Annotated in this window: 54 protein-coding genes (2 of these 54 running past the window's edge); 25 read left to right on the top strand and 29 right to left on the bottom strand. The window is 70.4% G+C overall.

Going from position 1 to position 56,804, the window contains the following annotated elements:
- The 3 genes from HD597_RS52820 to HD597_RS52810 form a co-directional block, all read left to right on the top strand.
- On the top strand, positions 1–224 hold the 3' end of the coding sequence (locus HD597_RS52820; protein ID WP_308210881.1) for a transglycosylase domain-containing protein. It extends 1,912 nt beyond the left edge of the window; the window shows 224 of its 2,136 coding nt (coding positions 1,913–2,136); its start codon lies beyond the left edge, outside the window; its stop codon occupies positions 222–224.
- A gap of 228 nt (positions 225–452) precedes the next feature.
- A complete protein-coding gene (locus HD597_RS52815) occupies positions 453–1,424 on the top strand; it encodes a LacI family DNA-binding transcriptional regulator (protein ID WP_253755336.1) in 972 nt (323 codons plus the stop codon).
- Positions 1,411–2,664, top strand: coding sequence for a serine/threonine-protein kinase (locus tag HD597_RS52810; protein WP_308210880.1), 1,254 nt, complete (start codon positions 1,411–1,413; stop codon positions 2,662–2,664). Before HD597_RS52815 ends, HD597_RS52810 begins: the two co-directional genes overlap by 14 nt.
- Before the next feature lie 93 nt (positions 2,665–2,757).
- On the opposite strand, the gene HD597_RS52805 is transcribed toward HD597_RS52810, so the two are convergent.
- Positions 2,758–4,122, bottom strand: a complete 1,365-nt coding sequence (locus tag HD597_RS52805; RefSeq protein WP_253755332.1) for a glycoside hydrolase family 12 protein — start codon at positions 4,120–4,122, stop codon at positions 2,758–2,760.
- Between the two features lie 262 nt (positions 4,123–4,384).
- On the opposite strand from HD597_RS52805, the gene HD597_RS52800 reads away from it, so the two are divergent.
- Entirely contained in the window at positions 4,385–5,446 is a 1,062-nt protein-coding gene (locus HD597_RS52800; RefSeq protein WP_253755330.1) for a lytic polysaccharide monooxygenase, read from the top strand.
- Entirely contained in the window at positions 5,443–5,967 is a 525-nt protein-coding gene (locus tag HD597_RS52795) for a hypothetical protein (RefSeq protein ID WP_253755328.1), read from the top strand. The genes HD597_RS52800 and HD597_RS52795 overlap by 4 nt, the downstream gene beginning before the upstream one ends.
- 178 nt (positions 5,968–6,145) lie before the next feature.
- On the opposite strand, the gene HD597_RS52785 is transcribed toward HD597_RS52795, so the two are convergent.
- Positions 6,146–8,989, bottom strand: coding sequence for a glycoside hydrolase family 9 protein (locus HD597_RS52785; protein ID WP_372513651.1), 2,844 nt, complete (start codon positions 8,987–8,989; stop codon positions 6,146–6,148).
- Positions 8,932–11,805, bottom strand: coding sequence for a glycoside hydrolase family 48 protein (locus HD597_RS52780; RefSeq protein ID WP_253755326.1), 2,874 nt, complete (start codon positions 11,803–11,805; stop codon positions 8,932–8,934). Before HD597_RS52780 ends, HD597_RS52785 begins: the two co-directional genes overlap by 58 nt.
- 378 nt (positions 11,806–12,183) lie before the next feature.
- Between HD597_RS52780 and HD597_RS52770 the strand changes: the two genes are divergently transcribed.
- Positions 12,184–14,502, top strand: a complete 2,319-nt coding sequence (locus HD597_RS52770) for a glycoside hydrolase family 6 protein (RefSeq protein ID WP_276083249.1) — start codon at positions 12,184–12,186, stop codon at positions 14,500–14,502.
- Positions 14,503–14,627: 125 nt separating this feature from the next.
- On the opposite strand, the gene HD597_RS52765 is transcribed toward HD597_RS52770, so the two are convergent.
- From HD597_RS52765 to HD597_RS52745, 5 genes are all read right to left on the bottom strand, one after another.
- The gene (locus HD597_RS52765; RefSeq protein ID WP_253755324.1) at positions 14,628–15,029 is read right to left on the bottom strand and encodes a DnaJ family domain-containing protein; all 402 of its coding nucleotides are present in this window, start codon (positions 15,027–15,029) and stop codon (positions 14,628–14,630) included.
- A gap of 13 nt (positions 15,030–15,042) precedes the next feature.
- Positions 15,043–15,942 carry a dihydropteroate synthase gene (gene folP / locus HD597_RS52760; RefSeq protein WP_253755306.1) on the bottom strand — a complete coding sequence of 300 codons (900 nt, stop codon included), beginning with the start codon at positions 15,940–15,942 and terminating at the stop codon, positions 15,043–15,045.
- Positions 15,943–15,975: 33 nt separating this feature from the next.
- Entirely contained in the window at positions 15,976–16,449 is a 474-nt protein-coding gene (locus HD597_RS52755) for an ATP-binding protein (protein WP_253755304.1), read from the bottom strand.
- A 102-nt stretch (positions 16,450–16,551) separates the two neighbouring features.
- On the bottom strand, positions 16,552–17,601 hold the full coding sequence (locus HD597_RS52750) for an NAD-dependent epimerase/dehydratase family protein (RefSeq protein ID WP_253755301.1): 1,050 nt from the start codon (positions 17,599–17,601) through the stop codon (positions 16,552–16,554).
- A gap of 52 nt (positions 17,602–17,653) precedes the next feature.
- On the bottom strand, positions 17,654–18,835 hold the full coding sequence (locus HD597_RS52745) for a zinc-dependent alcohol dehydrogenase (protein ID WP_253755299.1): 1,182 nt from the start codon (positions 18,833–18,835) through the stop codon (positions 17,654–17,656).
- Positions 18,836–18,875: 40 nt separating this feature from the next.
- Here HD597_RS52745 and HD597_RS52740 point away from each other — a divergent pair, with 40 nt between their 5' ends.
- Complete coding sequence (locus HD597_RS52740) at positions 18,876–19,154, top strand: hypothetical protein (RefSeq protein WP_253755296.1); 279 nt, start codon at positions 18,876–18,878, stop codon at positions 19,152–19,154.
- 79 nt (positions 19,155–19,233) lie between these two features.
- Positions 19,234–20,592 (top strand): carbohydrate-binding protein, encoded by a 1,359-nt coding sequence (locus HD597_RS52735; protein ID WP_253755294.1) that lies wholly within the window; start codon positions 19,234–19,236, stop codon positions 20,590–20,592.
- Between the two features lie 47 nt (positions 20,593–20,639).
- Here HD597_RS52735 and ispG read toward each other — a convergent pair whose 3' ends face one another.
- Both ispG and HD597_RS52725 read right to left on the bottom strand, forming a co-directional pair.
- Entirely contained in the window at positions 20,640–21,785 is a 1,146-nt protein-coding gene (gene ispG, locus HD597_RS52730) for a flavodoxin-dependent (E)-4-hydroxy-3-methylbut-2-enyl-diphosphate synthase (RefSeq protein WP_253755292.1), read from the bottom strand.
- Complete coding sequence (locus tag HD597_RS52725; protein ID WP_253755290.1) at positions 21,773–23,521, bottom strand: 1-deoxy-D-xylulose-5-phosphate synthase; 1,749 nt, start codon at positions 23,519–23,521, stop codon at positions 21,773–21,775. Before HD597_RS52725 ends, ispG begins: the two co-directional genes overlap by 13 nt.
- A 129-nt stretch (positions 23,522–23,650) precedes the next feature.
- On the opposite strand from HD597_RS52725, the gene HD597_RS52720 reads away from it, so the two are divergent.
- The 5 genes from HD597_RS52720 to HD597_RS52700 are packed head-to-tail and all read left to right on the top strand — an operon-like array spanning position 23,651 to position 30,768.
- Positions 23,651–24,694, top strand: coding sequence for a polyprenyl synthetase family protein (locus tag HD597_RS52720; protein ID WP_253755288.1), 1,044 nt, complete (start codon positions 23,651–23,653; stop codon positions 24,692–24,694).
- Between the two features lie 15 nt (positions 24,695–24,709).
- A complete protein-coding gene (locus HD597_RS52715; RefSeq protein ID WP_253755286.1) occupies positions 24,710–25,648 on the top strand; it encodes a 4-hydroxy-3-methylbut-2-enyl diphosphate reductase in 939 nt (312 codons plus the stop codon).
- A 30-nt stretch (positions 25,649–25,678) separates the two neighbouring features.
- A complete protein-coding gene (locus tag HD597_RS52710) occupies positions 25,679–27,094 on the top strand; it encodes a family 2B encapsulin nanocompartment shell protein (RefSeq protein WP_253755284.1) in 1,416 nt (471 codons plus the stop codon).
- 46 nt (positions 27,095–27,140) lie between these two features.
- Complete coding sequence (locus HD597_RS52705) at positions 27,141–28,517, top strand: family 2B encapsulin nanocompartment shell protein (protein ID WP_253755282.1); 1,377 nt, start codon at positions 27,141–27,143, stop codon at positions 28,515–28,517.
- A 10-nt stretch (positions 28,518–28,527) separates the two neighbouring features.
- Entirely contained in the window at positions 28,528–30,768 is a 2,241-nt protein-coding gene (locus tag HD597_RS52700) for a terpene synthase family protein (RefSeq protein WP_253755280.1), read from the top strand.
- Here the strand turns inward: HD597_RS52700 and HD597_RS52695 are convergent.
- The gene (locus HD597_RS52695) at positions 30,686–31,036 is read right to left on the bottom strand and encodes an STAS domain-containing protein (RefSeq protein WP_253755278.1); all 351 of its coding nucleotides are present in this window, start codon (positions 31,034–31,036) and stop codon (positions 30,686–30,688) included. The genes HD597_RS52700 and HD597_RS52695 overlap by 83 nt on opposite strands.
- A gap of 471 nt (positions 31,037–31,507) precedes the next feature.
- Between HD597_RS52695 and HD597_RS52690 the strand changes: the two genes are divergently transcribed.
- Positions 31,508–31,984 carry a C40 family peptidase gene (locus HD597_RS52690; protein ID WP_253755276.1) on the top strand — a complete coding sequence of 159 codons (477 nt, stop codon included), beginning with the start codon at positions 31,508–31,510 and terminating at the stop codon, positions 31,982–31,984.
- Positions 31,985–32,130: 146 nt separating this feature from the next.
- Here HD597_RS52690 and HD597_RS52685 read toward each other — a convergent pair whose 3' ends face one another.
- The 5 genes from HD597_RS52685 to HD597_RS52665 form a co-directional block, all read right to left on the bottom strand.
- Entirely contained in the window at positions 32,131–32,433 is a 303-nt protein-coding gene (locus tag HD597_RS52685) for a hypothetical protein (protein ID WP_253755274.1), read from the bottom strand.
- Between the two features lie 470 nt (positions 32,434–32,903).
- Positions 32,904–33,206: a hypothetical protein gene (locus HD597_RS52680; protein WP_253755272.1), complete on the bottom strand. Its 303-nt coding sequence runs from the start codon at positions 33,204–33,206 to the stop codon at positions 32,904–32,906.
- A gap of 338 nt (positions 33,207–33,544) precedes the next feature.
- Positions 33,545–33,847 carry a hypothetical protein gene (locus HD597_RS52675; RefSeq protein ID WP_253755270.1) on the bottom strand — a complete coding sequence of 101 codons (303 nt, stop codon included), beginning with the start codon at positions 33,845–33,847 and terminating at the stop codon, positions 33,545–33,547.
- Between the two features lie 330 nt (positions 33,848–34,177).
- Entirely contained in the window at positions 34,178–34,594 is a 417-nt protein-coding gene (locus HD597_RS52670) for a MarR family winged helix-turn-helix transcriptional regulator (protein WP_253759846.1), read from the bottom strand.
- 26 nt (positions 34,595–34,620) lie between these two features.
- Positions 34,621–35,238: a type 1 glutamine amidotransferase family protein gene (locus tag HD597_RS52665; RefSeq protein WP_253755268.1), complete on the bottom strand. Its 618-nt coding sequence runs from the start codon at positions 35,236–35,238 to the stop codon at positions 34,621–34,623.
- 61 nt (positions 35,239–35,299) lie between these two features.
- Here HD597_RS52665 and mads6 point away from each other — a divergent pair, with 61 nt between their 5' ends.
- On the top strand, positions 35,300–36,646 hold the full coding sequence (mads6, locus tag HD597_RS52660) for a methylation-associated defense system protein kinase MAD6 (protein ID WP_253755266.1): 1,347 nt from the start codon (positions 35,300–35,302) through the stop codon (positions 36,644–36,646).
- Positions 36,647–36,775: 129 nt separating this feature from the next.
- Here the strand turns inward: mads6 and HD597_RS52655 are convergent, their stop codons facing one another.
- Positions 36,776–37,579 carry an FKBP-type peptidyl-prolyl cis-trans isomerase gene (locus HD597_RS52655; RefSeq protein WP_253755264.1) on the bottom strand — a complete coding sequence of 268 codons (804 nt, stop codon included), beginning with the start codon at positions 37,577–37,579 and terminating at the stop codon, positions 36,776–36,778.
- A 92-nt stretch (positions 37,580–37,671) separates the two neighbouring features.
- On the opposite strand from HD597_RS52655, the gene HD597_RS52650 reads away from it, so the two are divergent.
- Complete coding sequence (locus HD597_RS52650) at positions 37,672–38,715, top strand: DUF2293 domain-containing protein (RefSeq protein WP_253755262.1); 1,044 nt, start codon at positions 37,672–37,674, stop codon at positions 38,713–38,715.
- A 10-nt stretch (positions 38,716–38,725) separates the two neighbouring features.
- Positions 38,726–39,100: an MmcQ/YjbR family DNA-binding protein gene (locus HD597_RS52645; protein WP_253755260.1), complete on the top strand. Its 375-nt coding sequence runs from the start codon at positions 38,726–38,728 to the stop codon at positions 39,098–39,100.
- Here the strand turns inward: HD597_RS52645 and kynU are convergent.
- Genes kynU through HD597_RS52615 form a run of 6 tightly spaced genes read right to left on the bottom strand, consistent with a single transcriptional unit; the run spans position 39,093 to position 44,566 of the window.
- Positions 39,093–40,298 (bottom strand): kynureninase, encoded by a 1,206-nt coding sequence (gene kynU / locus HD597_RS52640; protein ID WP_253755258.1) that lies wholly within the window; start codon positions 40,296–40,298, stop codon positions 39,093–39,095. The two genes, HD597_RS52645 and kynU, sit on opposite strands and share 8 nt — an antisense overlap.
- Entirely contained in the window at positions 40,295–41,407 is a 1,113-nt protein-coding gene (locus HD597_RS52635; protein WP_253755256.1) for an ABC transporter substrate-binding protein, read from the bottom strand. Before HD597_RS52635 ends, kynU begins: the two co-directional genes overlap by 4 nt.
- A gap of 13 nt (positions 41,408–41,420) precedes the next feature.
- On the bottom strand, positions 41,421–41,936 hold the full coding sequence (locus HD597_RS52630; RefSeq protein WP_253755254.1) for a 3-hydroxyanthranilate 3,4-dioxygenase: 516 nt from the start codon (positions 41,934–41,936) through the stop codon (positions 41,421–41,423).
- Complete coding sequence (locus HD597_RS52625; protein ID WP_253755252.1) at positions 41,933–42,343, bottom strand: RidA family protein; 411 nt, start codon at positions 42,341–42,343, stop codon at positions 41,933–41,935. Before HD597_RS52625 ends, HD597_RS52630 begins: the two co-directional genes overlap by 4 nt.
- A gap of 23 nt (positions 42,344–42,366) precedes the next feature.
- Positions 42,367–43,164 carry a 2-keto-4-pentenoate hydratase gene (locus HD597_RS52620; protein ID WP_253755250.1) on the bottom strand — a complete coding sequence of 266 codons (798 nt, stop codon included), beginning with the start codon at positions 43,162–43,164 and terminating at the stop codon, positions 42,367–42,369.
- A complete protein-coding gene (locus tag HD597_RS52615; RefSeq protein ID WP_253755248.1) occupies positions 43,157–44,566 on the bottom strand; it encodes an aldehyde dehydrogenase family protein in 1,410 nt (469 codons plus the stop codon). Before HD597_RS52615 ends, HD597_RS52620 begins: the two co-directional genes overlap by 8 nt.
- Positions 44,567–44,707: 141 nt before the next feature.
- On the opposite strand from HD597_RS52615, the gene HD597_RS52610 reads away from it, so the two are divergent.
- The 5 genes from HD597_RS52610 (at position 44,708) to HD597_RS52590 (ending at position 48,039) form a co-directional block, all read left to right on the top strand.
- Positions 44,708–45,424, top strand: coding sequence for a dienelactone hydrolase family protein (locus tag HD597_RS52610; protein WP_253755246.1), 717 nt, complete (start codon positions 44,708–44,710; stop codon positions 45,422–45,424).
- 56 nt (positions 45,425–45,480) lie between these two features.
- Positions 45,481–46,035 carry a VanZ family protein gene (locus HD597_RS52605; RefSeq protein ID WP_253755244.1) on the top strand — a complete coding sequence of 185 codons (555 nt, stop codon included), beginning with the start codon at positions 45,481–45,483 and terminating at the stop codon, positions 46,033–46,035.
- Between the two features lie 141 nt (positions 46,036–46,176).
- Positions 46,177–46,929, top strand: a complete 753-nt coding sequence (locus tag HD597_RS52600; RefSeq protein ID WP_253755242.1) for a GntR family transcriptional regulator — start codon at positions 46,177–46,179, stop codon at positions 46,927–46,929.
- 124 nt (positions 46,930–47,053) lie between these two features.
- Complete coding sequence (locus tag HD597_RS52595) at positions 47,054–47,296, top strand: hypothetical protein (protein ID WP_253755240.1); 243 nt, start codon at positions 47,054–47,056, stop codon at positions 47,294–47,296.
- Between the two features lie 173 nt (positions 47,297–47,469).
- Entirely contained in the window at positions 47,470–48,039 is a 570-nt protein-coding gene (locus HD597_RS52590; protein WP_253755238.1) for a hypothetical protein, read from the top strand.
- Positions 48,040–48,043: 4 nt separating this feature from the next.
- Here the strand turns inward: HD597_RS52590 and HD597_RS52585 are convergent, their stop codons facing one another.
- A complete protein-coding gene (locus HD597_RS52585; RefSeq protein WP_253755236.1) occupies positions 48,044–49,060 on the bottom strand; it encodes a coiled-coil domain-containing protein in 1,017 nt (338 codons plus the stop codon).
- Positions 49,061–49,210: 150 nt separating this feature from the next.
- Here HD597_RS52585 and HD597_RS52580 point away from each other — a divergent pair, with 150 nt between their 5' ends.
- The gene (locus HD597_RS52580; RefSeq protein ID WP_372513598.1) at positions 49,211–49,732 is read left to right on the top strand and encodes a gamma carbonic anhydrase family protein; all 522 of its coding nucleotides are present in this window, start codon (positions 49,211–49,213) and stop codon (positions 49,730–49,732) included.
- On the opposite strand, the gene HD597_RS52575 is transcribed toward HD597_RS52580, so the two are convergent.
- On the bottom strand, positions 49,704–50,582 hold the full coding sequence (locus tag HD597_RS52575; protein WP_253755232.1) for a hypothetical protein: 879 nt from the start codon (positions 50,580–50,582) through the stop codon (positions 49,704–49,706). The genes HD597_RS52580 and HD597_RS52575 overlap by 29 nt on opposite strands.
- A gap of 77 nt (positions 50,583–50,659) precedes the next feature.
- On the opposite strand from HD597_RS52575, the gene HD597_RS52570 reads away from it, so the two are divergent.
- Both HD597_RS52570 and HD597_RS52565 read left to right on the top strand, forming a co-directional pair.
- Positions 50,660–51,976 (top strand): hypothetical protein, encoded by a 1,317-nt coding sequence (locus tag HD597_RS52570; RefSeq protein WP_253755230.1) that lies wholly within the window; start codon positions 50,660–50,662, stop codon positions 51,974–51,976.
- A 214-nt stretch (positions 51,977–52,190) separates the two neighbouring features.
- Positions 52,191–52,352, top strand: coding sequence for a hypothetical protein (locus HD597_RS52565; protein WP_020540796.1), 162 nt, complete (start codon positions 52,191–52,193; stop codon positions 52,350–52,352).
- Between the two features lie 122 nt (positions 52,353–52,474).
- On the opposite strand, the gene HD597_RS52560 is transcribed toward HD597_RS52565, so the two are convergent.
- From HD597_RS52560 to HD597_RS52545, 4 genes are all read right to left on the bottom strand, one after another.
- Complete coding sequence (locus HD597_RS52560) at positions 52,475–52,756, bottom strand: metal-sensitive transcriptional regulator (protein WP_080044376.1); 282 nt, start codon at positions 52,754–52,756, stop codon at positions 52,475–52,477.
- Positions 52,757–52,785: 29 nt separating this feature from the next.
- Positions 52,786–53,853, bottom strand: a complete 1,068-nt coding sequence (locus tag HD597_RS52555; protein WP_253755229.1) for a glycosyltransferase — start codon at positions 53,851–53,853, stop codon at positions 52,786–52,788.
- Positions 53,850–54,644 carry a hypothetical protein gene (locus tag HD597_RS52550; protein ID WP_253755227.1) on the bottom strand — a complete coding sequence of 265 codons (795 nt, stop codon included), beginning with the start codon at positions 54,642–54,644 and terminating at the stop codon, positions 53,850–53,852. Before HD597_RS52550 ends, HD597_RS52555 begins: the two co-directional genes overlap by 4 nt.
- Positions 54,645–54,791: 147 nt before the next feature.
- Positions 54,792–56,804 carry the 3' portion of a (Fe-S)-binding protein gene (locus tag HD597_RS52545; protein WP_253755225.1) on the bottom strand. The gene runs 93 nt beyond the window's last position, so the window shows 2,013 of its 2,106 coding nt (coding positions 94–2,106); its start codon lies beyond the right edge, outside the window; the stop codon is at positions 54,792–54,794.

Raw genomic sequence — 56,804 nt, 5'->3', positions numbered from 1 at the left:
GGTACTACGGCTCGGTCTTCGGCGCCTCCATCCCCGGGCCGATCTGGAAGGACACCATGCTGGCGGCGCTCAAGGGCACGCCGGCGACGGACTTCACCCCGATCAACAGCAGCCGCTTCGGTGGGTGCGGCGCCGGCTGCCAGCCGGTGGAGCGGTCGGAGCCGGAGGGCGACGACGACTCGGACGGCCGGCTGGAGGACGTGGACGTCGCCGATTTCGACTGATCATGGGTAGGAGGGGTTTCCTGATCGCCGGATAAGACAAATCGGGCATGGACAATATGCCGTGATCCACATCCGGCACAGAAACCTCTATCGGTTACCAGTGCCTCTAGCTGAGCAAATTCGGAGTGCGTCCGTACTGCGGGACGCACTCCTTGCAAAGGCCCTATTAACAGCGGCGAAACATTGGTAACGTGGGAGCGCTCCCAGGATCTTTCCGCGAGGTGCTCCATGACCGAGCAGCCCACACTGGCACAGGTGGCGGCCGCTGCAGGGGTTTCCCCCGCGACCGCATCTCGAGTCCTCACAGGCTCGGTGCGGGTCAGTACCTCGACCCGCCGCCAAGTCTACGACGCCGTGTCCCGAATGGGATACGTCCGACAACGCGCACCCCGGGGAACGGCCGCCAAGACCATGGCCGACGGCGTCACAGCAGTGGTCTGTGACCATTTACCCCGGCTCTTCTCCGAGCCCTACTACGCCAGGCTCCTGTCCGCAGCGGGCGCCGTGATAGCCGAGCACGGCACCCACCTCATGGTGACCACCGTCACCCCCACCTCCTCCACGCTGCCCGCCTTATCAGGCGCGGTGCTGATCGTGGGGGCGCGAGAGCGTCACCCCCTGGCGATCAAGTTATCCACCTCGGGCGTCCCCGTCCGTAACATCGGACGCCCGCCCCACGACCTCAAGCTGCCGTTCGCCGACGTCGACAACCTCGACGGCGGTCGCCAGGCGGCCGAGCACTTCCTCCTGTCGGGCCGCCGTAACGTGGCCGCCATCGGCGGTCCGCCGTCCCTGCCCGGCGCCCGTGACCGGCTGGAGGGCCTGGTACGCACCCTGCAGACGGCAGGAGCGCCCGACGTGCCCGTGGCCTACGGGGACTTCACCGCCGCGTCGGGCACCCATGCCATGCAGTGGCTGTTACGCCATGCCCCGGGCCTGGACGCCGTCTTCGTCGCCTCGGACCTGATGGCGGCGGGCGCGATCCAGGCCCTGCGCAGAGCGGGACGCAAGGTGCCGGCGGACGTGGCGGTGATCGGCTTCGACGACGCCCCGGTCGCCAGGCACACCGCCCCGGCCCTGACCACCATCCGCCAGCCCGTCGAGGAGCTCGCCACGGTCGCCACCCGGCTGCTCCTGACGGGGGCCGCGGGGATCGACCCCGTGCTCCCAACGGAACTGGTCATCCGTGAGTCGGCTTGAGCCTGGGGACGTACTGGCCCGCAGGTATCTGTTGCTGGACCCGCTGGCCCGCGGAGGCATGTCGGTCATCTGGCGTGCCTTCGACCAGTCCCTGCACCGGATGATCGCGGTCAAGGTGCTCACGGCCTCGCTGCACACCGACCCCGGAGAACGGGTCAGCGTGCGCAGCGAGGCCCGCGCCGCGGCCAGGTTCATCCATCCCGACTCCATCGAGATCTACGACTACGGGGAGACCGTCACCACGAGCGGCGGCGTCGCGGCCTACGTCGTGATGCCGCTGCTCGACGGCACCCCGCTGGCCGAGCGCATCGAGAAGGGGCCGCTGCCCTGGCACGAGGCGGCGGCCATCGCGCTGCGGCTGGCCCGCGTGCTGATGGCCGGGCACGCCCGCGGCCTGGTGCACAGGGACGTCACGGCGGAGAACGTGCTGCTCACCGCCGAGGGCCCCAAGCTGCTCGACTTCGGCATCGCGGCGTGGGCCGGCGACCCCGACGACGACCGCGGAACCCCTCCCTACGTGGCCCCCGAGCGGCTGCTCGGCGCGCCGACCCATCCGGCCGTCGACGTGTACGCCCTCGGCGTGCTGCTGCACACCATGCTCACCGGGCGCACGCCGTACCCGGGGACGACGTGGGAGGAGATCGAGGCGGCGCACCGGACCGAGCCGCCGCCCCGGGTGGCCGGCGTGCCGTACGCGCTCGCCTCGCTCTGCCAGCGCTGCCTGGCGCACGAGCCGGAGGACCGCCCGACGGCGGCGCAGATCGTCTCGGGGCTGACCTCCACGCTCGGCACGGCGACCCTCGGCCGCCACGTGCGCCGCGGGCTCACGGTGACGGGCTCGGCGGCCCTCGCGCTGTCGGCGCTGCTGTGGTTCCAGCAGACGCCGGCGCCCGAGCCGCCGCCGAAGCTCGCCCAGCCCACGCCGTCACCCACGGCCAGGCTGATCGAGAGCACGCCGAGCGCGGTGATCACCGTCGAGCAGGCCGCGGCCGGGTTCACCACCGTGCTGCGGGCGCGGACCCCGTGCGGCGCGACGGACGACGACGTCGTGCTCGACCTCACGCAGGTGCTGCAGAACGCGCTGATGCCGGAGCACGGCCCCTCGGCGCGCTCCTCCGGCACCAGGAGCCTGCGTCAGAAGCTCTCCGACAGGCTCAGGGAGGGCCGGCTCACCCCCGCCTGCCTGAGCGAGCTGGAGGCACGGCTGGACGATCTCGACACGGCGCTGCGCCACGACTGACGAGCACGATTGATGAGGGGTACGGCAGCACCAGCCGTACCCCTCCATCGCGCGGGCCGGGCCCCTCGCAAAGCGACGTGCCCGCGCGAGTCCTCATGCGCAGGTGTATCCGCTGGGCACCTGTGTGTTCCCGCTCGGCCGCGAGGCCTGGTAGCCGAACGAGGTGCCGGCCCCGGGCGCCAGGCTCCCGTTGTGGGCCAGGCTCCTGACCGTCACCGTGCCGCCGCTGACGGTGTAGCTCGCGTTCCAGATGCCGGTGATCGTGTGACCGGACGGCAGCGGGAACGTGACCGTCCAGCCGTTCAGCGCGGACGTGCCGCGGTTGGTGACGGTGACCGGCTGGATGACGTACCCGTTGTTCCAGGCGGTCTGGGTGGTGGGCGTGACGGCGCAGCCTCCGCCGCCGGTGCCCGGCTGGGTGGTCACCGTGACGGCGGCCGAGTCGGGCGAGACGTTGCCCGCTGCGTCCCTGGCCCTGATCCGGTAGCGGTAGGTGGTGGACGGGCTGAGAGCGGTGTCGGTGAAGGAGGTGGAGGTGCCGCCGCCGACCCGGGTGAAGGTGTCGCCGGTGGCGCGCAGCACGTCATAGCCGGCCACGCCCACGTTGTCGGTGGAGGCCGCCCAGGTGAGGGTGGCCGAGGACGAGGTGACGTTCGAGGCCGTCGGCGTGCCGGGGGTGCTCGGTGGGGTCTGGTCGCCGGTGCCGCCGCCCGTGCCGAACGAGAAGGAGCCGACCGACAGGCCGGCGCCGCCGATCCAGGGCTCGAAGCCGGCCTGCACGCTGGTCAGGTACCACGACCGCTGGCCGTAGCCCCGGCTGACCACGTCGGAGTAGAAGGTGTCGATGGTGAAGTCGAGCGAGGTCGTGGGCGAGGAGCGCACGTACGAGATCACGTTCCAGCCGATGTTGCCGAACCAGACCTGCCACGTCGCGCCGGCCAGGTTCACGGTGCCTACCTGGGAGCCGATCGGCTGGATGGAGCCCTGCCGGTTGAGCCAGATCATCAGCTCGGCGCCGGTGTTCTGGCCGTCGGTGCGGGGCGTGGGGTCGAACCACAGGTCGTAGGAGGCGTTGTAGGTGCCCGAGCCCGGGTACGTCATGCTGACGCTGCTGCGCAGCGCGGCGAAGCCCGAGGCGCTGGCCTGCATGGGCAGGTTGCTGCCCGTGGTGCAGTTGGCGTAGTGGCAGCCGGCGTAGATCGACGGGTAGCCGGCGGGGGCGCCGCTGGTGGAGTTGTTGTGCGCGGCCTGGGTGACGGTGAAGCCGCCGCTCTGGTTGACGTCGATGCACTGTGCGGTGTCGGCGCCCCAGACGTTGTTCTGCACGATGTAGCGGTTGCTCTGGATGCTCGTGGAGCCGTACTTCTCGCAGATCACCGGCGCGGCCTGGGCCGGAACGGCGAACAGGCCGAGGGCGAGTAACGCCCCGATGATCAGGTGGATGTGCGCGTGCCTCATGGCGTGTTGCTCCCGCCTCTCTGACAGGGGAGTGTAGTGGGAGCGCTCCCAGCATTCAGCCTCCTTGCGGGTCACGAACGCGGCAAGCACGTACGCACGCCGCGGAGGCAGAGCGGGCCAGGCCACCAGCGGAAACCGTGACCAAGATCGGCTGAAAGTTTCACTGAACGTTGTCGGATCCGCGCCGCGCGTGATTCAATGCGCAGGCCGGGCGGGCAGGTCGTGGGCAGGTTTCCTCTGTCGTCAGCGCAAGGGAATCCCCATGAAGTTCTTCAAGTCGGCGGCGATCACCGCCGTCCTGGTCCTGATCACCTCTGTCTTGATGGCGCCTACTCAGGCGCAGGCCCACGGCGTGTCGATGTTCCCCGGCAGCCGTACGTTCCTGTGCTGGCAGGACGGGCTGCGGGACAACGGCCAGATCCTCCCCTACAACCCGGCGTGCGCCTCCGCCGTCAACCAGAGCGGCGCGACCCCCTTGTACAACTGGTTCGCGGTGCTGCGCTCCGACGGCGCCGGCCGGACCACCGGATTCATCCCCGACGGGCAGATCTGCAGCGGCGGCACCGGCGGGCCCTACGACTTCTCGGCCTACAACGCGGTCCGGTCCGACTGGCCGCTGACCCACTTGACCTCCGGGGCCACCATCCAGATGCGGCACAGCAACTGGGCCGAGCACCCCGGCGCGTTCAACTACTACGTCACCAAGAACGGCTGGAACCCGAACGCGCCGCTGAAGTGGTCCGACCTGGAGCCGTTCGGCAGCGTCACCAACCCGCCCAAGTCCGGCGGCGCCGGCGGGCTCAACTACTACTACTGGAACGCCCAGCTCCCGTCCGGCAAGAGCGGCCGGCACATCATCTTCACCCACTGGATCCGCTCGGACAGCAACGAGAACTTCTACAGCTGCTCCGACGTCACCTTCGACGGCGGCAACGGCCAGGTCACCGGGGTCGGCCCCGGCGGCAGCACCCCCGGCCCGAGCCCCACGGTGACGCCCACCGACCCGGTGCCCACGGGCTCCTGCACGGCCACGTGGAAGGCCACCAACACCGGCTGGGCCGGCCACTTCCAGGGCGAGGTGACCGTCAAGAACACCAGCACGAGCTCGATCAACGGCTGGACGGTCAAGTGGACCTACGGCAACGGTGAGGGCTTCGACGGCTCACCCTGGAACGGCGTGCTGACCACACAGGCGCCCAACGTGACCGTCAAGAACGCCACCTACAACGGGCAGCTCGCGCCGAACGCGTCCACCGCGTTCGGGTTCAACGCGACAGGCTCGGTCCCGGCCACCGCCCCGACCCTGACCTGTACCAGCCCGTGATCAAAACCCGTCGCGGGCTCATCGCGGCGATCGTCACCCTGGCCGGCGTCGTGCTGGCCGGGGTGACGTTCTTCGTTGCCAGGCAGCCGTCATCGACGCTCAACGACGAGCTCGCCGCCCAGGTGACCCTGATTCTCGAGCAGGCCTCGCCAGGCGAGCACCACGCCCACGGGCACAGCTTCGAATCCGGCGTCGTGTGCGCCGTGGAGCCTTTCGGCACCGAGCCCCCGAACGCCGCCTCGCTGATCGAGGTGCGGTGGGTCTACGCCCGTCACATGTGCGCGATCACCGGGGAGAGCCCCGACTGGGCGGCCTCCGTACGGGCCTCGGGGCCGATCGCCGTGAAGATCGACATCCCGCCGGAGGTGCGGGTGCCCAAGGCCGGCGCCGGCTACCCGGACCGGGTCAGGCAGCTCATCCCCGAGCGGTACCACACGCCGGCCTTCGAGGAGTTCTCGGACGACGCGGCGATCGAGGCCGCGCGCGAGCGGTTCGCGCTGGCCTCCTCGACAGCGAAATAGCGCATAAAAACGGACGCGGCCGAAGTGGAGGTTTCGGCCGCGTCCGTGCCATCCGGGCGGGGATGGCTGTCGGGCAGGGATGGATGGGTTAGTGCCTCACCTCCTCATACGCACCTGTTGATCGGGCGGTTCAGTTGGAGCCGCCCCCGCCGCTCCTGCGGCGGGGGCGGGGTCTCGGTCAGGCCGGGGTGCAGGTGATCGGGTCCGGAGTGGCGGACGTGCCGTTGGCGATGAAGCCGAACGTGGTGGTCGCGTTCGGCGCGAGCGCGCCGTTCCACGCCTCGTTCCTGACCGTCACCGTCCCGCCGGACACGGTGTGCCTGCCGCCCCAGAGCTGGGTGATCGAGCTCTGGGAGCTCCAGGTGACCGTCCACGCGCCGGTCGCGGACGTGCCGGCGTTCTTCACCGTCACCTCTGCCTGGTACGCGCCGCTCCACGAGTTGACCACCTTGTAGGTGGCCGTGCACCCGCCGGCCGGCGCGTCGGTGGTGGTGAACGCGGTGCCCTCGGAGGCGGCCGAGCTGTTGCCCGCCGCGTCCCTGGCCACCACGGTCACCGTGTACGCGGTGCCGGGCGTCAGCCCGGTCAGGTCGAACGACGTCGTCGTGGCCGTGCCTGCCTTGGTGGACCCCAGGTAGACGTCATAGCCGGTCACGCCGACGTCGTCCGTGGACGCCGCCCAGCTCACCCGCGCGCCCGTGGCGGTGATCCCGGACACCGAGGGCTTGCCAGGCCTGCTGGGCGGCGTCCCGTCCACCGTGTCCGAGGTGGTGAACGCCGTGCTGTCGGACTGCGCCGAGGTGTTGCCTGCCGCGTCCTTCGCCACCACGTGGGCGGTGTAGTCCGTGGCAGGGGTGAGCGCGCTCAGGTCGAACGACGCCGTGGTGGCCGTGCCTACCTTGGTGGACCCCAGGTAGACGTCATAGCCGGTCACGCCGACGTTGTCGGTGGAAGCGGTCCAGCTCAGCCTGGCCGAGGAGCCCGTGATCGCCGAGACGGCGGGCTTGCCCGGCTTGCTGGGCGCCGCGGTGTCCTCTTCCACCGGACCCGGCGGCTCACCCCAGATCTTGGTGGCGCCGCTGTGGAGGGTGATGTTGTCCGTACGCACCGGCGTCGTGCCCGGCGTGGTCGGGATGTCCTGGTAGGACCAGTCGTTGGCCGGGTCCCAGGTCCCCGAGCTGCTGATCCTGAACTGCACCTCCCTGCGGTGCTGTGACTGCCCGGCGGGCGCGATGGCCTGGCCCGAGCAGTCGATCGACACGTAGTACGTGCTGCCGCTCGCCTGGTGCAGCGTCGGCGCCTTGCACTGCGTGTAGGCCGACGACACGCTGATCTGCGAGGCGGTCGTCGAGCCGTCGAGGGTGAAGTAGTAGCGGAACGAGCCGTCGGACAGGACCCTGGCGGGCCAGGCCGACTGGTTGCGGACCAGCGCCTTGATCTCGGTGAAGTTGCTCCCCGAGGCGTTCACGCCCGCCTCGACGAAGATCTCGGGCCCGTCCGGGGTCTCCGCCACCGGGAAGCTCGCCGACGGCGCGCCGCCGTACTCCTTGTAGAGGCGGGCCAGGGCGCTGGTGAAGCCGGCGTTGTAGTCGGTGGCGACCTCGTTCATGACGTAGTCGTCGCGCTTGTCGGTGTAGGCGTCGTCGGGGCTCGGCGGGCCGCCGACGAGCGCGCCGTACAGGGTGTGGCGGGTCTGCTCGGGGTTGGTGATCTGGTCGGTCCACGAGCCGTGCGCCGTGCGGTGGTGCGGGTTCTTCGGCGGGTTCGCGCCGAAGCCGACCACGTAGGAGGAGTTGCGCGGGTTGTCGCCGAGCGCGTAGTCGATCTGCCGTACCGCGAAGTCGTGGTATCGGGTCTTACGCGTGGCGTCGGTGATCGTGTCGCTGTGCACGAGCGCCGCGAACGCGGTGTTGGCCGCGTAGCGCAGCGAGCCCCACCGGTCCAGGACGGCCTGGCCGCCCGGCGAGTACGCGACCTTCTGGCCGTTCACGCCGACCGTCCAGAAGTCGAGCCAGCGGTTGGCGTCGTCCAGGTACTGCTGCTTGCCGGTCAGCTTGTGCAGCAGCACGTACGCGCCGTACGACTTGTCGTCCCAGGCGATCGTCCACTTGTACGACTTGGTGGTGCTCTGCGGCTCGGTGCCCAGGCCGGCGTAGCCGCTCTCGGCCTTGGCCAGGTACGAGGCGTCGTTCGTGGCCCGGTAGAGCCAGATCGCGCCCCACACCAGCTCGTCGTTGAAGCCGCTCCAGGAGTTGTAGAAGCTGGAGGCGTCGGTGATGCACTCGCTGTACTTCTTCCTGACGGTGTCGGCGAAGGAGTAGAGCTGCTTGGCGTGCGTCACCAGCGTGTCGGCGTACGAGGGGTTCGTCGGGCGGAAGACGATCGAGGAGGCCGCCATCGCCGCCGCCGTCTCGCCCGCCAGGTCCGACCCGCCGCACGAGGCGTCGATCCGGTACGCCGGCCGGTTCATCGCCATCGCCTCGGCCGGGCCCCACCAGGCGTGGTCCGCGCCGCCGTTGCCGACCTGCCCGTAGAGCACGTTCGGCGACGGGTGGGCCTTGATGAAGTAGTCGTTGACGAACTTGAGGTTGTTGAGCAGGTGGGTGAGCTGGCCGGAGCCCGCGTACGCGTCGCGGTACTCCACCGCGCCCCAGGCCAGCATGGTGGCCGAGAACGCCATCGGGAAGCCGAACTTGACGTGGTCGCCCGCGTCGTACCAGCCGCCCGTGAGGTCCACGCCCACGTCATCGCCGTCGTCCAGGCCCGAGTCGCCGCGCCAGGAGACGCGGTTCCAGTCGGGCAGCGCGCCCGACTGCTGGGCCTCGTAGAACCACAGCGACTTCTGCAGCGCCTCGCCGTAGGCGAAGGCGGGCGCGACTGCGTCGGCGGCGGAGGCCGCCGGCCCCACCCCTGCGAAGAGGGGCAGGACCAGCGACGCCGCAGCGATCAGAGCTGCCTTTCGGATCACGGGAAGAGCCGCCCGTACTCGGCCAGGGCGACGGCGACGTCCACCTGCGCCCAGAACCGGTGGTAGTTGAAGACCGGCGCGGGGCCGGTGCCGTTCAGGAACGCCTGGACCTTCGGCCAGTCCGGGTCGTCCTCGTAGAACGACCTGATCGACAGGAACGTGGAGTTCGAGTTGATCGGGTCGCCGTTGGGCATCTCGCCGGTCCAGCCCGGCGGCACGTAGACGGGGTCGTCCACGCGCTGGTAGTCGGTCTTGGTCTCCGGCACCGAGACGCCCTCGGCGTCACGGTTGTCCCAGACGCCGTCGAGCAGCGCCTTGGCGGTGTCGCGCGCCTCGGCGTGGTTGGCCTTGGCCGCGTAGTACATCAGGACCTTGGCGTACGCGCCGGCGACGCCCACGTCCTGGGTGTGGTCCACGACGGTCACGTGCAGGCCGGGGTTGGCCGGCGGCATGCCCGTGGTGGCGTTGAAGTTGCCGGCCGGCTGGCCCGTCCACCGCAGGGTGGAGGGGATCTGGTAGCTGCCGTCGGCGTTGATCGTGGTGTTGTCCAGCGCCCACGCCACCCACTTGTCGAGCAGCGCCTTGGCGTCGGCGTTGCCGGTGGCGTAGTAGAGCTGCGCCACCCGGTCCATGGTCCACGCCTGGAAGCCGAACCACTGGTTCGACGGCGGGTCGTGGTAGACCGGCTGCCAGTCGTAGGCCATGCCGTGGAACTTCGGCAGGCTGGCGGGCGGCGCGCTGTAGCTGCCGTTCCAGCTGTTGGTGGCGCCACCGGCGATGGCGCCCTCGGCCGACTGCAGCCAGGTGTAGAACTGCAGCTGGCGGGTCAGGCTGGTGCTCCAGTCGGTAGCGCCGGTGGAGCTCTTCGGCTTGAGCTCGCTCACGTTGGACAGCGCCCAGGCCGCGAACGGGTTCTGGTAGCCGGAGTGGTTGTGGCTGGAGCCGATGCGCCAGGCCCAGCCGGCGCTGGAGTCGGTCGCGCCGCCCCAGGCGTAGTACCAGCTCAGCAGGTAGTTGGAGGCGTTCTTGCCGGTGCCCGCCGGGCACGACGGGCTGGTGCACCCCGGCTGCTTGAAGTACTTGTCGTACATCGCGTAGCGCAGGTAGTCGCCCATCTTCGCGGCCTTGGCCACGGTGGCGGAGATGTCCCCGGCCTTGTTCTGCTCCTTGGCCCAGGTCAGCGCCCAGTAGGCGGCCTGGACGGCGCGGGCGTCGGCGTCCGGGGCGTTGGTGTACTTCCACTGCTTGGCGTACGAGGCGTCCTTGGTGAACAGGTCCAGGTAGCCGTTGGTGCCGCCGTGGGCGAAGGTGTCGCAGGACGGCTGCGGGATCGTCTCGAAGACCGACTCCTCAGGGCCGCGCTGGTAGGTGTTGATGTAGGCGGGCCTGGTCGTGCCGTCGCCGCAGCGGCCGAAGCCGTAGGTGTTGTCGACGTCCAGCAGCCAGTGCATGCCGTAGATGTCGCGGGTGCCGTACGCGGTCTGCAGCTCGCTCGCGATCGGGTCGGTGCCGACCGAGACGCCGCTGTCGAGCTGCGAGGGGTAGTTGCTGATCGTGTTGTGCTCGGGCGCGTACGTCGCCGGCTTCGAGGCGTTGTAGAAGGAGTTCGTCGGCTGGTCGGCGGTGGCCGGGATGATGTACTTCTCCATCGAGGCCCACGCGGCGTTGAACTTCGACCAGTCACCGGTCACCCGCCCGTACGCCGCCTCCAGCCACAGGTAGTAGCTGTAGGCCTCGGACGTGGTCTCGTGCCCGTGGTCCGGCGCCTCGACCATGAAGGTCTCGATCGAGTGGTACGGCACGCCCTCGGGCGAGAAGTAGCCGTTGGCCGGGTCGTGGAGCTCGTTGTAGAGCTCGACGAACCGCTGCACGTAGACGTTGTCGCCGCCGACGTCGTCGTCCGCCTCGTTGGCGGTGACGTCCACGGCGGTGTAGCCGGTGGCGCTGACGCGGATGACGGCCGAGCCGGCGGTCGTGTCGGCGTCGTCGGCCGCGCCGAGCGTGAAGGTCTGCTCGGTGTTCCAGTTGGACGGCGTGAACGTCCTGGTCGCGGGGGCGACGACCGTGAGGTCCGCGTCCCCGCCGGCGCGGGCGGCGGTGACGGTCACGTTCGACGACGGCGCCTGCGACAGCTTCACGCCGAAGGTCGCGGTGCCCGTCTCGGGCACGGACACGGTCGTCGGGCTCACCAGGAGCGCCGGGCCCGTGTTCGGCGAGACCGTGATCCCGACCGGGGCCGAGGTGGTGACCAGGCCGGCGTTGTCGGTCGCCCTGGCGGTGATCGAGTAGCTGCCGGCGGCCACGTTCTGCCAGCTGTAGCCGTACGGCGAGGAGGTGTCGGTGCCCAGCAGCGTGGAGCCCTGGTAGAAGTCGACCTTCGCCACGGTGCCGTCGGCGTCGGCGGCGTTCGCGGAGATCGCCACGGTGGCCGGGGCGGTGAACGTCTGGCCGGCGGTCGGCGCGGTCAGCGACACGGTGGGCGCGGTGCCGGTGCCGCCGCAGGTGACGCCGTTCACGCTGAACGAGGCCGGGTTCGGGTTGCTGCCCGTCCAGGTGCCGTTGAAGCCGATGTTGGTGGAGGCGCCGGTGGCCAGGTTGCCGTTCCACGGCATGTTGGTGCCGGTCACGCGCGTGCCGGACTGGCTCCAGTTCGCGCCCCAGCCGGTCGGCGTGTACCGCTGGCCGGTGGTCGGGTAGTCGAAGGCCAGCGTCCACGAGGTGATGGGGTCGCCGGTGTTCTTCAGCGTGATGTTGGCGGTGAAGCCGCCCTGGTTCTGGCCGCTCGTCCACTGGTTGGCCGCGTACGTCACGTCGCACGCCACTGCCGCCTGGGCGGGCGCGGCCGTGATCGCCGAGGTCACACCCGCCACGAGGACAAGGGTCGTGGCCACCGCGAGGCGTTTCGATAAGCGGGTCAAAAGGATGGGAGGTCTGTACTTCACGAGGTCTCCATGGGAGTAGGGGTGTGGGAGCGCTCCCAAAGTGGATTGTGGGTGCCCTCCGGCGTATGTCAACGGAATGGCGTCGCGGTAACCCTCGTGTTTCCTCTCACCAGGCTGCTCGGGATGAAAGTTTCATCCTCGTTCCGGGGCATTCAACGAGCATGCGGGGCGGTGGACACCTCGCCGGCGGAGGGCCGATTTACACAGCCTCGGCCACGGCAGACCATGGGAGCGCTCCCAGCCATCTAGTACTGGAGATGATCGCTCGTGAGACTCCACCGCGGCCTCCGCAAATGGGCCGTGACCATGACCGCCGCGAGTGTCGCGGCCTTAGGGCTCGTCGTCGGCCAGGGCACGGCCGCGAACGCCGCCGTCGCCTGCGACGTGACCTACACAGCCAACTCGTGGACGAGCAGCCCTGGTCAGGGCGGATTCACCGCGAGCATCACGTTGAAGAACACCGGCGATCCGCTGACCTCGTGGTCGCTGGCCTTCGACTACCCGACCACCGGCCAGAAGTACACCCCCACCGGCTGGGGCGCGAACTGGAGCCAGTCCGGCACGCGCGTCACCGGCACCAACATGCCGTACAACGGCAGCCTGGCCACCGGCGCGTCCGTCTCCGTCGGCTTCAACGGCACCTGGTCCGGCACCAACCCGAACCCGGAGTCGTTCAGCGTCAACAACACCACCTGCGGCGGCACGGGCCCGACCACCCCGGCGGTCGTCACCTCCTCCAGCGCGGTGGCGGTCAGCGAGGGCGGCACGGCCACGTTCACGGCCAGGCTCTCCTCCGCGCCGAGCTCGAACGTCACCGTCACCACCGCCCGCACCAGCGGTGACGCCGACCTGACCGTCACCTCCGGCGGCTCGCTCACCTTCACGCCGAGCAACTGGAACACCCCGCAGACGGTCACCCTGGCCGCCGCCCAGGACGCCGACACCACCGCGGGCACCGCCGCCTTCAGCGTCGGTGGCTCCGGCGTCACCGGCGTCACGGTCAACGCCACCGAGGTGGACGACGACGCGACCGTCGAGCAGTCGATCGTCGTGACGCCGACCGCGGTCACCGTCTCCGAGGGCTCGACCGGCACGTTCACCGCGCGCCTGGCCGCCCAGCCCAGCTCCAGCGTGACCGTCACCACGACGGCCGGCAGCGGCGACAGCAGCCTCACCGTCAGCTCCGGCGCCTCGCTCACCTTCACCACGTCGAACTGGAACACCCCGCAGACGGTCACCCTGGCCGCCGCGCAGGACACCGACACGACGAACGGCAGCCGCACCTTCACCGTCGCCTCCACCGGCCTGACCTCCCGCACGGTCACCGCCACCGAGGCCGACGACGACGGCGGCCCGAACCCCACCCACGTCGAGAACCCGTACGCCGGCGCCACCGGCTACGTGAACCCGAACTGGAGCGCCAAGGCCGCGGCCGAGCCCGGCGGCTCGGCGGTCGCCAACACCTCCACCGCCGTGTGGATGGACCGCATCGCCGCCATCGCCGGCAACGCCAACGCCATGGGCCTGCGCGCCCACCTCGACGAGGCCGTCAGGCAGGACGCCGCCAACGGCTCCGCGCCGCTGACCATCCAGGTCGTCATCTACAACCTGCCCAACCGCGACTGCTCGGCGCTGGCCTCCAACGGCGAGCTGCTCATCGCCCAGGACGGGTTCAACCGCTACAAGACCGAGTACATCGACCCGATCGCGGCCATCATGCGCGACTCCGCGTACGCCAACCTGCGCATCGTCACGATCATCGAGCCCGACTCGCTGCCGAACCTCGTCACCAACCTCAACTCCTTCGAGAAGTGCCGCGAGGCCAACGGCGCCGGCGGCTACCGCGACGGCGTCCGCTACGCCCTCAACCAGCTGCACGCCATCACCAACGTCTACACCTACATCGACGCCGCCCACCACGCCTGGCTCGGCTGGGACTCGAACTTCCAGCCCACCGTGAACCTCTTCTACGAGACCGTCGCCGCCACCACCGCCGGTGTGGACAGCGTGGACGGCTTCATCGTCAACACCGCCAACTACGGCGCCACCACCGAGCCGCACTTCACCATCAACACCACCGTCGGACCCAACAACACCTCCGTCCGCCAGTCCAAGTGGGTCGACTGGAACTGGTACGTCGACGAGCAGACCTTCTCCATCGCCCTGCGCAACGCCCTCGTCTCCAAGGGTTTCCGCTCCGGCCTCGGCATGCTGATCGACACCTCCCGCAACGGCTGGGGCGGCAGCGCCCGCCCGTCCGGCCCGAGCACCTCCACCAACGTGGACGAGTTCGTCAACCAGTCCAAGGTCGACCGCCGCATCCACGCCGGCAACTGGTGCAACCAGAGCGGCGCCGGCATGGGCGCCCGCCCGACTGCCAGCCCGGCCGCCGGCCTCGACGCCTACGTCTGGATCAAGCCTCCGGGCGAGTCCGACGGCGCCAGCCGGGACATCCCGAACGACGAGGGCAAGAAGTTCGACCGGATGTGCGACCCGACGTACACCGGCAACAGCCTCAACGGCAACAACATGTCGGGCGCCAAGGCCGACGCGCCGCTCTCGGGCCAGTGGTTCTCCGCCCAGTTCCGCGAGCTGCTCGCCAACGCCTACCCGCCCGTCAACTGAATGGACCCGGCCGGCCGGGGACCCGCCTGACCCGGGCCCCCGACCGGCCCGAGGGACCCGCCTGACCCGGGCCCCTCAGCTACCGGAAGGGGCCCGGGCATCACGCCCGGGCCCCTCTCCCGTGCTCATCGGCGTGCCTGCCGCCACTCCGAGACGATCTGCTCCACGTCGAAGGGCATGAGGTTGAGCGGCGGCCCCGGCAGGCCCGTGCGGATGGCCTTCCTGATCCGCTCGTTGATCTCCTCGACGATCTTCCGCGCCTCGGTCTCCGAGCGCGCCCCGCGCGCCTGGGCCAGCGCCTCGTCGGCGTCCTTGCGCAGCGCCAGTGTCGGCGGCAGCGGCATCGAGAGCCCTTCGCTCTCGACCTTCTGCTTGATCCACCACATCTCGTCGAGAGGCCGGCCCTCGCCCGGCAGCGGCTTGCCCCTGCCCGGCAGGTCCTCGAACTCCCCCCGCTCCTCCGCCTCCCTGATCTGCCGGTCGATCCAGCTCTCGAACGGCATCCCGACGGGCTTGCGATCGGTCACGTACGGACCCTCCTCACGCCAGGTTGTGGCTGGGGGCGACAGGGCCGCGCCACCCCAGCACGGCCTCGGTCATGCGGACGGACGCGACGGTGGCCGCCACGTCGTGCACGCGAAGGATGCGGGCCCCCTTGAGGATGGAGACCACGTTGGCGGCGATCGTGCCCTCCTTCCGCTCCCCCTGGGGCCGGTCGAGCGTCTCCCCGATGAAGTCCTTGTTGGACAGCGCGACCAGCGTCGGATAGCCGATGGCGGTGATCTCCTCCAGCCGCCGCGTCAGCTCCAGGGAGTGGAAGGTGTTCTTGTTCAGGTCGTGCCCGGGATCGATGATGATCCTGTCGGGGGCGATCCCGGCCTTCAGCGCGGCCGACACCCGCTCGCGCAGGAAGCCGGCCACCTCGCCGACCACGTCGGCGTAGCTGGGCCGGAAGACGCGCCGCCCCGGCCCGCCGAGGCTGTGGGTGACCACGACGCTGGCGCCGGTCGCGGCCGCGACGTCGGCCATGCCGGGCTCGCGCAGCCCGTTGGTGTCGTTGATGACGTCGGCGCCGGCCTCGACGGCGGCCGCCGCCACCTCGGGCCGGTGGGTGTCCACGGAGATGACGGCGTCGGTGGCGGCCCTGACCCTGGCGATGACCGGGACCACCCGGTCGATCTCCTCGGCCACCCCGATCTGCGCCTGGGCGGCGCTGAAGGCGAAGCCGCCGATGTCGACCCAGTCGGCCCCCGCGTCCACGGCCTTCGTGGCCGCCGCGACGGCGCTGTCGAGCTCGAACGTGCGCCCCTGGTCGTGGAAGGAGTTGGGGGTCCGGTTGACGATGGCCATGATGGCGACCTGGCGTTCGAAATCGAACGCGCGCCGGCCGATGCGCCGGACGGGTGAGATGATCTCAGGGGAAAGCTTCTCGCCGCTCACTCCTTGAGCCTACCTGGCAGGTGCAGGCGCAGGTCAGGCGGTGAAGCCGCCGAACGGGCGCCCGCCTGGCGCGGTGACCCTGATGCGCCGCATGCGGCCGCGGGCGTTGCGCCCGGCATGGCGCGGTAACCGCATGGTGAGCAGGACGGTGGTGCCGCTGGGCCCGGTGCGGAAGTCGGCGGCGTCGCACAGCCTGCGGATCAGGTAGATGCCCCGCCCCGTGTACGACGAGTCGGACGGCCGCTTGCCCCCGTTGACGTACGGCTCGGGGATGCCCGCACCCCGGTCACGCGTCTCGGAGCAGATGACGCCGTCCACGGTGTAGAGCTTGAATCTTCCCCACCCGCCCGCGTGCTCGACGGCGTTGACCACGCTCTCGTGGACGGCGAGCACGAAGTCGTCCAGGCGCGGCCCGTGCAGCCCGCAGGTCTCGGCGTGCTCGGCGACGACGTGACGCAGCTTGCTCACGTCCTGAAGGGTGAACGTCTGGGCGATCAAGGTACGCATGCGCTCCTCCGTGTCGTCCGACTCGACACGCAGGCCGCGCTTCAGGACCTCGCGTGGTCATTCCTCTTCCCCGGCGGACAGAACTTACACACGGTCATCTCTTTACGGACGTCCGCCAACACCCGTCGCGAGCTCGCGCACCCTCGCGACGGGACCGGCGTCGGGCGCCAGCGGCGCGGTCTCCATGCCCGCACCGTCGTGCAACCCTTCGAACAGCTCTCTCATGGCCTCCTCCGACGAGTGCCGCGGCCGCCAGCCGAGCACTTCGCGAGCCCGCTCCATCTTCATGACCGGAACCCGCAGGGCCAGCTCCAGCAGCCCCGGCGCGGCGGGGATGAGCCTGAGGTGCCAGCCCGCGGCCACGGCCGCGGTGGCCAGGCCGCGCGGGATCCGCACCGTGCGCGTGCCCAGCAGCCTGGCCAGGTCGTGCGCGTCGAGCACGGGCTCGGCGGCGAGGTTGAACGCGCCCCGCACGGGCTTGACGACCGCCAGCCGGTACGCCTGCGCGGCGTCCTCGGCGTGCAGCGCCTGCAGCCGCAGCCCGGGGATGTCGGGCACGAACGGGATCCGCCCCGCCTTGACGAGCCGCCGCGGCAGGAATGGCCCCGCGAACAGCCTGCGCTGCTCGGTGGCCGCGGCCCGCTGGAAGATGAAGCCGGGCCGCATGCGCACCACGCGGATGTTCGGGTGGTCGTGCTCGAAGACGTCGAGCACCCGCTCGACGTACGCCTTCTCCCGCCCGTACGCGGCGCCGGGCCAGCCGTGCGTGGGCCAGCTCTCGTCCACGGGCCGGTCCTTGGGCCCCGGCGAGTACGCCCCCACGGAGGAGGCGTGCACCAGCGCGGGCACCCCGGCCTCGGCGGCGGCGCGGAAGACGCGCATGCTGCCGAGGACGTTCGCCCGCCAGGTGGTGGCCGGGTCCCTGGTCGGCTGGAACAGCCACGCCAGGTGCACCACCGCGTCGGCGCCGTCGAAGATCCGCGTCAGGTCGGCGGTCGCGACGTCGGCCTGACGCCAGTCGGTGCGATCGACGCGCCAGCCGGGCAGCCGGCGGGCGACGCCGACGATCGACGTCACACCGCCGTCCGCGGCCAGCGCGCGCACCACGCTGGTGCCGACGTTCCCGGTTGCCCCCACCACCACGACTCTCATGCGTGCTCCGCTGCCCCGCCCTGGGGCGGCGAAACACTGTGAGCTGCGGACATCACGGCTGGAGCATGACCTTCACGGCGCCGTCGGCCTTCTTCTGGAACATCTCGTACGCCTGTGGCGCCTGCTCCAGCGGCATCCGGTGGGTGGTCAGGTCCATGACGCCGAGCGGGTCGGCGTCGTCGGTCACCAGCGGCATCAGCATCGGGATCCACCGCTTGACGTGGGCCTGCCCCATCCGCAGCGTGATGCCCTTGTCGAACATGCGCAGCATCGGCATGGGGTCGGTCATGCCGCCGTACACGCCGATGATCGAGATGACGCCGCCGCGCCGGACGGAGTCGATGGCCTGGTTCAGCGCCGCCAGCCGGTCCACGCCGGCGTTCGACATGAGCGGCGCGGCCATCGCGTCGGGCAGCAGCCCGGTCAGCGTCTGGGCGAGCTTGGCGGCGGGCGAGCCGTGGGCCTCCATGCCGACGGCGTCGATGACGGAGTCGGTGCCGCGCCCGGAGGTGCGCTGCCGGATCTCCTCGGGCACGTCGTGCACCTCGCTGGCGTCGACGACCTCGATGCCGTGGCGGCGGGCCATCTCCAGGCGGGTGGTGATGCCGTCCACGCCGATCACGCGGTGGCCGAGGTGGCGCGCGATGCGGGCGCACATCTGGCCGATGGGGCCGAGCCCGAAGACGGTCACGCTGCCGCCGTCGGGGATCTCCGCGTACTCGACGGCCTGCCAGGAGGTCGGCAGCACGTCCGACAGGTAGAGGAACCGCTCGTCCGGCGGCCCGTCGGGGACCCTGATCGGGCCGAACTGCGCCTCGGGCACCCGCAGGTACTCGGCCTGCCCGCCGGGCACCTGCCCGTAGAGCTTGGTGTAGCCGAACAGGGCGGCGCCCATGCCGCGCTCGCGCACCTGGGTGGTCTCGCACTGCGCGTAGAGCTCGATCCCGCACATGTGGCAGTGGCCGCACGCGATGTTGAAGGGGATCACCACGCGGTCACCGCGTTTGAGTCCGTCGACGCCGGCCCCGACCTCCTCGACGACGCCCATGGGCTCGTGCCCCAGGATGTCGCCCTCGGCCATGAACGGCCCGAGCACCTCGTACAGGTGCAGGTCGGAGCCGCAGATCCCGGTGCTGGTCACCCTGATGATGGCGTCATTGGCCTCCTTGATGGCCGGGTCGGGAACCTCCTCGACCCGTACGTCCCGTTTGCCGTGCCAGGTGACTGCTTTCATGACTGCCGCATACCCCGGCTCACCGCCCTAAACTGCGCGCATGGAACGCAGAGAGCCCACGCCGCTCACGCCCGACGAGATGGCCAGATTCCTCCCGGCGATGACGGAGTGGCTGGCCAAGGAGCTGCTGGAGAAGGGCTCGGTGCGCCTGGCCGCCCTCGACACCCCCGGCAGCCAGCGCAACTTCCAGGAGGTGGCCGGTCAGGTGAGCGCGATGCTCGGGCGACGGGTGATCACCGTGACCAGCAGCCACGGCATGACGTTCGAGTTCGCCGATCAGCAACTGCCTGAACAGCGGCGATCCGCCATAACACCGTGATAGGTGTTTTTTGATACGACCACTCCTCGTATCGGGTCCCGTACGGTGACGGCACCCCCCAAGTACGAGGAGAGTCACCATGCTCCCCAGGAAGACCCTGACGGCCGGCATCGCGTTAGCGGCCGTCGCCCTGATCACCGTCCCCGCCGTCGCCTACGCCGCGCGGCACGACGACTCGCTCTTCGAAGCGGCGCGGGCAAGCGCGTCCATCGTGGCCGATCCCCCTCCCGGCCTCGTCGACGCGCTCGCCCGCGACCTCGGCGTCACCGGCGAGCAGGCCGAGCAGCGGCTGCTGAACGAGGCCGCCGCGGCCGGGATCGAGCCCCGGCTCCGGGCCCTGCTCGGCCCGGCGTACGCCGGCGCCTGGGTGACCGGCCCCACCGCCACCCCGGTCGCCGCCACCGCCGACCCGTCGAAGGCGGCCGCCATCACGGCCGCCGGCGTCGAGGCCCGCGTGGTCACCCGCTCGCTCGACCACCTCGACCGGACCAAGGCCGCCCTCGACCAGGCCGCCGCCAAGGCCCCGGGAACCGCGCCCGTCTGGTACGTGGACGTCGTCGAGAACGCCGTGATCGTCCTGACCTCCACCCCCGCCAAGGCCACCGCCTGGGTGCGGGCCAGCGGCGCCGACGTCTCGGCCGTGCGCGTGGTGCGCTCGCAGGAGCAGCCGCAGCCCTACTACGACGTACGCGGCGGCGACGCCTACTACATCGGCTCGGGCTCGCGCTGCTCGGTCGGGTTCTCCGTGACGCGGGCCGGCTCGCAGGGCGGCTTCGTGACGGCGGGACACTGCGGCAGCACCGGCGCCACCACCACGGGCTCCAACCGGGTGGCGCAGGGCACGTTCCGCGGCTCCTCCTTCCCCGGCAACGACTACGCCTGGGTCGAGGTCAACAGCCAGTGGACCCCGGTCGGCGTGGTGAACGGCTACAGCGCCGGCATCCTGCCGGTCCGCGGCTCGACCGTGGCCCAGCCCGGCTCGTCGATCTGCCGCTCCGGCTCGACCACCCAGTGGCGCTGCGGCTCGGTGCAGCAGCTCAACACCAGCGTCACCTACCCGCAGGGCACGGTCAGCGGCGTCACCAGGACCAGCGTCTGCGCCGAGCCCGGCGACTCGGGCGGCTCGTTCATCTCCGGTGACCAGGCCCAGGGCGTGACGTCGGGCGGCTCGGGCAACTGCGGCTCGGGCGGTACGACGTACTTCCAGCCGGTCAACGAGATCCTCTCGACGTACGGGCTGACCCTGGCCACCCAGGGCGGCGGGCCTTCGCCGACCATCACGCCGACGAACCCGGGCGGCACGTGGGCGCCCGGCACGACGTACGCGGCCGGCGCCACCGTCACCTACGGCGGGGCGACGTACCGGTGCCTGCAGGGCCACACCTCGCAGACCGGCTGGGAACCGCCGAACGTGCCCGCACTCTGGCAGCGCGTCTGAGCAGCGGGGCCCGAGCAGCGCCTGCGCAGCACGCCTGGACTGCGCGCCTAGACAGAGCCCCCAGGCTGGGGAGCCCCCTCCCCGGCCTGGGCCTCCCGCTCCTCGGCCAGGCGCATGGCCTCCTCGACCAGCGTCTCCACGATCCGCGACTCGGGCACCGTCTTGACCACCTCGCCCTTGACGAAGATCTGGCCCTTGCCGTTGCCCGAGGCCACACCCAGGTCGGCCTCCCGGGCCTCGCCCGGGCCGTTGACCACGCAGCCCATGACGGCCACCCGCAGCGGATGCGGGAACCCGTCGAGCGCGGCCGTCACCCGGTCGGTCAGCGTGTAGACGTCCACCTGGGCCCGCCCGCACGACGGGCAGGAGACGATCTCCAGCCGCCGCTCCCGCAAGCCCAGCGACTCCAGGATCCCGATGCCGACCTTGACCTCCTCCACGGGAGGCGCGGACAGCGACACCCTGATCGTGTCGCCGATCCCCTCGTCGAGCAGCACCCCGAAGGCCACCGCCGACTTGACCGTGCCCTGCATGAGCGGCCCGGCCTCGGTCACGCCCAGGTGCAGCGGGTAGTCGCAGCGCGCGGCCAGCAGCCGGTAGGCGGCCACCATCACCTGCGGGTCGTGGTGCTTGACCGAGATCTTGATGTCGCGGAACCCGTGCTCCTCGAAGAGCGAGCACTCCCACAGCGCCGACTCCACCAGCGCCTCGGGCGTGGCCCTGCCGTGCCTGGCCAGCAGCCGCGGGTCGAGCGAGCCGGCGTTCACCCCGATCCTGATCGGCACGCCGCTGCCGGCCGCCGCCCTGGCGATCTCGCCCACCCTGTCGTCGAACCTCTTGATGTTGCCGGGATTGACCCGCACCCCCGCGCACCCGGCGTCGATCGCGGCGAAGACGTACTTGGGCTGGAAGTGGATGTCGGCGATGACGGGGAGCTGCGATCTGCGCGCGATGTCGGGGAGCGCGTCGGCGTCGTCCTGCGACGGCACCGCCACCCTGACGATCTGGCAGCCGGCCGCGGTCAGCTCGGCGATCTGCTGCAGCGTGGCGTCGACGTCGGCCGTGACCGTCGTGGTCATCGACTGCACCGGGACGGGGGCGTCGCCGCCGACCGGCACGTTGCCCACCATGACCTGCCGGGAGACCCGCCTGGGGCGGCGGACGGACGGAAGGCCCAGCTCTACAGCGGCCATCTGTTCAGCTCCTTTCTGACGGCGTACGCGATGCCCTGGCCGGTCAGCCCGGCCTCGGCGAGCAGCTCGGCGCGGCTGCCCTGGCCGATGAACTCGCACGGCAGGCCCAGGTTGAGCACGTGCTGGCCGGGCACGCAGACCTGCCGCACCAGCGCCCCGGCCCCCGAGGCGGCGATGCCGTCCTCGACCGTGACGACCAGCCGGATGCCGCACAGGGCCTTGCGCAGATCCGCGGAGACCGGGATGACCCAGCGCGGGTCGACCACGGTCACGCCGAGGCCGGCGGCCGACAACATGGCGGCGGCGCTCAGGCACGGCTCGGCCATCGGCCCGATGGCCACCAGCAGCACGTCCTGGCCGGTGGAGGAGAGCACGTCCACGTCGCCGACGCTGCCGGCGGGCGGGATCTCCGCGCCCACGGCGGCCTTGGGGAAGCGCAGCGCGGTGGGGCCGTCGTGCTCCACCGCCTCCTCCAGCAGCTCCGACAGCCGCACCGCGTCACGCGGGGCGGCCACCCGCATGCCGGGCACCATGGCCAGCGCCGCGAGGTCCCACATGCCGTGGTGGCTGGGCCCGTCGGGGCCGGTGATCCCGGCCCGGTCGAGCACCAGCGTGACGGGCAGCCGGTGCAGGGCGACGTCCATCAGCACCTGGTCGATGGCGCGGTTGAGGAAGGTGGCGTAGACGGCGACCACCGGATGCAGGCCGCTCATGGCCAGGCCGGCGGCCGAGGCCAGCGCGTGCTGCTCGGCGATGCCGACGTCGAACATGCGCTCGGGGAAGAGCCGGCCGAACTCGGCCAGCCCCGTCGGGCCCGGCATGGCCGCGGTGATGGCGACCACGTCGCGGCGCCGCTCGCCGAGCGAGCACAGGTGGTGGGCGAAGGCGTGCGTCCAGGTGCTGGTGCGCGGCGACAACGGCCGCCCGGTCGCCGGGTCGGTGACCGGGATCGCGTGCAGGTGCTCGTCGAGATCCTGCTCGGCGGGCTCGTAGCCGCTGCCCTTGCGGGTCAGGCAGTGGATCACCACCGGCTCGCGCAGCTCGCGGGCCGTCCGCATGGCCTGCTCCAGCGCCTCGATGTCGTGCCCGTCCACGGGGCCGAGGTAGCGCAGCCCGAGGCTCTCGAAGACGGTGACGCCGGGGGCGGCGCGCAGCCGGCCGAGATGGTCGGCGCAGCCGCCGACCGTGGGGGCGTAGGAGCGGCCGTTGTCGTTGAGCACGACGACGACCGGCCGGTGCCGGGCCGCGCCCAGGTTGTTGAGCGCCTCCCAGGCGACGCCGCCGGTCAGCGCGCCGTCACCGACCACCGCGACCACCGCCCGCGCGTCGACGCCGGCGATCCTGCGCGCCTTGGCCATGCCGTCGGCGTAGGACAGCGCGGTGGAGGCGTGCGAGCTGGCCAGGTGGTCGTGGGGGGACTCCTCCCTGCTGGGGTAGCCGCTCAGGCCGCCCCGGCAGCGCAGCGTGCCGAAGCCGTCGCGGCGGCCGGTGAGGATCTTGTGGACGTACGCCTGGTGGCCGGTGTCGAACACGATCACGTCGTCGGGCGACCTGAACACCCGGTGCAGCGCGATCGTGATCTCCACGATGCCGAGGTTGGAGCCGAGGTGACCGCCTCTGGCGCTCACCTTGTCGATCAGGAAGTCGCGGATCTCGCGGGCCAGCCCGGGAAGCAGCTCGGCTGGCAGGGACCGCAGGTCATCGGGGGTTGAGACGTAGGGCAGCAGGGTCTTCATGACATCCCCAAAGGTGGGACTGCTGTGGCAAAAGAAAGCTTGAGCCCGCAAAAGACACTTTACACGCTCCGTATTCAATGAGTAACTAGGGGTAGTGACCGACTGACAGAAGGAGCCGCGCGAATGCCGGTGAGCTTCACTCAGCCTTCCCTTGGCTCACGCATAGACCGGCGGCTGAGCGGATTCCTCGACGCCTGGCGCAATCCCGTCTGCGACCCGGGCGTGGAGGCCGCGTACGGCCTGCTGGCCGACTTCATCCTCGGCGGCGGCAAGCGCGTGCGCCCGCAGCTGTGTTACTGGGGCTGGCGCGGCGCCGGCGGCGACGACTGCGAGGAGATCATCAGCGCCGCCGCCGCCCTGGAGCTGTGCCACGCCGGGCTGCTCATCCACGACGACATCATGGACGGCAGCCAGCTCCGCCGCGGGCAGGCCACCGTGCACAGGAGTCTGACGGACCTGCACCGGGGGCCCGGCGCGGAGGCGTTCGGGAGGGCGGGCGGCATCCTGCTGGGGACGCTCAGCCTGGCCTGGTCGGATGCGCTGCTGTCGTCGTGCGGGGTGGAGGCGGCACGGCTGCGTGCCGCCCACCACCTGTTCGACGCGATGCGCACCGAGGTCATCAGCGGCCAGTACCTCGACGTCCTGGCCCAGCTCCGCTCGGGCGCGACCGAGGCCGAGGCGCTGACGGTCATCCGCTACAAGAGCGCCAAGTACACCGTCGAGCGGCCGCTGCAGATCGGCGGCGCGCTGGCCGGCGCCTCACCCGAGCTGCTGGAGGCGTACTCCCGGTTCGGGGTGCCGCTGGGTGAGGCGTTCCAGCTCCGTGACGACGTGCTGGGCACGTTCGGCTCGTCGTCGGAGACCGGCAAGTCGGCTCTCGACGACCTGCGCGAGGGCAAGCAGACCGTGATGTACGCCTACGCCGTGCAGAACGCCTCCCCCGCGCAGCTCGGCCACCTGAGGGCCTGGCACGGCAACCCGGAGCTGACCGAGGAGCGCGCCGCCGAGGTGCGGCAGGTGCTCACCGACACCGGAGCGCTGGCCCGGGTCGAGGAAATGATCGAACAACGCGTGCGCGAGGCCATGACCGCGCTGGCCGAGGCCCAGATCAAGCCCGAGGCCGCCACGGTGCTGGCCACGATGGCCGACCAGCTCGCGCACCGCACCAAGTGAGGGGCGTCTTCCACCATGGGACAGGTACTACTCGCGGCTCCGCGCGGCTACTGCGCGGGCGTCGAACGCGCGATCATCACGGTGGAGGAGGCGCTCAGGCGCTTCGGGTCCCCCGTCTACGTGCGCAAGCAGATCGTTCACAACACGTTCGTGGTCGACGACCTGAGCCGCCGCGGCGCGATCTTCGTCGACGAGCTCGACGAGGTGCCCGACGGCGCGCTGGTCGTCTTCTCCGCCCACGGCGTCTCGCCCGCGGTGAAGCAGGAGGCGGCGCGGCGCGGGCTGCGGACCATCGACGCCACCTGCCCGCTGGTCACGAAGGTGCACAAGGAGGCCGTGCGGATGGCCGAGGCGGGCTTCGAGATCGTGCTCATCGGCCACGCGGAGCACGAGGAGGTCGAGGGCACGCTCGGCGAGGCCCCCGAGCGCATCCACGTCATGGACCCGGCCTCCCCCGGCGAGGTGAGGACCGGCTCCAGGCGGCTGAGCTGGCTGTCGCAGACCACGCTGGCCGTGGACGAGACCCTCCAGGCCGTCGAGAAGCTGCGCGAACGCCACCCCGACCTGGTCGACCCGCCCAGCGACGACATCTGTTACGCCAGCCAGAACCGCCAGGAGGCGATCACCAGCATCGCGCCCCGCTGCGAGCTGGTCATCGTCGTCGGCTCCGCCAACTCCTCCAACTCCCAGCGGCTGGTGGACGTCGCGCTGAACGCGGGCGCGGGTGCGGCCTACCTGGTCGACCGGGCGGCGCACGCCGACGAGCGCTGGCTCGACGGCGTGCGGACCGTCGGGGTGAGCTCCGGCGCCTCGGTGCCGGAGGGGCTGGTCGCCGAGTTACTGGACTGGCTCGCCGCCCGCGGGTTCGCCGACGTGCAGCCGGTGACCGTGACCGAGGAGACCCTGACCTTCTCCCTTCCGCTCGAACTCCGCTCCAACCGCAAGCCGGGCTAGGGCCCGCACCGAGATTGGTGGTGCAGCACGATGACCGAAACGACCCACTCGACCGCGCCTGAGAACGGCAACGGCAACGGGCAGCTGAGCCTCAGCACCGAGGCCGCCAAGCAACTGGCGACGACCACCAAGACTCCGCCGCAGATGCAGGAGATCACCACCCGCTGGCTGCTGAAGCTGCTGCCGTGGGTGCAGTGCTCCGGCGGTGTGTTCCGGGTGAACCGGCGGCTGACGTACACGCTGGGCGATGGCCGGATCACCTTCACCACCACAGGCGCCGAGGTCCGGGTGATCCCCGCCGAGTTGACGGAGCTGCCGATGTTGCGCGGCTTCGACGACATGGAGGTGCTCGAAGCCCTGGCCGACCGCTTCACCCAGCGCGAGGTGGAGACGGATGAGGAGATCGTCTCCGAGGGCGGCGAGGTGGACCAGCTCGTGCTGATCGCGCACGGCCGCGTGGCCAAGGTGGGGCGCGGCGCGTACGGTGACGACCAGAACCTGGGCGTGCTGGCCGACGGCGACTACCTCGGCGAGCAGGCGCTGGTCCAGGGCGGCCAGTTCGAGTACAGCGCGCGGGCCAGGACGGCCACCACCGTGCTCACGCTGTCCAGGCAGGACTTCGAGCAGATCGCCGAGCAGGCGCCGGCGCTGCGCGAGCACATCGAGGCCTGGCGCACCAGCGGCGACCGCGACCAGAACGACTACGGCGAGGCCGCGATCAACATGTCGTCCGGCCACGTCGGCGAGGCCGTGCTGCCCGGCACGTTCGTGGACTACGAGCAGTCCCCGCGCGAGTACGAGCTGAGCGTCGCCCAGACCGTGCTGCGCGTGCACAGCCGGGTCTCCGACCTGTACAACCAGCCGATGAGCCAGCTCGACCAGCAGCTCCGCCTCACGGTCGAGGCGCTGCGCGAGCGCCAGGAGCACGAGCTGATCAACAACAAGGAGTTCGGCCTGCTGCACAACGCCGACTTCGGCCAGCGCATCCGCACCCGCTCGGGCCCGCCCTCCCCCGACGACCTCGACGACCTGCTGTCCACGGTGTGGAAGGACCCCTCGTTCTTCCTGGCGCACCCGCAGGCCATCGCGGCCTTCGGCCGGGAGTGCAGCAAGCGCGGCATCTACCCGCAGTCCACCGAGGTCGGCGGGCACCGGGTGCCGGCCTGGCGGGGCGTGCCGATCTTCCCGTGCAACAAGATCCCGGTCAGCAACACGCGCACGACGTCGTTCATGCTCATGCGGACCGGACAGGAGAACCAGGGCGTCGTCGGCCTGCACCAGACCGGCATCCCCGACGAGTACCAGCCCAGCCTGTCGGTCCGGTTCATGAACATCAACGAGAGGGCCGTCATCTCCTACCTGGTCAGCGCCTACTACTCGGCCGCCGTCCTGGTGCCGGACGCGCTCGGCGTGCTGGAGGACGTCGAGCTCGGCAGGAACGGCTGACCTGACCCCGCTCTCGTCCGTCCGGCCCCACGGAACGGTGGTGACCATGTCATTGGAGTCCGAACAGCGGCTGAGCCTCGGCACCGGGGCGGCGCGGCGTCTCGCCACGACGACCAAGACCCCTCCGCAGATGCGGGAGATCTCCCCCCGCTGGCTGCTCAGGGTGCTGCCGTGGGTGAGCGTCGCGGGCGCGGTCTACCGGGTGAACCGGCGGCTGACGTACCAGGTCGGCGGCGGCCGGGTCGGCTTCTCCAACTCCGGGGCCCGGCTGCGCGTGGCGCCGCCGAGCCTGACGGAGCTGCCGCCGCTGCACGGGCTGGCGGACGAGCGCGTGCTCGACACCCTGGCGGGGCTGTTCGAGCAGCGGGAGTTCGCCCCCGGTGACACGATCGTGCGGGCCGGGCGGCCGGCGCGGGAGCTGATCCTCGTCGCCCACGGGAAGGTGGACAGGCTCCAGGAGGGCGCGTACGGCGACCGTGTCCTGCTCGGCTCGCTGGCCGGCGGGGACCACGCGGGCGCCGACCTGCCCGCGGACGGCGAGGTGTGGGCGTACACGCTGGAGGCCGGCACCGCGTGCACGGTGCTGGCCCTGCCGTGGGAGGAGTTCCACGCGGCGACCAGCCAGTCGCCGGCGCTGCGCGCCCAGCTCGACCGTTACCGCGCCCGCCGGGCGAGGCCGCGGAACAAGTGGGGGGAGGCCGAGATCGTCACGGCCGCCGGGCACGGGGGTGAGCCCGTGCTGCCCGGCACGTTCGCCGACTACGACCCGGGGCCGCGCGAGTACGAGCTGAGCGTGTCGCAGACCGTGCTGCGGGTGCACACCAGGGTCGCCGACCTGTACAACCAGCCGATGAGCCAGCAGGAGGAGCAGCTCCGGCTGACCATCCAGGCCGTGCGCGAGTCGCAGGAGCGCGAGCTGATCAACAACCGCGACTTCGGGCTGCTGCACCAGGCCGACCCCGGCCAGCGGCTCTACACCAGAGACGGCCCGCCGGGCCCCGCCGACCTCGACGAGCTGCTGTGCCGCAGGAAGAGGTCGCGCTGCTTCCTGGCCCATCCGCTGGCCATCGCCGCCTTCCACCGGGAGTGCAGCGCCAGGGGCGTCTACCCCGACAGCGTCGAGCTCGACGGCTCCCGGCTGACCGCGTGGCGCGGCGTGCCCATCCTGCCGTGCGACAAGATCCCGATCAGCCGCCACGGCACGAGCACGATCCTCGTCATGCGCACGGGCGAGGAGGACCAGGGGGTCGTGGGCCTGTACCAGAGCGGCGTGCCCGGCGGGCGCGAGCCGGGGCTCAGCGTGAAGTTCACCGGGATCGACGCCAGAGCCGTCGCGTCGTACCAGGTCAGCGCCTACTACTCGGCCGCGGTCCTGGTGCCGGACGCGCTCGGGGCGCTGGAGAACGTCGAGGTACACAGGTAAGGGAGTGATGATGTCCCAGCCGTTCGAACTGCCGGACTTCTACGTGCCGTACCCGGCCCGGCTCAACCCGCATCTTGAGGAGGCTCGCGCGCACTCCAAGCAGTGGGCTCGCGACATGGGCATGCTGGAGGGCTCCGGCGTCTGGGAGGAGGCCGATCTCGACGCCCACGACTACGCGTTGATGTGCGCCTACACCCATCCCGACTGCGACGCCGTGGAGCTGGGCCTGATCACCGACTGGTACGTCTGGGTCTTCTTCTTCGACGACCACTTCCTGGAGGTCTTCAAACGCACCGGCGACCTGCGGGGCGGCAAGGCGTACCTGAGCCGGCTGGCCCGTTTCATGCCGATGGGCGCCGACCTGACCGTGCCCGAGCCGGCCAACCCGGTCGAGGCGGGCCTGGCCGATCTGTGGCCGCGCACGGTGCCCAGCATGTCCTTGGACTGGCGGAGCCGCTTCGCGGAGAGCACGCGCAACCTGCTGAACGAGTCTCTCTGGGAGCTGGCCAACATCAACAGCGGCCGGGTGGCGAACCCGGTGGAGTACATCGAGATGCGCCGCAAGGTCGGCGGCGCGCCGTGGTCGGCGGGGCTCGTCGAGCACGCCGTGCGCGCCGAGGTGCCGGCCGGGCTCGCGGCCACGCGGCCGCTGCGGGTGCTCAAGGACTCCTTCTCCGACGCCGTGCACCTGCGCAACGACCTGTTCTCCTACCAGCGGGAGGTGAGCGACGAGGGCGAGCTGAGCAACGGGGTGCTGGTGCTGGAGAAGTTCCTCGGCTGCACCACGCAGGAGGCCGCCGACGCGGTCAACGACCTGCTGACCTCGCGGATGCAGCAGTTCGAGCACACGGCGGTCTTCGAGCTGGGGCCCTTGTTCGTGGAGCACGCCGTCGATCCGCTCAGCGCGGCCGACGTGCTGACCTACGTCAAGGGGCTGCAGGACTGGCAGTCGGGCGGGCACGAGTGGCACCTGCGCTCCAGCCGCTACATGAACGAGCGGGCGCGGGCCACTCGGCCGCTGGGCATGTCGTCGCTGGTCGACCTGCTGGGGGCCAAGCGGCTGCGGAACTTCGCGCACGTGCCGTACCAGCGGGTGGGGCCGTCGGTGATTCCCGAGCTGCACGTGCCGTTCGACCTGAAGCTCTCGCCCCATCTGGACGCCGCCCGGCGCGACGTCGTGGCCTGGTGCGCGGCGATGGGCATGCTGGAGCCGCAGAACGGGATGGCGGGGCCGGCGGTGTGGGACGAGGCCAGGCTGATCGACATCGACCTGCCGCTGTGCGCGGCGGGCCTGCATCCGGACGCCTCACCGGAGGAGCTGGACCTGGCCTCGCGCTGGCTGGCCTGGGGCACGTACGGGGACGACTACTTCCCGGTCGTCTTCGGCCGGTCGCGTAACCTGTCGGCGGCCAAGGTGACGGTGGACAGGTTCGGGCTGTTCATGCCGCTCGACGGCGCCCTTCCACCGTCCCCCGCGAACGCGCTGGAGCGGGGCCTGGCCGACGTGTGGGCGCGGACGGCGGGGCCGATGCCGCCCGAGGGCCGGGCCAGGCTGCGCGCGGCGGTCGAGGAGATGTGCGCGGGCTGGCTGTGGGAGCTGGCCAACGAGATCGCCCGCCACGTCCCCGACCCGGTGGACTACATGGAGATGCGCAGGGCGACCTTCGGCTCCCAGCTCACGATGAGCCTGTGCCGGCTGCGGCACTCGAAGGGGATACCGGAGGAGTTCTACGCCAGCGGGCCGGTGGTGGCGCTGGAGAACGCGATGATGGACGCCGGGACGCTGGTCAACGACGTGTTCTCGTACCAGAAGGAGATCGAGTTCCAGGGCGAGGTGCACAACTGCGTGCTGGTGGTGCAGAGCTTCTTCGACTGCGACTACCCGACGGCGCTCGGCATCGTCAGGGACCTTCAGGAGTCGCGGGTGCGGCAGTTCCAGCACCTCGTCGAGCACGAACTGCCGGTCGTCTGCGACGACTTCGGCCTCGACGCCGACGCGCGCCGCGACGTGGACGCGTACGTGAGCGAGCTGCACAACTGGCTGGCCGGGATCTTCAACTGGCACCGCGACTGCTTCCGCTACGACGAGCCGACGCTGCTGCGCCACCACCTCCCGTCGCGCTGGCGGCTCGCCGGGCCCAGCGGCCTGGGCACCTCGGCGGCCGTGATCAGCCCTGCAGGGGCGCGTGGTGGGCCCTGGGCTGGTAGAACCAGCCCATCATGCGCAGGAGTCTCCGCTGGTACGGGGTGACGTTGTGCAGGCGGATCCACCGCTGTGAAGGAGGCAGGGTGGGCATGACGAGCACGCGCATGCCCGAGATGTCGATGAAGCTCAGCTCTCCGGTGTCCACCACGACGTAGGCGCCGGGGCTCCGGCAGCCGGCCAGCGTGGTGGCCAGCGCGGGGCTGTTGGAGGCGTCGATCTCGCCGATGAGCGCGACGGCCGGCGCCCCTGGCGCCGTCACCATCACGATGGTCAGCTGCCTGTCCTGGTAGAGCAGCCGCTCGTGGACGCTCATGCTCCTGGCACCCCCCAACACGCGCTCTTGGGGGTCGTCCTGCCTGCCGATCCGGGATGGCCGCCGGCATGTGCCGCCGGTGGTTGACCCGAGTCCAGATTACACGACAGATGTTTGACGATGTAATTTTCGTGGGAAAATGACCGATTTTTCGGACAATCCTGAACATCTCCGTCAGGCGGCTCCAGTCAAGCACCGGCACGCCCGTCGTACGCCAGGCCGCGGCGGGCTTGCCGTGGATCTCCCGAAGGGCGACCTGCGCCGCCAGCCTCTCACGACTCGCAACCAAATAGCACGAAATATCCGCTTATTGTGCGTGCGATGAGATGGCGTTTTATCGCAATGGAAGCGAGAAAAAGACGCAGAAAAGACAACTGCCTACAGGTCGGCCGTCATGCCCCCGGACGCCGCTCGGAACGGGAGCGCTGATATGCCATGAGAAAGAAAGGGATCAGACAGATAATCGCGGCGGTGTGCACGACCGTGCTCGTCGCCTGGCCGGCGTCGGCGATGGCGGCGTCCGCGTCAGGGAGCATCGCGCTGAGGGCCGCGCTGGAGATGATCGGAGTGCCCTACTCGTGGGGCGGAGGCGGGGTGCACGGGCCCGGCTACGGCATCGGGCGGGGTGCCAGGACCAAGGGGTTCGACTGCTCGGGGCTGGCCGAGTACGCCTACGCGAGGGCGGGGATCCTCATCGGCACGACCACGACGGAGCAGTGGCGCTCGGGTGTGCGGGTGGCCCAGGAGGTGGTGGAGCCGGGGGATCTGGTCTTCTACGACAACGACCCGAAGCGGCCCGGGCCCGAGCACGTGGGGCTGGCCCTGGACGGCGAGCGCATGGTGCACGCGCCCCACACCGGTGCGCTCGTGCGGATCGACTCGCTCGACAGGCCGGACCTGCTCGGCGTGGTGCGGCCTGACCTGGGTCGCGGCCATGTGGAGGAGTGAGCCGGCTGCCTGCCGCACGTCCCCTCGGGCGCTCCTCACCCGAAGCGCGCCGGGAGGACGTACGGCCGCCGTTCTTCCAGATGTCCGGGAAACCGTGCCGTGGTCTCGCGAGTCACCACGGCCGGCTTTCCCGCTCACCTGCTGTGCTACTCGGCCTTGGCCTGGCCGTTCTCGATGTCGGTGTCCTTGTTGTGGTTACCGACGGAAGGCTGGTTGTTGTTCAGCGCCTGCAGGTCGAGCTCGTCGATGATGTTGATGATCTCGACCTCGAGGTCGTTGACCGAGTGGTTGAGCACGTTGTTCAGCGCGTCGTCGATGATCTGGAACTGCGACAGCAGGGCCTGGCCCTTGTTGTTCGGGTTGGGGCCGACGCCTGCGGACGCGGCGGAGGCGGTGAACCCGAAGGCGGCGGCCGCGACGACGGCACCGGCCAGAATACGACGGATCATTTTTTGCTTTCCTCCATGGATCGGCGCGGGGCTCCCGGCGCCGTGTTCATACGTGCAAAGCTGTGAGGTGCCCGCTGTCAACGATCGTGGCGGACATCGGGAATGACAACTCGAAATGTCCTCATGGAGGTCAAGGAGGCGCTTGGATTCTTTGGCACTGGATTTCGGCGACCGGGGAAGTCGTCATTGAGTGTCGGTGTCCGTGGATATCGGCGTCCGTGTCACTACGATTTTCCCGGTCGGCTCCGGCACAAGCTCGGAAGCGTTCGCCGTACGTCCTCGGGTGATCTTCACCCGTCACGCCGGGGACGTACGGACCCCGAACGCCTCAGTGCCCCGAAAGCCGCTCCGTGACCTCGCGAGTCTCCACGATCAAGTTCTTTCGTGCACCTGGGGGAGAGGAGGGCGGTTGGCCACGCGGCCCGCTCCGGTGCGGTGCCGCCGCACCTCCTCTGCCTCCACCGCGGAACTTACTCGGACTTGGAGTGCCCGTTGTCGATCTCGGTGTCCTTGTTGTGGTCGCCGACGGAGGGCTGGTTGTTGTTCAGCGCCTGGACGTTGACCTCGTCGAGGATGTTGATGATCTCGACCTCGAGGTCGTTCAGCGAGTGGTTGGCGACGTCGTTCAGGATGTCGTCGATGATCTGGAACTGGCTGAGGATGGCCTGGCCACCGTTGTTCGGGTTGGGGCCGACGCCAGCGGACGCGGCGGTCGCGGAGAACCCGAATGCGGCGGCCGCGATAGCGGCACCGGCCAGAATACGACGGATCATGATTGCTTTCCTCCATGGATCGGCGCGGAATTCGGCGCCATAGTCGTTCGTGCAGGGCTGTGAGGTGCCGCCAATAACAATTGCGGCGGGCGGCGGAACCCGCAACCCGGAAAGGCCTCATGGAGGTCAAGAAGCCGCCTCGATTCTTTGGTGTCGGGTTATCCCGCTCAGGAAACCGGCGTCGATCAACACGGTTGCCCACCCGAAACATCGACGGCGCTAATGTCTTTCCATGGCCTCGCGGAGCACCACCGCCGGCTCATTCGCACACGCGCGGGAGGAGGGAGGCCGGGCCATGGCGCCCGGCCGCCGCTCCCCCGTCCGCGGACGCCCTGCGTCTACTCGGCGCCGGCCAGGCCGTTCTCGATGTCGGTGTCCACGTTGTGGGCACCGACAGTGGGCTGGTTGTTGTTCAGCAGCGGGACGTTGACCTCGTCCAGAAGGCCGATGAACTTGAGTTCGAGATCGTTGGCCGAGTGGTTGAGCACGTGGTTCAGCGCGTCGTCGATGACCTGGAACTGGCTGAGGATGGCGGCGCCCTCGTTGCGCACGTTGGGGCCGACGCCAGCGGACGCGGCGGTCGCGGAGAACCCGAAGGCGACGGCCGCGATAGCGGCACCGGCCAGAATACGACGAATCATGATTGCTTTCCTCCGTGGATCGGCGCGGAATTCGGCGCCGTGGTCGTTCGTGCAGGGCTGTGAGGTGCCGCGAATAACCCTCACGGGACGCGACGACGACCGCAACTCGGAAAGTCCTCGGCTAGGTCAAAGTGCCGCCTCTATTTTTTGGCGTCGGTTTTTCCCGGCCCGCCGCGACACCGCCCCCCGCAGGACTTCAGCGATCCGCCATTCAACCGGTGTCGCGCGCCGGCGAGACGGCCACGGGGAATTGGTTCACCGCTCTTTGGACAAATTCGACCGGCTCTTTGGGAGTACTTCCGGCGCCGGCGCGCTTGCCGCCGGCGCCGGTCACGATTGTTCCGCCAGGCGGTCGAGGGCGGCGGAGAGGCGCTGGAGCACCTCCAGGCACTGCCGGGCGTCGTCCGCTCCCAGCTCGCCCACGAGCCGGTCGGCGAACGCCTGGTGGCCGGGGTCGATCCTGGCGATCGCCTCCCGCCCGGCCTGCGTGGGCCGCAGCAGCTTGGCCCGCCGATGCGCGGGATTGGGCCGGTACTCGGCCAGGCCCCGCTCCACCAGCAGGTCCGCGATGCGCTGCACCCCCTGCCTGGTCATCCCCATGACGCGGGCGATCCCCGCGACGGGCAGGGGCTCGCGCAGGACGGCGCCGAGCACCTGCCACCACGCGGCCGTCACCCCGGCCGGCCTCGCCAGCTCCTCGGCCACCTGGAGGAACTGCCCGTTGAGCCGGAAGGCCCCCAGCGCCATCCCCGACAACAGCTCGCCGCTCTCGCTCACGCCGTCATCAACACTTCGAAGGCCGAGGCGTCACTCCTGGAGAACAGCCGGAACCAGGCGTCCAGCACCTCGGGCCGGTAGACGTCGAGCCGCCGGAAGACCTCCCTGGCGAAGGCCACCGGCTCGGTCGGGCCGGCCGTGACGAGGTCGCCGTCGAGCACCGCGTCACGGTCGAGGTAGTGCCCGGCTCCGGCGTACCCCTCCTGGGCCTCCAGGTACTGCGCCACGGCGCTGGTGTGGTCGCGGTCGTCCAGCAGCCCCTCGCGGGCCAGCCCCGCCGTCGCGCCGCAGATGGCGGCCACCGGCACGCCCGCGTCGAGGAACTCCCGGGCCTTGCGGGCGAACGGCGCCAGCGAGTCGCCCGCGTCCCACAGGTCGGCGCCCGGCAGGAGGAGTAGCGCACTCCCGGCCGGGGAGAGGTCTGCCAGCGCGAGATCCGGGGTGATGCGCAGGCCGCCCATGGTGACGACCGGGTCGGTCGTCAGGCCGACGGTGACGATCTCGTATCCGCCAGATTCGCGCTGGTAGTTGCCGTTGCGCAGGTGAGCGGTGAGGTGACCGGTCTCCCAGTCGGCGAGCGTGTCATAGATGGCGTGGTGAACGATTTTCTTCATGACAGCATCTTGTCATAACGACAACATGCTGTCAACTCATAACCGTGGAAGGATAGGCCGCATGGCAGAGATCGTCGGCGGAGGACGTCCGGTCAACGACGCCGAGCGGCGCGTGATCGCTTATCTCCGTGACCGTGCGCCCGCCGACTGGCTGCTGTTGCACAACGTCGAGGTCCCGCGCGGCTCCGACATCTTCGAGGTCGACCTGCTCGTGCTGACCGGCCACTCGCTCGTCGTGGTCGACGTCAAGGGCACCCGGGGGCGCATCGAGGTGTCGGGCACGCGCTGGTTCCCGCCGCGCCGGGAGGCGTTCGGGTCGCCGGTGACCAAGCTGCGCGGCACCGCCAAGGCGCTCAAGGGCCTGCTGGTGTCCAGGGCCACCCAGCTGGAGCGCGTCTACGTCGACAGCCTGGTCGTGCTCACCTCGCCCGACGCCGAGCTGGTCGACCCCGCGGGGCGCGACGCGGTCAACGTCACCGACCTGGCCGGCCTGCTGGCCACGCTGAGCGACGTCTCGCGGGTCAGGCGCGGGTGCAGCCCCGACGCCAGGCCGTACCTCACCGCGATCCTCGACGCGCTCAACCAGACCGTACGCCGCAGCACGGCCCCGCCCAGATACGGCAACTGGGAGGTCGAGGAGCAGCTCGGCGGCGACTCCAAGGTCACCGAGTACCGCGCGTTCAACGTCACGCTGCCCGGCAGCGAGACCGTGCTGCTGCGGGTCTACCAGGCCGATCCGCTGGCCGACCAGCAGGCGCGGGCGGCCGAGCGGCAGCGCATCGCCAACGCGTACCAGACGCTGGCCAGGATCCCGCCCCACCCCTGTGTGGTGCGCTCGCGCGACTTCTTCGCCATCGACGACGAGAGCCGCTTCGTGCTGGTGCTCGACGACGTCCACGGCGAGGCGCTGCACCTGGCGCTGGGCAAGGGCGCGCCGCTCGGCGTGATCCAGGACCTGCTGCGGGGGCTGGCCCACGCCCACGCCAACGGCGTGGTGCACCGGGCGCTCACCCCCGCCGCCGTGCTGGTCACCGACGGCGGGCACGCGGTGCTGACCGGGTTCGACTACGCCAAGCCCGGGCCGCGCAACTACACCGTGGCCCACGAGCTGGGCAACATCCTCGACGCCGCGTACGTGGCGCCGGAGTGCCAGGAGCGGGCCGACCTGATGACGACCGCCTCCGACGTGTACGCCGCCGGCGTCATCGCCTTCCAGCTCCTCACCGGCCAGCTCCCCACCAGCGGCGACGCCCACGGGCCCGACGTGCCCGAGGTGGTGCGGCGCATGCTCGACCACTCCCCCGCCAAGCGCCCGTCGGCGGCCGAGGCGCTGGAGATGCTGCGCAGCACGCCCGTTCAGGGCTCGCGGCTCAGGCGGTTCGTCCGTCGCATAGTGTCGCGATCATGACTGTCCGGCTGCGTCCCGTCGAAGAGGATCATCGCGGCCGGCGGGCCGGTGGCATGACGGCGTGCTCCACAGCATGATCCGCGCCGACCTCGGCTGAGGGCGGGCCGGGCACCGGCAGGTGCCTCCGGCCTACGCGCGGGTGATCGTGTCGAGGATGTCGATCACGTACAGCATGGGCCGCGGGCCCGGCGACGGCACCGCCACCCGGCTGCCGACCCGCCGGCCGGCCAGCGCGCCGACCCAGGCCGCCGGCACCGACCCCGCCTCCAGCGTGAACGCGCTGGGCCCGCCCCGCCGGTACGACGAGTCCACGACGGCCCTCGACGGCCACGACGCGGCCACGTACTGGATGACCACCCTCGACCCCGCCACGACCTCCTGGCCGGATCCGTCGATCAGGGTGCGCGGCGGCGCGTCGGGCGTGAGGCCGGCGGGGATGACCGGCAGCGTGCGGCCGACGAGGCGCGCGTCGGCCGGGTAGCCGCCCAGGATGTCGAAGACGAGCACCAGCGTGTCGGCGGGCGAGACGCCGGTCAGCGGCACGTCCGGCCCGGCGGCCTCTCCCGCCGGGCTGACCAGCATGACGCGGCTGCCTGCCGGCCGGCCGATGAGCGACTGACGCCAGGTCTCCGCCACCTGCCTGCCGTCGAAGACGACCGTGGTGGGCTGGTTGCCGTCGTGGGTGCTCAGGTACGGCCGGTTGCCCGACCAGCGCCGGATGTCCACGTCGGCGAGCACCACGTCCCCTGGCACCGTACGCCGCCCGCTCCCGACCGACAGCACCGTGATCCGCGGCGTGCGCCCCGGCTTGCCCTTGGGTATGGAGACGATCGGCTTGCTGCCGAACCTTCCCGTCACGACGGGTTGCGTGCCCTCCTCCGCCACACCGCACGAGGTGGTGAGCACGAGGAGCGCAGGCCAGAACAGACGCACGATTCCCTCCAGGGCCAGATCCAGAGGAGTTACTTGCCGCATCTGTCCCAAGGAAAGCTTCGAGGCTCGCCATCTCACGACAAACTTGGAGCGTGAGTAAGCCCAACCTGGCTCGGCGGGTCGCGGAGGCGGCCGAGATCGCCCTGACCACCCGCAAGTACGTGACGTTCATCGACGTGGTGACGGGCCTGCGCTGGCTGCACTCCAGGCATGTGGACACCTGGCGGCAGGGCCGGGCGGCCACGCTGGCCGAGCTGGCGGCCGTGGACGAGGACCGCCTGCTCACCGCGGCCGGCCTGCTGCGCGACTGGGCGCGGTCCAAGGGGCTGCGGCCGGTGGACACGCCGTACGTGGCCGGCACCCGCGACCGCCGCGAGCTGCGCTTCACCGCCCGGCACGAGCAGGAGCCGTTCCGGGTGCACTGGCTCTCGCCCGACCTCAGCGAGGCCAGGGTGCGCCGGCTCACCGAGGCGCAGAGCAAGGCGCCCGACCTGGTGGCGGTGGCTCCACTGGAGGCGTGGACGTGCGCGTCCTGCGGCGACACCGGGCCCTATCTGATCATGGAGGACGACCGGCCGCACTGCCTGACCTGCGCGGACCTGGATCATTTGATGTTCCTGCCCTCGGGCAACGCGGCGCTCAGCCGCCGGGCCAAGCAGGAGAGCGGCCTGTCGGCGGTGGTCGTCCGGTACAACCGGCGGCGCAAGGTCTACCAGCGCATGGGCCTGCTGGTGGAGGAGGCCGCGCTGGCCGCGGCCGAGGAGCGCTGCCTGGCCGACGAGGAGGTGCGGCTACGCCGCCGCGAGCGCGACCGCGTGCGCAGGGCCGAGCAGGACGTGGAGTACCAGACCGCGATGGCCGCCGCGATCGCCCGGCTGTTCCCCGGCTGCCCGGACGAGCGGACGCGGGAGATCGCCGAGCACGCCGGCCAGCGCGGCAGCGGCCGGGTGGGCAGGTCGGCGGCGGCCAGGGCGCTCGACGAGAACGCCATCACGCTCGCCGTGATCGCCTCGATCCGCCACCTCGACACCGACTACGACAACCTGCTCATGTCGGGCGTCCCACGGATGGAGGCCCGCGAGCGGATCAGAGCCGGTATCGAACGCAAGCTCGAAGAGTTCCGCCGTCCGGGTTAAGGTCGGGAGCATGAGTGACGACTGGCACGACGTCAGGCAAGCGCTGCGCGCCTTCGCGCTCGGCCTGCCGGAGGCCCACGAGGACCACCCCTGGGGCGACACCGTCATCAAGGTCAACAAGAAGGTCTTCCTCTTCCTCGGCGTCGACGAGCAGACCGAGAAGTGGGACCCTTCGTTCGGCGTGAAGCTCCTGTCGGAGGCGCACGGCCACGCGCTGACCGTCGAGGGCGCCCGGCCCAGCGGTTACGGGCTGGGCAAGGCGGGCTGGGTGACCGTGCCGTTCCTGGGGCGGCTCCCGGAGACCGAGGTGCTGCTCGACTGGGTCGAGGAGAGCTACCGCGCCATCGCGCCCAAGCGGGCGGTCAAGGAGCTCGACCTCAGGTGACGGCCAGGCGGGTGGTGTACCTGTCGTCCCGCCACAGCTCCTTGTCCAGCACGTCCAGCAGCGTCGTGGCGGCGTCGTACACGTCGGCGTAGCCGATGTAGAGCGGCGCGAAGCCGAACCTGAGCACGTCCGGCGCCCGGAAGTCGCCGTGCACGCCGCGGTCGATCAGCGCCCGCATCACCGGGTACCCGTCGGGGTGGCGCAGCGACACCTGGCTGCCCCGCGCGGCCGGGTCGGCGGGCGAGGCCAGCTCCAGCCGGTCGCCGACCAGCTCCACGAACAGCTCGCCCAGCGCCATGCTCTTGGCCCTGACCTGTGCCATCGGCACCCGCTCCCACACGTCCAGCGCCGCCTCCAGCGCCGCGAACGACAGCACGTGCGGGGTGCTCACGGCGAAGCGCCGCACCCCCTCGGCCGGGCGGTAGCCGGTCTCGAACGCGAACGGCTCGGCGTGGCCGTACCAGCCTGACAACACGTTCTCGGCGGCGGCCTGGTGGCGCGGGTGGACGTAGAGGAACGCGGGCGCGCCGGGACCGGCGTTCAGATACTTGTACGTGCATCCCACAGCGAAGTCCGCCCCCGAGACGTCCACCTCCATGGCGCCCACGCTGTGGCACAGGTCCCACACGATGAGCGCCCCGGCGGCGTGCGCCTCGGCGGTGACCGCGGGCACGTCCTGGCGGGCGCCGGTCCGGTAGTCCACCTCCGACAGCAGCACCACGGCCGCGCCGTCGAACCCCTCGCTGAGGTCGCGCAGCTCGTAGCCGCCCAGCAGCGAGGCCAGCCCCTGCACCATGTAGTGGTCGGTGGGGAAGTTCCGCGTGTCGGAGACGATCACGCGCCGCTCGGGCCGCAGCTTCAGGGCCGCCGCCACGGCCTGGAAGACCGCGATCGAGGTGCTGTTGCCCACGACGACCTGGCCGGGGCCCGCGCCGATCAGCGGGGCGATCCGGTCACCGGCGGCGAGCGGCTGCTCGTACCAGCCGGCGTGGTTCCAGCCGCCGACGAGGTGCCTGCCCCACTCGTCCTCGACCGTCCTGCGCAGCCGCTCGGCGGCCCGGCGGGGCGGCGCGCCGAGCGAGTTGCCGACGAGGTAGATCACCCCTTCCGGCAGCACGAACTCGTCCTTGAACTTCCGCAGCGGGTCCGCGGCGTCGAGCGCGAGACACTGGTCGCGATCCAAGGTCACTCCCGTCATGGAGGAATGGTGGCTATCACCCTGTTCACACCATTCTCGTACTGACGGGCGTACCAGTTCTGCACCGGGTTGTGCTCCTCGTCCAGCCGGAACGTGCCACGCGGGCCCGCCAGCTCACCGACCTCCCCCAGCGCGCGGGTCAGGTCGCCACCCCTGGCCAGGGCGGCGTCGATGAGGCGCATGGCGTCCCAGCTCTGCAGGGCCACGGCCGACGGGTTCCCGCCGGTCCTGGCCCGCCACCGGGCCACGAAGGCGGCGTTGTCCGGGTTGTCCAGCGCGGGCGAGTACATGCCGACGCTCGTGATGCCCTCGGCGTCGGGGCCGACGGCCCGCAGCACGTCCTCGTCCGTGAGGTTCATGCAGGCCAGCAGCTCGATCCTGGTGTCGTAGCCGAGCTGCTTGAACGTCCTGGCGAACGCGACCGCCTCGCCGCCTGCGTAGAAGGCGAACAGCAGGCCGGCCTCGGGCGGGATCTGGTCGAGGTACGGCTTGAGGTCGGTGACCCGGCCGTGCGGGGTCAGGATGCGCTTGAGCGGCTCGGCCCCGTACCCCTGGGTGAAGCCGTCGAGCGTCTCGACGCCGGCGGGGTGGTCGGAGGCCATGAGCACCGTGCCGCGCCGCCCGTACCGCTCGGCGGCGTAGCGGCCCGCGGCGTGGCCGTGGTCGTGGTCGGTGTAGGAGACGCGGAAGACGTTCGGGCCGCCCAGCATGCCGGAGCCGGCGTTGGCGACCACCACCGGCGTCCCGCCTGCGGTCTCGTCCACCACCGACACGGCGACGGGTGAGGCGATCAGGCCCGTGAGCACGTCCACGCCCGCGTCGTCGATCAGCCTCCTGGCCTCCTTCCTGCCCTGCTCGGAGTTGCCCCCGTCGTCGGCCACCACCAGCTCGGCCGCCCTGCCGCCCAGGCGGCCGCCGTGGTCGTCGAGATACAGGCGCATGGCGGTCTCCATGTCGTCGCCGAGCACGGCGTACACGCCGGTCTGCGAGATGATCGCGCCGACCTTGACCGGGAGCCCGTCCTCGTCAGGCGGCACCGTCCCGCCGCAACCGGCGGCCATCAGCACCGCCAGGCCGACCACGGGCAGCCCCAGCACGGGTGCGCGCATGGGGTGGCTCCGTTCAGCCCTTGCCGGGATGCAGCGCGCCGCATCGATCGCAGGTGCGGGCCTTCTCGTCGCCGTAGAACGCCTCGAAGACCGGCGGCAGGTCCTTGACGATGTCACGCACCTGCAACTCCACCTCGTGCACCAGAGCGCCGCACTCCGTGCAGTACCACTGGAACCTCTCCAGCTCGCCCTCCGGCCGGATCCGCTCGACCACCAGGCCCACGGACCCGGCCTCCGGCCGCTGCGGCGAGTGCGGCATCCGCGGCGGCAGCAGCCACATCTGCCCCTCGCGGATGTGCACGGTCTCCGGGCCGTTCTCGGTCACCACGTTGACGTGCATGTTGCCGCGCACCTGGTAGAAGAGCTCCTCGTACGGATCCACGTGGAAGTCCGTCCTGGAGTTGGGCCCGCCGACCACCATCACGATGAAGTCGTTCGCCGCCTCGAAGACCACCTTGTTGCCGACCGGCGGCTTGAGCAGATGGGCGTGCTCGTCGATCCAGGCGGTGAAGTCGATGGGAGGGATCATGAGATCTCCTGGGGGTGGTAGGCGACGGCTTGCATCTCGATGAGGAGGTGCGGATGCGGGAGCTGGTGCACCGCGACCGTGGCCCTGGTGGGCCCCTCCTCGTCGAAGAACTCGGCGTAGACCTCGTTGTAGCCCTTGAAGTCGTTCATGTTCACCAGGTACGTGGTGATCTGCACCAGGTCGGCCAGCGAGCCGCCCGCGGCCTTGAGGATGTCGCCGATGTTCTCGATGACCGCCCTGGTCTGGGCGCGGATGTCCAGGCTGGTCGCGCCGTGCTTGTCCACCTCGACGCCCACGAACGTGTCGTCGGGGCGCCGGCAGCTCGTGCCCGAGACGTACAGGAAGTCTCCGGCCCGCTTGACATGCGGGAACCTGCCTCGCGGGGTGGCCTTGCCGGGCACGCGCATGGCCTTCGGTCGTACTTGGGGGCTCACTTGCCGAACACCGCCCGCACCGGGCCGAGCCCCTCGATCCGCGCCTCGAACACGTCACCCGGCTCGACGGGCACCACCGGCCCGAGCGCGCCGGTCAGCACCACGTCACCGGCCCGCAGCGGGCTGCCGGTGCGGCCCAGGCGGTTGGCCAGCCAGACGGCGGCGTTGAGGGGGTGCCCCAGGCACGCCTCGCCGGAGCCGGTCGAGACCTCCTGGTCGCCGCGCGTCATCGTCATGCGCGCCGCCCGAAGGTCGAGGCCCAGCAGCGGCACGGGCGTGGTGCCGAGCACGAACGCGCCGGACGAGGCGTTGTCGGCGATCGTGTCGACCAGCCTGATGTCCCAGCCGGCGATCCGCGAGTCGGCGATCTCGATCGCCGGCAGCACGAACTCCACCGCCCTGATCACGTCGGCCACCGTGAACGGGCCGCCCGACAGGTCCCTGTCGAGCACCAGCGCGACCTCGGCCTCGGCCCGCGGCTGCAGGAACCGGCCCGGCGGGATGGGCTGCCCGTCGCAGTAGCAGGCGTCGGCGAACAACATGCCGAAGTCCGGCTGGTCGATGCCGAGTTGCTGCTGGATGGCGGTGTTCGTCAGGCCGATCTTCCTGCCGACCGGCCGCCGCCCCGCGCCGAGCGCCTGCCTCGTGCCCAGCTCCTGCACGGCGTACGCGTCGGCCGCCGTGCCCACCAGGTCCCTGATCGGCGCGCAGGGCAGGCCTGTGCGCGCCGCCTCGGCCAGCCGCTCGGCCGCCTGGGCGTGCGCGTCCACTGCCTGGGACCATTCGTCATGCATCGGGCTGCTCCAGTTTGATGGTGATCGTGGTGGGTTCGGAGTAGAAGTCGAGCGAGCGGGTGCCGCCCTCCCTGCCGATGCCCGACAGCTTCACACCGCCGAACGGGGTACGCAGGTCGCGCAGGTACCAGGTGTTGACCCAGACGAGCCCGGCCTCCAGGCGCTGGGCCACGCGGTGGGCGCGGTCGAGGTTCGTGGTCCACAGCGTGGCGGCCAGGCCGTACTCGCTGCCGTTGGCCAGGTCGACGGCCTCGGCCTCGCTGTCGAAGGGCGCGACGTGGCACACGGGACCGAAGATCTCTTCTCTGTTGAACCTCGACCATTCAGACAAGCCTGTCACCACCGTCGGCTCCACGAAATAGCCGGAATCGCGATGATCGCCGAACACGGGGACACTCCCCCCTGCGAGCACCTTGGCTCCCTCCGAGCGGGCCAAGGCGTAGTAGGAGAGCACCTTCTCACGGTGCTCCGCCGAGATCATGGGCTGGAGCTCCACCTCCTGGGCGCGGGCGGCCAGCCGGGCGCAGAAGTCCTCGAAGATCGAGCGGTGCACGTACATGCGCTCGGTGCACAGGCAGACCTGGCCGCCGTTGGTGAAGACCGACTTCACCGTGCCCTCGACCGCCTTGTCCAGGTCACAGTCCTCGAAGACTAGCCCGGCGTTCTTGCCGCCCAGCTCGAACGAGATCGGCTTGACGCGGTCGGCCACCGACTTCATGATCGCCGTGCCCGTGCCGGTCGAGCCGGTGAACGTCACGGCGTCCACCCCGGGATGCTCGACGAGGAGCTGGCCGGCGGAGCCGTACCCGTAGATGACGTTGACCACGCCGGCCGGCAGCCCGGCCTCGGCGCAGAGCTCGGCGAACACGGCGGTCGAGCCCGGCGTCTGCTCCGACGGCTTGACCACCACCGTGTTGCCCGCGACCAGGGCGGGCGCGAGCTTCCAGGTCATGAGCAGGAACGGCAGGTTCCACGGGACGATCACCGCGACCACGCCGAGCGGCCTGCGCACGGTGTAGCTGAGCATGCCCGACAGGTGGAAGGCGTCCTCCGGACGCTGGGCGGCCATCTCGGCGAAGGCTCGGAAGTTGGCGATGCCGCGCGGGATGTCGAGGGTACGGGTCTGCTCCAGCGGCTTGCCCGTGTCGGCGATCTCCGCCGCGACCAGGTCGTCGAAGCGGGCCTCGATGCCCTCGGCCAGCCGCCGCATCCAGCCTGCGCGCTCTCCGACAGGCATCGCCGCCCAGTCGCGGGCCGCCTCTCGCGCCGCCCGCACCGCCCGGTCGACCACCTCGGGATCGGCCTCGTGGACCTGCCTGACCACCGCCCCCGTGACCGGGTCGTGGACGGGGAACGCCTTGCCCGCGGCCACCGGCTGGCCACCGATGAAATGGGTCAGCACAACCGTCTCCTCATTTCTCCCTCGCCTCCCGGTATAGATCGCTGTGCGGCTCGTGGACAACAGGAAGTCCCGGGGACACGGAACCTCCGATCGCATCGTCTCGCCCGAACGCGGCGCGCGCCATGCGCGATGCTGGTGGACATGCAGACCCGTACAGATCACATCGCCGCCCACGACGGCACGTTCGACGTCCACGTGTGGCTGCCCGACTCCGGCTCGGGCCCCGGCATCCTCCTGGTCCAGGAGATCTACGGCGTGGGCCCGTACATCGAGAAGGTCGCCGTCGACCTGGCCTCCCGCGGCTACGTGGTGGCCGCGCCCGATCTGTTCTGGCGCTTGCAGCCGCACTGGCTGGGCGAGCACACGCCCGAGGGCACGCAGGCCGCGATCGAGCTGTCCCAGGGCTTCGACCTCGCGCACGGCGTGTCCGACTGCGCGCTCACGGTGGCCCATCTGAGCGCCATGCCGGAGGTGAGCGGCTCGGGGGGCGGCAGGGTCGGGGCGCTCGGCTTCTGCCTGGGCGGCTCGGTGGACTACATGCTCGCCACCCAGGTCGAGCTGGGCGCGGTGCTGTCCTTCTACGGCTCGGCCGTGCCCGACGCGACCGGGCTGATGGAGCGCATCCAGTCGCCGCTGCTGCTGGTGTTCGGGGGCAGCGATCCGTACATCCCGCGCGAGCGCGTGGCCGCCGTGGAGAAGGCCGCCGAGGGCCGGCCGAACGTGGTCGTGCACGTCGAGGAGGAGGCCGGGCACGCCTTCCACAACAGCGTGTCGCCGATGTTCCACCAGCCGGAGCCCGCGGCGCGCGCCTGGGAGGTGGCGATCGCGTTCCTGGACGAGCATCTGCCCGTCCGGTGAGACCTGTCCGATTGGACAGCTTCCGGTATCCCTAGATCAACCGCCATGATGTGCGAATGGCGCGGACGTGGGAATTGTGGGGAAACGTCATTATTGCTGGTACCTTTGCACTCCCCCTGGGCTTGCTAGCAATCATGCTTCTCTCCCGCCACCGCGCCCGCGCCGGCCATCCCGCGCCCCTGCGTGCCTCCCTGGCCGACGTCGGCATCCTGATCGGGACGGCGCCGTGGATCTGGATGATCCTGACGCCGGCGGAGGGCTTCTCAGAGGTGAACCTCGTGCCGTTCACCGACCTCGCGGACCTGGCCGGGGCACCGTGGGAGGCGGTGTCGGTGCAGGTCGGGGGCAACTTGCTGGTGTTCGCGGCGCTGGGCGCGCTGCTGCCGGTGCGCAGCCGCGCGATGTCCTCACTCGGCCGCGTTGCGGCGGTCGCGGCGGCCTTTTCGGTCCTGGTCGAGACCCTTCAGTACGTGTTCCGTCTGGGGCGTCTGTCCTCTGTGGACGACGTCATCCTCAATGCGACCGGAGCGGTGATCTTCGCTTTGGTTACTCGCCGCTGGTGGGCCCGGTCGAATACCGGCGCGGACCGTTCCACGATTACGGCCAGCTAAAACACTGCGGAATTCACCACTCGGGCACGATCCTCTCAAAATCAGCCCGCGACCACGGCCTGCTTCTGTGCGATCGTGGACAAGACGGGGCAAGTTCTCTGGAGACGCCACAACCTGGTTGGTGACAGAGGGTGATCAAAGTTGTCTGAATCCCCGGTACCCCACGAGCCCCCTATCTATCGACGCATCGCCGACGGCCTCCGCGCCCGGATTCTGTCCGGCGAACTGCGCGACGGGGACCGACTACCGGGCGAGAACGCGCTTATGGCCGAATACGCAATCGCACGAGCCACCGCCAGGCAGGCGCTTGCCGTACTCATCAACGAAGGGCTGGCGGTGCCCAGACGAGGCTCGGGGGTTTACGTGCGGCTGTTCAAACCGATCCGCAGGCACGGCTCGCGCCGCCTGTCACGAGAGCAGTGGGGCCAGGGACGGGCCATCTGGGACGCCGACACGCGCGGCCGCCCCTTCACCGTCGACGCCTTAGAGGTGCTGTTGGAGCGAGCCACCGAGGATGTGGCCGCCGTGCTGGAGAGCGGCGAGGTCTGGGTACGCCGGCGCCGCTACTCGGTCGACACCAGGCCCGTGCAACTGGCCACCTCCTACTTCCCCGCCCGGCTGGTGGAGGGCAGCGCGATCACCCTCGCCGACACCGGCCCGGGCGGCGTCTACGCCAGGCTCAGCGACCTGGGCCTGCCCCCCGCACACTTCACCGAGGAGGTACGGGCCCGCATGCCCAGCCCGCGCGAGACCAGGCTGCTCGACCTGCCCGCCGGCACGCCCGTCATCGTGATCGCGCGCACCGCGTACACGTCGGGCGGGCTGCCGGTCGAGGTCAACGAGATGGTGCTGGACTCCGCGGCGTACGTACTCCAGTACGACTTCGACGCCTGATTCAAGAGGATCTGTCAAGCGATAGGTTGACCTGTCCTTGACGATCATTGTGCTCTCTAGAGAAGTGCCGCATCTTCTAAGGAGATGGAACCTCGCCCTGGGGGCCCGGGAAAGGCGGACAGCGATGTCCTTTGATCGGCATCTCGCCGAGATCGCCCGGGAGTACCCCCAGTGGACCATCTGGCGGAGCGATGCGGGCCGCTGGTGGGCCACGAGACACCATCCGCTGAGCGCGGCGCAGCGCGACGCCGGATGTGCGATGACCATCGACGCGGACGACCCGGACGGCCTGCGCGACCGGCTCCGGGACCAGGAAAGGCGGGCCGGCGAGCAGCACACGTGGCGAGCCGGGCCCGCACCACCTTGACGCGAGGCCGTGGAGCGTTCCGCGGCCCGCGTCCACGAGCAGCCCGGTGCCGGGTCCAGCGTCTCGGCGGCCCCGGCACCGGGCCCCCAAGATTCAGGAGGGGCCACGAACGCGGAAGTCTCCGACCCGATCGGGGGCGGGGGCTTCCGCTCCCCCACCCCTAGGGTGTGGGCATGCTGTTCGAGCGGCGGTTGCGTGAAGGCGTACAGGACGGATCGATCACCCTCGCCTTCAGGCGCTGGAAGCGTGCCCAGGTCACGGCGGGCGGGCGGTATCGCATGGGCTCCGGCCTGATGGCCGAGGTCACCTCGGTGGCGGTGACCTCGGCCGCGGACGTGACGGAGGGGGACGCCAGGGCGGCGGGCTATGACGACCGCGCCGCCCTCCTGGCGGACCTCGCCGCGCGCGGCCGCGACCCGATCCACCGCATCGGCCTGCGCCTGGTGACCGGGCCCGACCCGCGCGACGTGCTGGCCGCCGACGCCGTGCTGACGCCCGGCGACGTGGCCGAGCTGACCAGGCGCCTCGACCGCTGGGGGCCGTGGGCGCTGCGCACGCTGGAGCTCATCGCCGAACGGCCCGGGGTCCGGGCCGCCGACCTGGCCCCCGAGGTGGGGCAGGAGCTGCCCCGCTTCAAGCTGAACGTGCGCAAGCTGAAGGAGCTCGGGCTGACGATCAGCCTTGAGACCGGCTACCGCCTCTCACCCCGGGGCCAGGCCTACCTGTCGGCGCCGCGGCGCTGAGACGCTACTTGCGCGACTCCGACAGCCGGCCGATGTTCACGTCCGTGTCGTCGGAGATGACGCCCTCGCGCTGCTCGGGGTCGTCGTCCTTGACGATGACCCGCACGGTCTGCTCGGGGTCGTCCTCGCCGTTCTGCGGCTCGGGCTGGGCGGGCGGCGCGGGCTGGGCCGGCTGGGCCTGCGGGGCGGGCGGCGCGATGGCCTCGGGCACCAGCGAGCCGGCGTTCGCCTCGGCGCGCATGAGGTCCCCCAGCACCGAGCTGATCTCCGTCAGCCGCCGCACGACCTCGGTGTGCGTGTTGCTCAGGTACTCCACCCGGCGCCCGGCCTGCTCGTCCAGCGCCGTGGCCCGCTGGTGCGCGGTGGCCAGCATGTTCTCGGCCTCCTTGTGCGCCCCGGTCAGCACCTGCTCGGCCTGCGCGCCGGCGGACTGCGTCAGCTGCTCGGCCTCGGCCCTGGCCATGGTGACCGTGCGCTCGGCCTCGGCCCTGGCCTGCTGCAGCGTCTCCTCGGCCTCGGTGCGGGCGGAGGTGAGCTGCTCCTCCGCGTCGCCGCCAGCCTGGGCCAGCATGCGCTCGGCCGCCTGGGTGGCCTCGCTCACCCGCCGCTCGGCCTCGGCCTGGGCGGAGGTGAGGATCTTGTCGGCGGTCTCCCGGGAGGTGGTGACAAGCCGTTCAGCCTCGGACTTGGCCGCGTCGCGCACGCTGGCGGCCTCGGCCTCCGCGTCCTCGCGCTTGGCCGCGGCCTCCTCCTCACCGAGCCTGAGGATCTGCGCGAGCCTGGGGCTGAGGTCCTCATAGCTCTGCGGCGTCTCGACCATGCGGCGCCTGGCCTCGGCCAGCTCGATGCGGCCCTGCTCCGCCTGCTCGATGGCCCGTGCCAGCCGCTCTTCCAGATCCCTTATCTGGTTACGGGTGCGGATGATGTAGTCGTGAACCTGGCGGCGGTTGTAGCCGCGCATCACGACCTCGAAGGTGTCCTCTTGCATCAGATCGGGAATGCTCTCGTGCTGGTTCATCATGGCGATTACCTGGGGGTTTCGTCGTGAGGCGGGGGAAAACTAGCGGGTTGTGAGGGTCTGGCAACGGGACGTCAGGAAACGACTTTCCTGCCATCTGCCCACGTCCGCAACCCGAACGCCATACCCCGAGCTGGAATTACGATGTCTCGAATGTACATAGCAGCGTTGGACAACGGAGCAGTCCCGGACATACACCCTGAAGCGTACATAGCCCCTGGTGCGGTCGTGGTCGGCAACGTACGCGTGGGCCGGGCGTCCAGCATCTGGTACGGCTCCGTCCTGCGCGGGGACGACGAACGGATCGAGATCGGCGCGGAGTGCAACGTGCAGGACCTGTCGTGCCTGCACTCCGACCCGGGCGAGCCCGCGATCCTGGAGGACCGCGTCAGCCTGGGCCACAAGGCCATGGTCCACGGCGCCCACGTGGAGTCCGGCGCGCTGATCGGCATCGGGGCGATCGTGCTGGGCGGCGCCCGGATCGGCGCGGGCACGCTGGTGGCGGCCGGAGCCCTCGTGGGCCCCGGCAAGAAGATCCCGGCGGGCGTGCTCGTCGCGGGCGTGCCCGGCAAGATCGTACGCGAGCTCACCGACGACGACCGCGACTCCTTCGCCCGCACGCCGGACAACTACCTGGCCAAGGCACTCAGGCACCGGCAGGCGTCATCGCCTTGATCAGGACCGCGTCCGACACCGACGCCGTGTTGAGCGGGTCGGCGTAGTCAGGCAGCTCCGGCCTCAGGAAGCGGACGAAGTCGACCGTGAGCTTGAGGTCGGGCGTGCCCTTGACCTGCTTGGCGTTGCCCTTGGTCGCGTCCTTCTTGAGCGTGCTGTAGCTGTCCCAGTCGGTGTAGGCGGTCACGCCCCACTGGAGCACGTCGGGCAGGGTGGACGGCCAGCGCTGGGCCACCTTCCACGTGCCCTTGTCCTCCTTGTACAGCGCGACGAAGACCCGGCCGACCCTGGCCAGCGCGAGGTCCACCCAGCCGCTCTTGACGCCGATCTCCTTGGGCTTGGAGCTGCCGTCCTGCGTGAGCTTCGCCTCGACCTGGCCGCTCTTCTCGGCGGTGCCGGTGGTGACCGAGACCCAGTTGGGCTTGGCGTACGAGCCGGGCTGGCGGGCCATGAGGCCCCCGAGCGAGAACTTCCGCTTGGGCTGGCCGCCGCTTTTGCCCTCGACCTTGACCCGGGCGTGCATGACGATGTCGCCGGCGAGCTCCTGGTACACGAAGGGCCCGCGGAAGCCGTCGAACCACGCCGAGACATCGGGCTCCAGGTACATCGCGCCGTTCACGGTCTTGTTCACGTCGTACTTGGCGATCCGGTCGACGTCCTTCTCGGTCTCGCTGAGCTTGGTCCACACCTTGAGGTCCGCCGCGTCGTCGAACTCGGTGGAGGCCTCGCCCACCTCCCCGCCGGGAGCGGGCGGGGTGGCGTTCTGTAGCGTGAGAATGCCCGGCCCGCTGGGTGTCGGCTGCGCCGCCGTCGTCGTACCGCAACCGGAGAGCACGCCAACGACCGCCAACGTTCCTGCAACCTTCGCCCTCATAGCGGCCATTCTGCCGTGAAATGCCGATGGATGATCCGAGTACCCCCAGTACGATGACCGCCGTGCCACCCTGGGATGCGTTCACCGCCACGGAAGCAGAGGTCCGCGCGATGGTCGCGGACCCGCGCTGGCAGGCGCTCTCCGTGCCCGATCGCGCCCACGTGCTGGCCGCCAGGATACTGGTCACCCCCGACGGCGACCGGTGGCTGTACGGCGCGCACGCGCGCTGGCACCTGCACGACCCCGCCGACGGCCGCTGGCATCCGGCCCCGCCGCCGCGCGGCACGCGGGTGCGCCGGGTGACGCACGCCGCGGCCGTCCTGCCGGACGCCGTGGTGCCCCCCGGCCACGACTTCCACGCCGAGCCCGGCTCCACGCAGTCGTTCATCGGCCCCGACGTGCCCGAGCGCCTCACAGAACAGCTCAGGATCCTGGTACGCGGCTGCGGGCGCAAGTCCGAGCTGGACTACCCGCTGTCGGCCTTCGACGAGATCTTCGCCACAGACGTGCCGAGCACCGTGGCGGCGGCCTGGGGCACGATCATGTGGTGCGCGTACGCGCCCGCCTTCGACGGCAACGAGCGGCTGATCACCGTCTTCGGCGAGTACCTGCGCCGCTCCCTGCCCGGCGACGAGTGGGTGCGCTGGCTGCCGGCGCCGCCCTTGGTGGATCTCGTCACGCTGGTGGCCGAGCGGATGCGGGCGGGACGTCCCCGAGCCGCGCTCAGGCTCGCCGCCGTGATGGCGGACACCGCCCAGATCCTGCTGCTCGACACCCGCTTCAGGCCGCGGGCGCTGGCGCTGCTCACGATGGTGGAGCCCATGCTGCGCCGGCCCGGGTTCGGCGACCCGTACGACGACGACGCGGTGATGCGGCGGGAGTGGCTGGAGCGCTGCCCCGCCCGCCTGTGCCGGGCGCTGCTCGTGGAGAACGATCCCGAGGCCCACTTCTCACACACCGTCTACGACCTCGTGGACGCCCTGTCGTTCACGCCGGAGCCGCGCCGGGCCGCGGCCGCGTTCCTGGCCGACCTGTCCGACTCCCGGCAGACGCTGCCGGGGCGGCTGGATCACCGGCTGCGGATGGCGTACGAGGAACTGCGCCACGCCGGGCTCACGGGGACGTCCGCGGCCGAGACGACGCAGCCGGAGGGCTTCGCCGTCCGTACGGATGAGGCGGCGCCGGCGTTCGAGGTGGAGCCGCCCGACAGGGGCAGCGCGGCGGCGGTGCTGGGGGCCGCGTACGCCATGGGGCTGGCGTGGGGGCGGCTGACGGGGGCCAGGCTCCCGGAGCGGGGCCTGGCGGGGCAGTCGGCACTCGTACGGAAGATCGTCCACGAACGGGACGACCACCACACAGGGCACATGTAAACCACTAATGCCGCCATTTCCCTCTTACTCCTCCTATATCGTTCTAACGCTCCAGATAACAGCAATTTCGCTGAATTGTGATCTCGGATTCGGGAAATGATCCTGACGGGGCCCCAGCGGCGCAGAAAGGAATGACTCCGATGGGCCATGTCGCCGGAAGGGCGTGCGCCGTAACCTCGTAGAGGGTGTGGGCTGCGGAAGGAAGGACGACGCGGTGGGGCACGACGACCTGGACTCTCGGGTCCATGACCGTGTCGCGTTGGACGAGATTGCGCTCTACGCCGAGGTGCTCACCGCCGTGGCAGTCAGTGAGCGGCGGCTGACCTTGGACGAACTCGACGACGCGCTCGGATTGCGGACTTCGGCGAGTCGCTGAAGAACCAACTCGATTACCAAGACCCCGGGGACCTAGTTCCCGGGGTTTCACATAACTAGTCAATCCACGGCTGGATCATCCGACTTACGGATGAGGCCCTCAGGACAGAGGGCTAGACCCCGCTACGAACGCACGAGGCGGGCGATCGCCGCCGACGCCTCCTTGACCTTCGCCTCGGCCTCGGGGCCGCCCGTGTTGATGGCGTCGGCCACACAGTGCGAGATGTGCTCCTCCAGCAGCCCCAGAGCGACCGCCTGCAGCGCCCGGGTGGCCGCGGAGACCTGGGTGAGCACGTCGATGCAGTAGGCATCGTCGTCGACCATGCGCTGCAGACCTCTGATCTGGCCTTCGATTCGCCGCAGGCGCGTCAGATATGCCTGCTTGTCTCCGCTGTACCCATGCATGGTTCTACGGTACCCGTAAGGAGTATGAGCTAGCGGAGATCGGTGATGAGCTTCTCCCACTGCTCGGCCACCTCGTCGGCCGAGTGCCGCACCGCGGTGTCGAGCGCGCCGGCCGCCAGCGAGCGCCGCCTGCGCTCGTCGTCGATCAGCGCCAGCAGCGCCGCCGCGAAGAACTGCAGGTCCCCCTCGGACTCCGGCACGAGCACCCCGTTGTAGCCGGTCGCCACGAACTCCCTGGGCCCCTTGGCGCCCTCGAAGGCCACCACCGGCACCCCGCAGCCCATGGCCTCCAGCACGGTCATGCCCAGGTCCTCGCTGCGCGAGGTGGTGGCCACGATCGACGCCTTGGCGAACTCGCCCGCCAGGTCCTGAGTGGTGCCCATGAAGTAGACGTGGTTGTGCAGGTTGAGGTCGCGCACGAGCGAGCGCAGCCGCCGCTCCTCCGGGCCGCCGCCGTAGAGCCGCAGCCGCCAGTCGGGCCGCTTGTCGGCCACGATCGCGAACGACCTGATCAGCCGGTCGTACGCCTTCACCGGCACCCACCGGCCGCCGGCCGCCACGATCCTGTTGTCCATGCGAGAGCGCGGCCACGGGCCGCTCGGCAGCGCGTCCAGCACGCTGTGCACGGCGGGCCCGTCGCCGAGGAGCCTGCTCCACTCCTCCTGCGCCGACTCCGTGGCCGTCACGACGGCGCTCAGGCGCGGATAGAAGCGCTGCACGGGCCCCGGCACGGCCGGCCGGCTCCACTCACGGGCGATCCTGATGGTGTCGCGCGGCGCGTGCCTGGCCGCCTGCACGCCGATCCCCGGCCTGGTGGTGATCAGCACGTCGGACCTGAGGTTGCGCAGCACCCGCCACAACGCCACCTCGGTGCGCACCTGCCCGCGCGGGAGCAGGTGCCTGACCCCCGGCCGGACGTCGACCACGCTGCGCATGCTCACCTTGGGGCCGACGGGGAAGAACGGCTTCTCCTTCTGCCGCCTGACGCTGATCACCTCGACGTCGTGCCGCTCGGCGAGCGCGGTGGCCAGGTTGAGCGTGGCGCGCACGTCGCCCCGCATGGCGTACGCGGAGGCGAGGACCAGGCTGACCTTCATCCGCCGACCTCGATCCGCAGCTCGTCGTCGGCGGTGTAGCAGGGTTTGATCAGCACGCCGTCCACGCGGGCCGACGGGTAGTGCAGGCGGCGGCGCTTGCCGTCCACGTCGTCGAGCCGCGAGCCGAGCCGCAGCGTCGCGGGCACGCCGTCCACCTGCAGCGCCGGCTCCCACATGCCGGAGCCCTCGGGGTCGGCGGCCAGCACGTCCACGAGCGACACCGCCGCGTGGAAGCGCACGCCCTGCACCGTCGCCGTGGCCTTGAGGTGGGCGCCCGTCTGCCTGCGCTCCAGGGTCAGCACGGCCTCGTGGCGGGAGTCGTCGTCCTCCAGGCCGGTGTAGGCCAGCAGGCCCATCACCTCGAAGCGGCCCTCCCTGAACCAGATGGAGCGCACCTCCGCCACCGGCTCGGCGTCGGAGATCTTCAGGGCGAGGAAGCCGTTGCGCGTTCGATACGAGCGGTAGGCGAGCGTACGCCTGCACAATGCATACGCGTCGAGATGGTCGAGCGAGAACCCCGGATCGACGCTGCGCAGCCTGCTGCGCTTGCCCTCGTGGCGCAGGTACGCGTCCCAGCGGCCGGCGCTGAGCTCCAGCGGCGCGAGGGAGACCGCCAGCGTGGCCTCGCGCGTGCGCGCGCCTGGGCTGCCGAGCAGCACGTCGCGTTCCACCCCCGTGGTGCGATGCCGGAGAACGAGTTCGGTGCCATCTTCCAAGGGTTCGTCGATGGCGAGTCGCAGGGAGAGCACGTCGGCCAGGGTGACTTCGGCGTCCGTGACGACGACGCCCATCACGAGCCCCCTCCCCGTCGAATAAGGCCATGCGACGTTGAGGTTACCGTGATTTTCCCGTTATGTGGATGCCGGATTTCTTGCGACCACACCCGTAGACAGGCGAAACTCCTCCACACCAGGTGTGGAGGAGTCCGACATCTCCCGTCAGGAAGCGCCCTTGACGGACTTGATCAGAAGCTGCGCCACGTCCACGACTTCCAGCGATTCCTTGGCCTCGCCGTTGTTCTTCTTCTCGTTGATGGCATCGCCCAGCATGACCATGCAGAACGGGCAGGCGGTGGAGACCGTGTCGGGGTTGGTGGTCAGCGCCTCGTCCACCCGCTCGGTGTTGATGCGCTTGCCGATGCGCTCCTCCATCCACATGCGCGCGCCGCCGGCGCCGCAGCAGAAGCCGCGGTCCTTGTGGCGGTGCATCTCCTGCGTCTGCACGCCGGGCACCTTGGACATGATGTCGCGCGGCTGGGAGTACACCTTGTTGTGGCGGCCGAGGAAGCACGGGTCGTGGTAGGTGATCTTCTCCTCGATCGGCGTGACCGGGGTGAGCAGCCCCTCGTCCACCAGCTTCGACAGCAGCTGCGTGTGGTGCACGACCTCGTAGGTGCCGCCGAGCTGCGGGTACTCGTTGGCCAGCGTGTTGAAGCAGTGCGGGCAGGTGGCCACGATCTTCTTGACCCCGGCCTCGTTGAGCGTCTCGATGTTCTGCTGGGCCAGCATGTTGAACAGGTACTCCATGCCGAGCCGCCTGGCCGGGTCACCGGAGCAGGCCTCCATCGGGCCGAGCACCGCGAACTTCACGCCCGCGATGTGCAGCAGCTCCGCGACGGCCTTCGTGGTGCGCTTGGCCCGGTCCTCCAGGGCGCCCGCGCAGCCCACCCAGAACAGGTACTCGGTGCCCTCGGGCATCTTGTCCTCGACGACCTCGACCTCGAAGTCGAGCTCCTCGATCCAGTCGGCCCGCTTCATCTCGGACATGCCCCACGGGTTGCCCTTGTTCTCCAGGTTCTTCACCATCACTCCCGCCTCCGACGGGAACGACGACTCCACCATCACCTGGTAGCGGCGCATGTCGAGGATGTGGTCGATGTGCTCGATGTCCACCGGGCACTGCTCGACGCAGGCGCCGCAGTTGGTGCAGGACCACAGCACGTCCGGGTGGATGACGCCCTCCTCGCCGACGAGCGGCTTCTCCAGCAGCGCCAGCACGTCGGTGTCCTTGTGCTCGACGCCCGCCGAGGCCGCCAGCAGGTACGGGGCCACCTTGAAGGCGTGGTCACGCTGGTCGAGGATGAGCATCTTCGGCGACAGGGGCTTGTCGGTGTTCCACGCCGGGCACTGCGACTGGCAGCGGCCGCACTCCGTGCAGGAGTAGAAGTCGAGGAAGCCCTTCCACGTGGTGTCGCCGATCTTGCCGCGGCCGAGCCGCTCCGGGTCGAGGTCCTCGTCCTCGAAGTCGACCGGCTTGCCGTCCACCCGCATCTCGGGCGCGCCGCCGAGGCCGTCGGGGCGGCGGGAGAAGAGCACGTTGAGCGGGGCGGTGAAGATGTGCAGGTGCTTGGAGTTCACCACGATGACCAGGAACACCAGCATGAAGCCGATGTGCAGGAGCAGCGCGATCTCCTCCAGCAGCGTGCTCTGCGGCAGCACCTCACCGAGCGCGAGCGAGACGAACGCGCCGGAGGAGTAGGGGAAGTTGCCGTTGGCCGCCGCCGCGCCCCTGGCCAGGAACAGCGTCCAGATGATGTTGAAGATCATGAACAGGACGAGCCACGCGCCGCCGAGGTGCGAGCCGGAGAAGCGGGAGCTCCGGCCGAGCGTCTTGGGCGAGTTCCTGACCCGGATGATCGCGAAGGCGACCAGGCCGAGCACACAGGCCACCGCGATGAAGTCCTGGAGGAAGCCGAGCACGCCCCACGTCCCGATGAGCGGGATGTGGAAGTCGGGCGTGCCGGTGATCGCCCCCTGGATGATCGCGCCGTACGCCTCGATGTAGACGGTCAGCAGGATGAAGAACGCCCACATGACGAAGAAGTGCGCGACGCCCGACGGCGTCCACTTCAGCAGCTTCTTCTGGCCGAACACCTCGACGAGTTGCGCCTTGAGCTCATCGCCGACGTGCGTTCTGGCGTACTCGGTCCGCTCGGGCGCCGGCGGGCCGAC

Origin of the sequence: Nonomuraea thailandensis (assembly GCF_024172165.1) — a bacterium.
Classification (GTDB): Bacteria; Actinomycetota; Actinomycetes; order Streptosporangiales; family Streptosporangiaceae; genus Nonomuraea; species Nonomuraea thailandensis.
This window is presented reverse-complemented; position numbering and strand designations above follow the sequence as displayed.

Coding starts and splice junctions, on each gene's coding strand:
- HD597_RS52815 (WP_253755336.1), top strand. CDS start 453: ATGACCGAGCAGCCCACACTGGCACAGGTGGCGGCCGCTGCAGGGGTT.
- HD597_RS52805 (WP_253755332.1), bottom strand. CDS start 4,122: ATGAGGCACGCGCACATCCACCTGATCATCGGGGCGTTACTCGCCCTC.
- HD597_RS52800 (WP_253755330.1), top strand. CDS start 4,385: ATGAAGTTCTTCAAGTCGGCGGCGATCACCGCCGTCCTGGTCCTGATC.
- HD597_RS52770 (WP_276083249.1), top strand. CDS start 12,184: ATGACCGCCGCGAGTGTCGCGGCCTTAGGGCTCGTCGTCGGCCAGGGC.
- HD597_RS52755 (WP_253755304.1), bottom strand. CDS start 16,449: ATGCGTACCTTGATCGCCCAGACGTTCACCCTTCAGGACGTGAGCAAG.
- HD597_RS52750 (WP_253755301.1), bottom strand. CDS start 17,601: ATGAGAGTCGTGGTGGTGGGGGCAACCGGGAACGTCGGCACCAGCGTG.
- HD597_RS52745 (WP_253755299.1), bottom strand. CDS start 18,835: ATGAAAGCAGTCACCTGGCACGGCAAACGGGACGTACGGGTCGAGGAG.
- HD597_RS52740 (WP_253755296.1), top strand. CDS start 18,876: ATGGAACGCAGAGAGCCCACGCCGCTCACGCCCGACGAGATGGCCAGA.
- HD597_RS52735 (WP_253755294.1), top strand. CDS start 19,234: ATGCTCCCCAGGAAGACCCTGACGGCCGGCATCGCGTTAGCGGCCGTC.
- ispG (WP_253755292.1), bottom strand. CDS start 21,785: ATGGCCGCTGTAGAGCTGGGCCTTCCGTCCGTCCGCCGCCCCAGGCGG.
- HD597_RS52725 (WP_253755290.1), bottom strand. CDS start 23,521: ATGAAGACCCTGCTGCCCTACGTCTCAACCCCCGATGACCTGCGGTCC.
- HD597_RS52715 (WP_253755286.1), top strand. CDS start 24,710: ATGGGACAGGTACTACTCGCGGCTCCGCGCGGCTACTGCGCGGGCGTC.
- HD597_RS52710 (WP_253755284.1), top strand. CDS start 25,679: ATGACCGAAACGACCCACTCGACCGCGCCTGAGAACGGCAACGGCAAC.
- HD597_RS52705 (WP_253755282.1), top strand. CDS start 27,141: ATGTCATTGGAGTCCGAACAGCGGCTGAGCCTCGGCACCGGGGCGGCG.
- HD597_RS52700 (WP_253755280.1), top strand. CDS start 28,528: ATGTCCCAGCCGTTCGAACTGCCGGACTTCTACGTGCCGTACCCGGCC.
- HD597_RS52695 (WP_253755278.1), bottom strand. CDS start 31,036: ATGAGCGTCCACGAGCGGCTGCTCTACCAGGACAGGCAGCTGACCATC.
- HD597_RS52685 (WP_253755274.1), bottom strand. CDS start 32,433: ATGATCCGTCGTATTCTGGCCGGTGCCGTCGTCGCGGCCGCCGCCTTC.
- HD597_RS52680 (WP_253755272.1), bottom strand. CDS start 33,206: ATGATCCGTCGTATTCTGGCCGGTGCCGCTATCGCGGCCGCCGCATTC.
- HD597_RS52675 (WP_253755270.1), bottom strand. CDS start 33,847: ATGATTCGTCGTATTCTGGCCGGTGCCGCTATCGCGGCCGTCGCCTTC.
- HD597_RS52670 (WP_253759846.1), bottom strand. CDS start 34,594: ATGGCGCTGGGGGCCTTCCGGCTCAACGGGCAGTTCCTCCAGGTGGCC.
- HD597_RS52665 (WP_253755268.1), bottom strand. CDS start 35,238: ATGAAGAAAATCGTTCACCACGCCATCTATGACACGCTCGCCGACTGG.
- mads6 (WP_253755266.1), top strand. CDS start 35,300: ATGGCAGAGATCGTCGGCGGAGGACGTCCGGTCAACGACGCCGAGCGG.
- HD597_RS52645 (WP_253755260.1), top strand. CDS start 38,726: ATGAGTGACGACTGGCACGACGTCAGGCAAGCGCTGCGCGCCTTCGCG.
- kynU (WP_253755258.1), bottom strand. CDS start 40,298: ATGACGGGAGTGACCTTGGATCGCGACCAGTGTCTCGCGCTCGACGCC.
- HD597_RS52635 (WP_253755256.1), bottom strand. CDS start 41,407: ATGCGCGCACCCGTGCTGGGGCTGCCCGTGGTCGGCCTGGCGGTGCTG.
- HD597_RS52630 (WP_253755254.1), bottom strand. CDS start 41,936: ATGATCCCTCCCATCGACTTCACCGCCTGGATCGACGAGCACGCCCAT.
- HD597_RS52625 (WP_253755252.1), bottom strand. CDS start 42,343: ATGCGCGTGCCCGGCAAGGCCACCCCGCGAGGCAGGTTCCCGCATGTC.
- HD597_RS52620 (WP_253755250.1), bottom strand. CDS start 43,164: ATGCATGACGAATGGTCCCAGGCAGTGGACGCGCACGCCCAGGCGGCC.
- HD597_RS52610 (WP_253755246.1), top strand. CDS start 44,708: ATGCAGACCCGTACAGATCACATCGCCGCCCACGACGGCACGTTCGAC.
- HD597_RS52605 (WP_253755244.1), top strand. CDS start 45,481: ATGGCGCGGACGTGGGAATTGTGGGGAAACGTCATTATTGCTGGTACC.
- HD597_RS52595 (WP_253755240.1), top strand. CDS start 47,054: ATGTCCTTTGATCGGCATCTCGCCGAGATCGCCCGGGAGTACCCCCAG.
- HD597_RS52590 (WP_253755238.1), top strand. CDS start 47,470: ATGCTGTTCGAGCGGCGGTTGCGTGAAGGCGTACAGGACGGATCGATC.
- HD597_RS52585 (WP_253755236.1), bottom strand. CDS start 49,060: ATGATGAACCAGCACGAGAGCATTCCCGATCTGATGCAAGAGGACACC.
- HD597_RS52580 (WP_372513598.1), top strand. CDS start 49,211: ATGTACATAGCAGCGTTGGACAACGGAGCAGTCCCGGACATACACCCT.
- HD597_RS52570 (WP_253755230.1), top strand. CDS start 50,660: ATGACCGCCGTGCCACCCTGGGATGCGTTCACCGCCACGGAAGCAGAG.
- HD597_RS52560 (WP_080044376.1), bottom strand. CDS start 52,756: ATGCATGGGTACAGCGGAGACAAGCAGGCATATCTGACGCGCCTGCGG.
- HD597_RS52555 (WP_253755229.1), bottom strand. CDS start 53,853: ATGAAGGTCAGCCTGGTCCTCGCCTCCGCGTACGCCATGCGGGGCGAC.
- HD597_RS52550 (WP_253755227.1), bottom strand. CDS start 54,644: ATGGGCGTCGTCGTCACGGACGCCGAAGTCACCCTGGCCGACGTGCTC.